The organism is Heliomarina baculiformis (assembly GCF_019966545.1).
GTDB lineage: Bacteria > Pseudomonadota > Alphaproteobacteria > Rhodobacterales > Rhodobacteraceae > Heliomarina > Heliomarina baculiformis.
This window is the reverse complement of sequence record NZ_JAIMIC010000005.1, coordinates 57,672-115,342: the sequence shown is the minus strand read 5'-3', so window position 1 is coordinate 115,342 and position 57,671 is coordinate 57,672. Positions and strand designations below refer to the sequence as shown.

The window sequence follows — 57,671 nt, the reverse complement described above, 5'->3', positions numbered from 1 at the left end:
GAATGATTTCGACCTCGGGGTCGTCGACGGACTTGGTGGCATCAAGCGCGTTGCGCAAGAGGTTGACCATCACCTGTTCAATGCGCATCCGGTCGCCCATCACCCTAACCGGTTGATCCGGAAGGACTCGGGTGATCTGAACTTGCCTGTGTTTGAGCTGCGGCTCCATCATCGAAAGCGAAGACGCCAGCGCATCGCCCATGTTTACCGGGGCGAGATTCTCGCCGCCCTTGCGGGCGTAGGACTTGAGCTGGCGGGTAATCGCGCCCATCCGTTCGATCAGGTCATCGATGCGCCCAAAAGAGGAAAGCGCCTCTTCGGGGCGGTTGCGTTTCAGCAGCAGACGCGCCCCGGCAAGGTAGGTTTTCATTGCCGCAAGTGGCTGGTTCAGCTCGTGACTTACGGCTGCCGACATCTCACCCAGGGCCGCCAGTTTGGAGCTTTGGGCAAGGGTCTGCTCGGTCACGGCGAGGGTCTCCTGCACCCTTTCTCGCTCGGCAATTTCCCGCTGCAGGCGCATGTTCAATGCGCGAAGCTCTGCCGATTCACGCTGAAAAAGCGCCATGCGTAACGCCGTTTTCCGGCTGAGTGCATAGAAGGCGAGCGCGAGGAGAATCGCGAATCCCATGATCTCGAGCGCGAGCACACCGTTCACACGCTCGCGGATGGAACTGTAGGTTGTGAAAGAGGTCATCCTCCAGCCCCGAAAGGGAATTCTGGATTCCGTCCGCATCACAGCCTCGCCTTGAATGTAGGCGTCGGGCGGCAAAGCAGACCAGTCCGTCGTCGCGCGCAGGGCCTTTTCGATGGCGTTCTGAGGGGTCTGGCGGCGCAGCGCGTCCTCCTCGGTCAAGCCCCGCCAGCGCGGTTCTGTCGAAAGCACGATGGTGCCGGTGCTGTCCATGACCAGCACGGCGTCGGAAATCCCGGCCCAGGCGCGTTCGAATTTCTGCAGATCGACCTCGACCACGATGGCGCCCAGCACGTCGGGGCCGTTTTCGATGCGGCGGGAATAGGTAAAGCTGTAACCGCCCGCCTCACGCGGGATCACCGAGAACACCGTCGCGTTCGAACGTACGGCATCCACGAAATATGCCTCGGTGCGATGGGTGGCGCCCAGACGGTTACGGTCGGTGGCGGCAACGGTGCGCCCGTCCCGGTCGAGCAGCATCAGCGAGGCCGCGCCGATTTCCTCTACAAAGGAGATGAGCCGCTGGGTCGACTGGCTGAAATCGTTAGAATTCAGCGCGCCGATCAGGTTCGGGTCGCGCGCCAGCAACTGCGGCACGATGGCGTTCCGGCGCAACTCACTCTGCAGGTTCCCGCTGTAGAGCGCGAGACGCAGTTCGGCCCGGTTGCGCGTGCTTTCGGTAAAGCGGTCGGTCAGGAGGTGGTTGGTGATCCAGACCGTGGTGGCGGCGACGATGAGCAGAACGAACAGGGCAACCCGCACCCGCCAGCTAATCGTGTCAGTGCGCGGAAAGATCAGGTTGCCGGAAATAGTATTCTGCGGGTTCGCCATGATGACAGGCTACGCCCCCTTGGGGCGCTGCTCAAGTCAGGCCGGAGCCAAAGCGCCGGTAAGTGCGCGGAACAACGCCGCACCGTCAGTGCCGCCATGGCCGGAATCGGCTGCCCGTTCCGGGTGCGGCATCATGCCCAGAACGCGACGGTTCTCCGAAAGGATTCCAGCGATATCGCTGATCGAGCCGTTCGGGTTGTCGGTATAGGTGAAGGCCACGCGATCCTCACCCTTGAGCCGCGCGACGGTCTCTGCGTCGGCAAAATAGTTGCCGTCATGGTGAGCAATCGGAATATTGACGGTATCGCCCGCGTTATAGCCTTCGGTGAAGGCGCTGGAGGAGGTTTCGACCTTTAGGCCGACGGTCTTGCAGATGTACTTGAGCCCGGCGTTGCGCAGCAAGGCGCCGGGCAGGACGCCGGTTTCTGTCAGAACCTGAAAACCATTGCAGATCCCCATGGCGTAACCGCCCCGATCCGCATGGGCGACAACCGCCTGACAGATCGGCGAGCGCGCCGCGATGGCCCCGCAGCGCAGGTAGTCACCAAAAGAGAAACCGCCGGGAATACCAACAATATCAACGCCTTGAGGCAAGGTGCTGTCTTTGTGCCAGACCATTGTCACATCCGCGCCGGCGGACTCGAAGGCAACGGCGAGATCTCGGTCGCAATTGCTTCCGGGGAAAACGATGACGGCAGCTTTCATGGGGTCTCTCCGCAGCGGCAGATGTTAAAGTTCTGCATTAACTTTGCCCGCCAAATTGTGGCTGGCGGGCAAAGTATCAAATCATCTCGATCTGGTAGCTTTCGATCACCGTATTCGCGAGCAACTTTTCGCACATCTCGCCAACCTGCGCCTCGGTGGCGCTGTCGTCGAGATCAAGTTCGATCACCTTGCCCTGACGCACACCCTGCACGCCGTCGAACCCCATGGAACCGAGCGCGTGGTGCACCGCCTCACCCTGAGGATCGAGGACTCCGTTTTTCAGCATCACATGTATGCGGGCTTTCATCCTGTCGTCCTTCTTTCGGCTTAGTTGATCAGGGTCGGCTTGGTCATCTGCGTGGCGTTCTGGGGCATGACACCCAGACGGCGCGCGACTTCGGAATAGGCGTCTGTAAGGTTACCCAGATCGCGGCGGAACACGTCCTTGTCGAGTTTCTGACCGGTCTCGATATCCCAGAGGCGGCAGCTGTCGGGGCTGATTTCATCCGCGACCACGAGACGCTGGAAATCGCCGTCGAAGACGCGGCCGATTTCGATCTTGAAATCGACGAGGCGGATGCCGACGCCCAGCATCAGGCCGGACATGAAATCATTGACCCGGAGCGACAGCGACAGGATATCGTCCATGTCCTGCTGGCTGGCCCAGCCAAAGGCGGCGATATGTTCCTCGGTGACAAGCGGGTCGCCCAGCTTGTCGTCCTTGTAGCAATATTCGACGATGGGACGCGGCAGCTGCGTGCCCTCTTCGATGCCCAGCCGCGTTGACAGCGAGCCGGCGGCATAGTTGCGCACGATGATTTCCAGCGGAATAATTTCACAGCTGCGGACCAGCTGTTCGCGCATGTTCAGGCGTCGGATAAAGTGAGTCGGCACGCCGATCGTGTTCAACCCGGTCATGAAAAATTCGCTGAGCCGGTTGTTCAACACGCCCTTGCCGTCGATCACGTCCTTTTTCTGGGCGTTGAACGCAGTGGCATCATCCTTGAAATACTGAACGATCGTATTGGGCTCGGGGCCTTCGTACAGAATCTTGGCCTTGCCTTCGTAGATCTTTTTGCGACGCGCCATAAACTACCTTTCGGAATCGCCCCCAAGGATGAGTCCCCGACAGCGTTTAACGCCGCTATAGTGCAAGGGCAGCATTCTCGCAAGCAGCGCGCGCGTGCTCTTGCGTCGCGAGGGCTGCGACTGCATATCAGGGATGAACAACGATTAACAGAGAGGCTTGGGGCCATGAACACTTTCAACGATCGCGAAGCGGCATTCGAAAACAAGTATGCGCATGACGAGGAAATGCTCTTTAAGGCCGTCGCGCGCCGCAACAAGCTGCTGGGCCTGTGGGCGGCCGAGCTGATGGGCAAGTCGGGCGACGAAGCCACGGAATACGCCAAGTCCGTCGTTTTGGCCGATTTCGAGGAAGCCGGACATGAGGACGTCGTGCGCAAGGTTTCCGCCGATCTGGGCGACAAGGCCGACGATGCGACGATCCGCGCCAAGATGGACGAGCTGATCGTGGTCGCAAAAGGCCAGATCATGACCGAGCTGGACTAAGCCGGTCTGCCCCGCCCGCGCGGCGGGGCAACCATAGACAATTAAGGGCGAATTGCGCGCTTCACCCTTTGGTAATGCCGGCCTGCGAGAGCTGTGCCGGATTACCGAAGGAAGGCCATGCCCGCGTTTCTTTCCCTTGCCATACGGACGGTTTCCGGGCTTGTCCGGGTTATTGTACCGATTGCCATCGCCGGAGCGTGCCTTTGGCTTGTATCGCTGCGACTGGAGGGGTTCAGTTTCGCGCTGTTCCTTCGCGAAGCGAAGACCGTGCCGCCGATCTGCTGGGCCGGGGCGCTGGCGGCCACCTACCTGAGCTTCTGGGCGCTTGGCCGCTATGATGCGCTGGCGCATCGCCATTTCGAGACCAATGTGCCAGTGGCGCGCGCGCGTTTTGCCGGATCGTCTGCCGTCGCAATCTCGCAGACGCTGGGGTTCGGGCTGTTCACAGGCACGCTGGTGCGCTGGCGGCTGATCCCGGGGCTGAGCCTTGGCGCGGCGCTGCGGATCACCAGTTTCGCTGCGGTAACTTTTCTTTTCGGTCTCGCGGCTGAGCTGAGCCTGACCGCGCTGGTCCTGCCCGGCAGCGGCATCAGTGCCTGGGTTGGCGCGCTTGGGCTTTGTGTCGTGGCCGCCGGGCTGGCGGTGGTCTTTCTGCACCCGACGCTGGATTTCGCCCGTTGGCATATCCGCCTGCCCAGCCTGCCGGCGCTTTCGGCCATCGGGTTCTGGACTGTTCTTGACACCGTGGCTGCCGCGCTTGCGCTGTTCATCCTGATGCCAGCGAGCAGCGACATTACCTTTCTCCAGCTTTTCCCGGCCTACCTCGCGGCGCTGGGGGTAGCGTTGATTTCCGGCACGCCGGGCGGTATCGGGCCTTTCGAACTTATGCTGCTGACGTTGCTGCCCACGGGTGACGCGGCGCAGGTGCTGTCAGGTATCATTGCGTTCCGGCTTGTCTATTTCGCGATGCCTGCCCTTTTTGCTGGATCTGCACTGCTGCGACGACCGCACAAGACCTTTCGCAGGCGACGGGCAGATCTGCGCCCGCCTGCGGCGCTGCCCCATGAGCGCAGCCGGTCCGAAACCGCGGTGCTACGCCAGAGCGATGGCAAGATCCTGTTCGACCGGGGCGATTCAATCGCGCTGATCGAAACCGCGCAGGTTTCGGTCGGGCTGTTCGATCCGCTCACGGGGCGTTTCGACCGGTCGCTTCAGATGCTGACCGACCGCGCCCGCGCCACCAACCGTGTCGCCTGTCTTTACAAGTGTGGCCCGCGCAGCGCGGTCAGGGCGCGCCAGTTTGGCTGGCAGGTTCAGCGCATCGCCCGCGAAGCCATCCTCTCTCCGGCGCGGTTCGATCTGAATGGCAGCGCCTGTCGGCAATTGCGGCGCAAGCTACGCCACGCGGAAAAGGCGGGCATCGACGGCGTTGAGGTAGCACATGGCCTGCCCTTTGACCTGATGGAGCGCCTCGATCTGGAATGGCAGCAAAGCCACGGGCGTCCGCAAGGGCTGACCATGGGACGGTACGATCCGGGCTATGTCTCGACCCAGCGGGTGTTTCTGGCTTGGCAGGGCGAACGCCTGGTCGGTTTCATCACCTTTCACGTCAGCGATCGGGAATGGTGTCTGGATCTCATGCGCGTCCCGCACGAAGCACCCGACGGCACCGCGCATCTACTTGTCTGCAAGGCGGTTGAGGCCGCAAGGGCGAATGGCATCCCGCGCCTGTCTCTTGCCGCCCTGCCCGATCATGCGCTCTGCCGCTGGCTTAAACCCGGATTGCGCCAGTTCAAGACCGCCTTTGCGCCCTATTGGGAACCGCTTTACCTTGCCGCGCCCGATGCAGGATCGCTGGCGCTGGCTGCGGCCGACATTGCCCGGGCGGTGCATGCGCCGGGCGAAGTGCCGATGCTCTCGGCAAGTCCGCGTGCCGAGGTGGCCGTAGACCAGAATGAATTTGCCTTGCCCCGCGCCTTGTGAGAAGGAAAAGCCAAGCGCCGGAAAACCTCCGGGACACCACGATTGCGGGAAATACGACCGATGACAGACGCTCTCTCACAAATGATGGAAACCCATGACGTGCTGTTGGCCGACGGGGCGACCGGCACCAACCTGTTCAACATGGGGCTGCAGTCGGGTGACGCGCCCGAGCTGTGGAACACGGATGAGCCCGCCAAGATCATGGCGCTCTACCAAGGGTCTGTCGATGCGGGCAGCGATCTTTTCCTGACCAACACGTTCGGCGGCACGGCCGCGCGGCTCAAGCTGCATAACGCGCAGAACCGGGTGCGTGAGCTGTCGCGCGTTGGGGCGGAACTGGGTCGCGAGGTCGCCGACAAGGCGGGCCGCAAGATTGTGGTCGCCGGATCGGTCGGTCCGACGGGCGAGATCATGGAGCCGGTCGGCCCGCTGTCTCATGCGCTCGCGGTCGAGATGTTCCACGAACAGGCCGACGGTCTGAAGGAAGGCGGCGTTGACGTGCTCTGGCTCGAGACGATTTCGGCCCCCGAAGAATACCGCGCCGCCGCCGAGGCATTCGCGCTTGTCGGCCTGCCGTGGTGCGGCACGATGAGCTTTGACACCGCTGGCCGGACGATGATGGGCATGACCTCGGAAGCGATGGCGAAGATGGTCGAAGAGATCGACCCGGCCCCGCTTGCCTATGGCGCCAATTGCGGCACCGGCGCGTCGGACCTGCTGCGCACCGTGCAGGGCTTTGCCGCGCAGAACACAGGCCGCCCGATCATTGCCAAGGGCAATGCGGGCATCCCGAAATATGTCGACGGCCATATCCATTACGATGGCACGCCAGAGCTGATGGGTGAATACGCGGTGATGGCGCGCGATTGCGGCGCCAAGATCATCGGTGGCTGCTGCGGCACCATGCCCGATCACCTGCGCCAGATGCGTGCAGCGCTGGATGAACGTCCGCGCGGCGAGATGCCGACGCTTGAGCAGATCGCGGCGGTGCTGGGCGATTTCTCATCGACCTCGGACGGGACCGGCGACGATGCGGCCCCCGAGCGCAAGGCGCGCGGCAACCGCCGTCGGCGCAGCTGATCAAGTCCAGGCGCATTGTCGAACATGAAAAAGGCGGCCCCTTACAGGCCGCCTTTTCTTTTGGGATTTGGTGACGATCAGGCGCGGCGACGCAGACGCAACGCGCCGAGACCGGCAAAACCACCCATCAGGAGCACCATCGACGCGGGCAGCGGTACTTCGGACACCGGCGGCACGTAGGTCGTGGGCTGAATGTGCATCTGGCCATGCGCAATGACGCTGTCGGCGTAAAGCGTGCCTTCGACATCGTTGTGATAGGTCACTTCGGCACCGCTGGCGAGGATCGTGCCCCACATGGACACGCCGAAATAGAGCTCGTCAAAGCCGACGAAGTTCCAGATCACGTCCTTGGAGACGTCTTTGCTGCCCCGGAAGCCCTGGGTCAGGTCGAAATCGCCGGAACCGATCACGTTGATGACGATATTGTCGGCACCGTTCAGCAACAGGTCAATGTTGCGCCCGTCCAGATCGCTCTGGCTGATGTTGTAGACCGAGGTCCCGCCGGTGGATGCTTCGTCAAAGATCGCGACATTGGTGAATGTCGTTGTGTCTACCGTTGCGTTCGTCGCAAGCTTCTTGAGATCTGTCGAGAATGCGTCGAGAATGGCCGCGTAGTTGTCGGGCATGACAGCCGGGCTGCTGGAGACGCCGCCGCCGTTCATATCCATCTGCGTCGGCGTGCCGTTGAAGCTTGCCGAACCGCCACCAAGAACGCGCGCCTTCGTGTCGCTGGTCGCGTTGCCAATGATCAGTTCGTCGTAGTCGGAAGCGATGATCCCGTCGACGCCGTCATTGTTCACTTCTGCCATATCACCGCTCAGCGTGCCACCGATCAGCGCACGGCCGTGAATGTGTAGGCCGCCCTTGTTGACGACGTCACCGGTAGTGATGACGTTGAACTGCTGAAGCAGTTCGGTTGCAGTGAGTTGCGCCGCTTGTGCCCCCACGGCAGGCGCAATGGCTATAACAGCCGATATTGCCAATTTCTTAAACATTATTTTGTCCCCTTGGATTCGAAGTCGAGCCTAACTTCGCTGGAGCTATAGTTAACACCTTACCTATCGGTAAACTAAGCTTTCTAAGAGTTACGCTACGTAAGTACCGGTTTTTTAATGACAATATTAAGCCTAGAAAGGGAATTGGATCGAACTTGGAAACGACCACCGTAAAAGCGCGTTAGTATACAGAAGTATACAATCTTTCGCACGAGACCATTCTGCGCTAGAGAGCAAGACATCCCGACTCACCCTTAACGAAAGGTCCTCCCGTCGTGACTAAGATCAAGGTAGACAACCCGGTCGTCGAACTGGACGGCGATGAAATGACCCGGATCATGTGGGACTTCATCAAGAAGAAACTGATCCTTCCCTATCTCGACATCGACCTGAAATACTACGACCTCGGCATTCAGGCACGGGACGACACCAACGACCAGATCACCATCGACAGTGCCCATGCGATCAAGAAATACGGCGTGGGCGTCAAATGCGCAACGATCACCCCTGATGAGGCCCGTGTCGAGGAATTCGGGCTTAAGGAAATGTGGCGTTCGCCCAACGGCACCATCCGCAACATCCTTGGCGGCGTAATCTTTCGCGAGCCGATCATCTGCTCGAACGTGCCGCGGCTTGTGCCGGGCTGGACCAAGCCGATTGTCGTCGGCCGTCACGCCTTTGGCGACCAATACCGCGCCACCGATTTCAAATTCCCCGGCAAGGGCAAGCTGACCATCAAGTTCGTCGGCGAAGACGGCACCGAGATCGAGAAAGAGGTGTTTGACGCGCCCGATGCCGGTGTTGTCATGGCGATGTACAACCTGGACAAGTCGATCATCGATTTTGCCCGTGCCTCGATGAATTATGGCCTGACCAAGGGCTGGCCGGTGTATCTGTCGACCAAGAACACGATCCTCAAGCAATATGACGGTCGTTTCCTTGAGTTGTTCCAGCACATCTATGAGACCGAATTCAAAGACAAGTTCGAAGAAGCCGGCATCACTTATGAGCACCGCCTGATCGACGACATGGTGGCCTGTGCGATGAAATGGAACGGCGGCTATGTCTGGGCCTGCAAGAACTACGATGGCGACGTGCAGTCCGACACCGTGGCGCAGGGCTTTGGCTCACTTGGTCTGATGACATCCGTTCTGATGACGCCCGACGGTCAGACGGTCGAAGCCGAAGCGGCGCATGGCACGGTGACCCGTCACTATCGCCAGCACCAGAAGGGTCAGGAAACCTCGACCAACTCGATCGCCTCGATCTACGCCTGGACCGGTGGGCTCAAGCACCGCGCCAAGCTGGACGAGAACGCGGCCCTTCTGAACTTTGCGGAGACGCTGGAAAAAGTCGTGGTCGCCACGGTCGAGTCCGGTTTCATGACCAAGGATCTCGCGCTGCTGGTCGGCCCCGAGCAGAAATGGCTCACCACCATGGGCTTTCTCGAAAAGGTCGACGAGAACCTGAACAAGGCGCTGGTGGGTTAAGACCAGCCTGCAGGAGCGTGGAGTGGAGGACATTCGGTCGGGCTCTTCGCTGTAAGTCATGCAGTCTGGGCTGGCTGGCTTCGAAGCAAATCGAAATGAACGGTCAACATCCGAAGCTATTTTCGGATGTTTACTGAAGTTGATGGCATGATTGAGGGATAAAGACGCACGCCTTTCGGAAACCGGAGGAAAACCGGCGCATTTCCGATGACGCCTTCAAAGTTTTTGCGTGGCGAGCGTCTGCGGGATGCGACGCACATATGCCAAGCAGAGCCGAAAAGGCGATGAGAGCCTGCGCGACCAAGCTCAAACTCCTAGCCTTCAGGTGCTCGGAGAAAAGCGCAAGAACGGCAATGGTGGCGACAAGTTATCTGGCAGAATTTAAGCAATCCAGCACTCGCGCAACGCCGATTCCAGATAACAGAATACCGCTAAAAAAGAGGTTGCGGCGGTTACCTTTGCAAGTGTCACGTCGCTTGCCGGTGCTTGGCTCGCTGGTAAAAAAGATGTGCCAAGGTGAGGACCAGAACGAGGGATACCGCTCCGAGATAGCGTTCGTAGATCCCATCGACATCCGTGGGCAGAAAGAAGAACACCGGGGCCGAAATCACCCAGACAATGCCGGTGGCGATCAGGATCGTGCGGTAGCGGGGGCTGGCCCGGGCGGCACCGCGCGCCAGTGCAAAGCAGGCGACGGCCATCGCGAGACCCAGCGCATAGACCAGATAGGTGTGGATGACCCAGCCGTCACTGTCGTTATCGCCGTATTCATTGCGTGCCCCGATCAGGAATACCAACAGGCCGAAGGTAACGAGGGCAATGATCCCCACGCTCCAGTCCCACGCGCCAAGGTGAACGTGAGCGGCCACAACAGCGAGACCGATCAAGGCCGCCGAAAATGCGTAGAGGCCAATATCGACGATGAACTCGTAGCGTCCTGCGCCAAGGTCGCTGATTGTATCGGCGATCCAGTCGTGATCGGGAACGACAAAATCCGCGATCAAGATTGAGGACGCCAAGGCCAGGCAACCAGAGACGGCAAGCCAAACTAAGGCAAGGATCAGGACCGGTTGCTCGGTGACTTCGGCGGGCATTTGGCGAGAGGTCTCAGCGGTCGGTGACATCCAAGCTCCTTGAGGCTGATACCTAAACACCCTTGAGGACGATTGGTTCATTCTTATCGAAGAAGTTTGCTCGGCATACATGGCAGCCTGCGTCACGAATGATCATTTCCTTGGCAGTGGCCGCCGCGCTAAGGGAACGCTGCGTTCCAAGTCCCTGTCCGACATGGACTTTGCCCCGAACGCCGCCTACCGCTGGAACATGGAAACCAGTTCAAGCGATCCCAGCCGGCATACGCTGGTCGAAGATGTTCAGGGTCTTGGCCTTGGCATTTTCCTCTGCAGTTTCGGCGTACATATCCTGACGACGGCGGGGCTTTTGACCGGGCAGACGGCGGGGCTTGCGGTGATCATCGCTTATCTCAGCGGATTCTCCTTTGGCGCGGTGTTCTTCGTGATCAACCTGCCGTTTTACCTGCTGGCCTATCGCAGGCTGGGTCTGGAATTTACCATCAAGTCGTTGATTTCCGTAACCTTGATGTCGGTGCTGACCGAGGTCATCCCTTTTGGCATCACCATTTCCAGTCTCGATCCCGCGCTGGCCGCGGTGACATTCGGCAGCATGGTGGGGCTGGGGCTGCTGGCGCTGTTCCGTCACAAGGGGTCTATGGGGGGGCTGGGCGTGGTAGCCCTGCTGGTGCAGGACACGACCGGGTTCAAGGCGGGCTATGTTCAATTGATTACCGACGCGGTGATTTTTGGCGTCGCCTTCTTCCTGTTCCCGCTGGAGGTGGTGCTTTATTCGCTGCTGGGGGCCGTGGTTCTGAACCTCGTGATCACCTTTAATCACCGGCGCGACCGTTACATCGCGACCTGATGGCAGTTTCTTGCACTCTACCGCCCTTATTTTGCATCAGTTCGGTTGCGGGCACCGCGTTTTACCAAAGAGCAGGCTCTCGCCTGCAAAGCGATGCTCGAAACCCTGTGCTGTTGCAGGTCTTTACCCCCCGTCATTTTCCCGTGTAGAGACGAGGCAGGCTGCCCTGACGCTGCCGAAAACATCCTCCCTGCCCTATTCCGAGGTCGCCCATGCCGCTGCACTACGTCTATCTCATCATGGCCGTTCTCGCGGAAACGGTCGGGACCTCGGCCTTGCAGGCGAGCCAGCAATTCACACGGTTCTGGCCGTCGCTGATTGTTGTCATCAGCTATGCGATTTCCTTCTTTCTGCTCTCGATGACGCTGCGGGTCATGCCGGTGGGAGTGGTCTACGCGATCTGGTCGGGGCTGGGCATTCTGTTCATCGCGATCATCGGCTGGGTGCTGTTTCGACAGTCGCTTGATCTGCCTGCGGTGATTGGGTTGTGCATGATCATTGGCGGTATTTGCATTATCCAGCTGTTTTCCTCATCAACCACGCATTAGGGCCTAGCCTTCTGCGGTGCGGCGCGGTATGGCGCGCCAACTCCGAAAAAAGGTATAACTCATGGACCTGCGCAATATTGCGATCATCGCCCACGTCGACCATGGCAAGACGACGCTGGTGGATGAGCTTCTGAAACAATCCGGTACCTACCGGGAAAACCAGGCGACGACCGAACGGGCGATGGACAGTAATGACCTCGAACGCGAACGGGGCATCACCATCCTTGCCAAGGCGACCTCGGTCGAATGGAAGGGCACGCGGATCAATATCGTCGACACCCCCGGCCACGCCGATTTCGGCGGCGAGGTCGAGCGTATCCTGTCGATGGTCGATGGCGTGGTGCTGCTGGTGGACGCGGCCGAAGGCCCGATGCCGCAGACCAAGTTCGTGACCTCCAAGGCGCTGGCGCTGGGGCTGAAGCCCATCGTGGTGCTGAACAAGGTCGACAAGCCCGATGCCGAGCCTGACCGCGCGCTGGACGAATGTTTCGATCTTTTCGCAAACCTTGGCGCCGATGACGAGCAGCTCGACTTTCCGGCGATGTATGCCTCGGGCCGGTCCGGTTGGGCCGATATGGAGCTGGACGGGCCGCGCAAGGATCTCTCGGCGCTGTTCGACCTGATCGTGAGCCACGTGGAACCGCCGAAGCAGATCGCCAAGAAAGACGAACCCTTCCGCATGCTCGCAGTGACGCTAGGCAGCGACCCCTTCCTTGGTCGCATACTGACGGGCCGTGTCGAATCCGGCACGCTGAAAACCGGCGAAACCGTCAAGGCGCTGTCGCGGGATGGCACCCAGATCGAGAGCTTCCGCGCGACCAAGATCATGGCCTTCCGCGGTCTCAGCCAACAGCCCATCGATGTGGCCGAAGCCGGCGATATCGTGAGCCTTGCGGGGATGGCGAAGGCTACCGTGGCCGATACGATCTGCGCGCCGCAGGTGGACGAAGCGATTCCGGCCCAGCCGATCGATCCGCCGACCATCACCGTCACCTTTGGCATCAACGACAGCCCGCTGGCGGGCCGCGATGGCAAAAAGGTGCAGTCGCGCGTGATCCGTGACCGTCTGATGAAAGAGGCCGAATCCAACGTGGCGATCCACATCTCGGACACGCCAGGCGGCGAAGCCTTTGAAGTGGCCGGTCGTGGCGAACTCCAGATGGGTGTTCTGATCGAGAACATGCGCCGCGAAGGGTTCGAGCTGTCGATCTCGCGTCCGCAGGTTCTGTTTCAGGAACAGGACGGCCAGCGGCTTGAGCCGATCGAAGAAGTCACCATCGACGTGGATGACGAATATTCCGGCGCGGTGATCGAAAAGATCACCGGCACCCGCAAGGGCGAGCTGGTCGAGATGAAACCCGCCGGTGCGGGCAAGACCCGGATCATCGCCCATGTGCCTTCGCGCGGGCTGATCGGCTATCACGGTGAATTCCTGACCGACACGCGCGGCACCGGGGTTCTGAACCGGGTGTTCCACACCTGGGCGCCGCACAAGGGTCCGATCCCGGGACGGCGCGCGGGCGTGCTGATCTCGATGGAGAACGGCCAGTCGGTCGCCTATGCGCTCTGGAACCTCGAAGAGCGCGGCAAGATGTTCATCGGCGCGCAGGCGGATGTCTACACCGGCATGATCATCGGCGAGCATTCCCGCGACAACGATCTGGAAGTGAACCCGCTCAAGGGCAAGAAGCTGACCAACGTGCGTGCTTCGGGCACGGACGAGGCAGTGCGCCTGACCACGCCGGTCACGCTGTCGCTGGAAGAGGCGATTGCCTATATCGACGACGACGAGCTGGTGGAAGTGACGCCGAATTCGATCCGGCTGCGCAAGCGTTTCCTTGATCCGCATGAGCGCAAGCGGGCCGCCAAGAGCGCCTGATCGCTTTGAGTGGATCTGAATTTGCGGCGTCCCTTTTGGGGCGCCGTTTTTTATTGCCCCTTCGGGACTGTTAATAATTTCGGCCCTCCGGGCCGGGCCTCCGGCGGGGATATTTTGAGACCCAAAGAAGCAGGGGATTGGCTTTGGGGTAAGGCGGGGTTTTGACGGGAGGTTGAGAGGCACGCCGAGGAGGCTGTTCGACGTTCAGAACGGTCCGCGGAAGATGAACCATGCGCCAAGCGCGATGAAACTGAACCCGACAGCGTGGTTGAGGGTCAGCGGTTCCTCGAGGATAAGCACGGAAAAGCCTGCAAAGACGATGAGGGTGATTACCTCTTGCAGGGTTTTGAGCTGGGCGGCGGAATAGACCGCGTGGCCGATCCGGTTGGCGGGTACCGCGAGACAATATTCGACAAAGGCAATGCCCCAGCTGACAAGGATGACCAGCCAGAGCGCCTTGGTCGGATATTTCAGATGCCCGTACCAGGCCACTGTCATAAAGACATTGGAGGCGAAGAGCATGAAAACAGGCGCGAGATGCGCCGTGCTCATGCAAGGTTACTCGCTGGTTTCGACGACCAGCAGCTCTCGCTCCGAGGCGCCTTTGGCGTGGCTCAGCGCCTCCTGGTATTCGGGCGAGTTGTAGCAATCGACGGCGGCCTCGACGCTGGGGAAACGGGCGACCACGTTGCGGGGGCGATCCTTGCCTTCGAGCTGGACGTATTTGCCGCCGCGCGCGATGAAGCTGCCGCCATGCGCCGCGATCGCCGGGCCGGCCAGTTTCGCATATTTGCCATAGGCCTCTTCGTCGGTGACGGTGACATGGGCAATCCAGAGTGCGGGCATTGTCTTATCCTTCCAGAACGGTTTCTGCGGCCTTGATCGCGGCCTCGGCATTGTTGGCGCTGGCGCCACCGCCCTGCGCCATGTCGGGACGACCACCGCCGCCCTTGCCGCCCAATTCAGCCACGGCGGCGCGGACCAGATCGACGGCCGAGACCTTGCCGGTCAGATCGTCCGTCACCCCGGCGGCGACGGCGGCCTTGCCACCGGTATCGGCGATCAGCAGGACAACGCCCGAGCCGATGCGGGTCTTGTGTTCGTCGATCAGCGCCGGGAGATCCTTGCCGGAAATGCCCGAAAGCACCTGCCCGTGGAAATTGGTGCCGTTGATCTGACGGACTTCGGTTGTTTCGCCCTGTCCCGGACCGCCAGCCATCGCCAGTTCGCGGCGCAGCTGCGCGACCTCGTTGGCAAGCGCCTTGCGCTCGTCGAGCAGCGCCTTGACGCGGGCGGGCGCATCGGCTGGCTGGCTTTTCAGAGCGAGCGCGACCTCGTTCAGGCGCATGTCCTGTCCGCGCAGGTAGTCCATTGCGGGCTGACCGGTCAGCGCCTCGATCCGGCGCACCCCGGCGCTGGAGGCGCTGTCCCCGAGCAGCACGAAGGCCCCGATATCGCCGGTGCTGTTCACATGGGTGCCGCCACAAAGCTCGATCGAATAGGTATTGCCGTTGGCCCCTTTGCCGGTATCGGCCATGCCCATCGACACGACGCGGACCTCGTCGCCGTATTTCTCGCCGAACAGCGCCTGCGCGCCGATGGCGCGGGCGTCGTCGGGCGTCATGATACGGGTCACCACTGGCGCGTTCTGCCGGATGAACCGGTTCACGTCCTGTTCGACCTGCGTGATTTCTTCGGGGCTTAACGCCTTGGCATGGCTGAAGTCGAACCGCAGGCGATCCTCGGCATTTAGCGAGCCGCGCTGGGCCACGTGGGGCCCGAGCGCTTCGCGCAGCGCTTCGTGCAGCAGGTGCGTGGCCGAGTGATTGGCGCGGATCGCGGTGCGGCGGGTGTGATCGACCTCGAGCATGGCGGCCTGCGCCTTTGAGATCTCACCCTCGACCACTTTCGCGAAATGGATGAAGACACCGGCCGATTTGCGGGTATCGGTCACTTCGGCAACACCGGTTTCGGTGCGGATCACACCCGTATCGCCAACCTGACCACCGGATTCCGCGTAGAACGGCGTCTGGTTCAGGGCAATCTGCACGTCGGTTCCCTTGGCGGCGTTGTCGGTCAGCGCGCCATCCACCACCAGCGCGGCGATCTGGCCCTCGGCGGTTTCCGTGTCATAGCCGAGGAAATCGGTCGCACCCTGTTCATCGGCCACGTCGAACCAGACCGCCAGGTCGGCAGCCTCGCCAGTGCCGGACCATGCGGCGCGGGCCTGCGCCTTTTGCGCGGCCATCGCGGTGTCGAACCCTTCGGTATCGACCGAGAGGTTCTTTTCGCGCAGCGCGTCCTGCGTCAGGTCGAGCGGGAAGCCATAGGTGTCATAGAGCTTGAACGCGGCCTCGCCGGGCAGCGCGTCGCCTTCGCCCAGACCGCTGATTTCATCGTCAAGCAGTTTCAGACCGCGTTCCAGCGTCTGCTTGAACCGGGTCTCTTCGAGTTTCAACGTTTCCTCGATCAGCGGCTGGGCGCGGCCAAGTTCGGGATAGGCGGCGCCCATCTGGTGCACCAGCGCAGGCACCAGACGGTGCATCAGCGGATCCTTGGCGCCCAGCAGATGCGCATGGCGCATGGCGCGGCGCATGATCCGGCGCAGCACATAGCCGCGTCCGTCGTTGCTTGGCATGACGCCATCGGCCAGCAGGAAAGAAGTCGAGCGCAAGTGGTCGGCGATGACCCGGTGATGGGTGGCGCCGGGGCCGTCCGGGTCGGTGCTGGTCGCGTTGGCGCTCGCCTCGATCAGGTAGCGCATCAGGTCGGTGGCGTAGTTGTCATTGGTGCCCTGCAAAAGCGCCGCGACCCGTTCGATGCCCATGCCGGTGTCGATGCTCTGCGCTTCGAGTTCGCGGCGGGTGCCATCCTCGAACTGCTCGTATTGCATGAAAACGAGGTTCCAGATTTCAACGAAACGGTCGCCGTCTTCCTCAGGTGAGCCCGGCGGGCCACCCCAGATGTGGTCGCCGTGGTCGTAGAAGATTTCCGAACAGGGACCGCAGGGGCCGGTCGGACCCATCATCCAGAAATTGTCGTTGGTGGCGATGCGGATGATGCGCTCATCCGGCAGGCCCGCGACTTTCTTCCAGAGATCAGCCGCCTCGTCATCGGTGTGATAGACAGTGACCAGCAGTTTGTCCTTGTCGATACCCAGTTCCTTGGTCACCATTTCCCAGGCAAAGGGGATCGCCTGTTCCTTGAAATAGTCGCCAAAGGAGAAATTCCCCATCATCTCGAAAAAGGTGTGGTGACGCGCGGTATAGCCGACATTGTCGAGATCGTTGTGCTTGCCGCCAGCGCGGACGCATTTCTGCGCCGTGGTCGCGCGGGTATAGTCGCGGGTTTCGACCCCGGTGAACAGGTTCTTGAACTGCACCATGCCCGAGTTCGCAAACATCAGCGTAGGGTCGTTGCGCGGTACCAGCGGGCTGCTCTCGACGACCTCATGGCCGTTCTTGGCGAAGTAGCTTAAAAAGGAGGATCGGATATCGTTCAGCGTGCGCATATGGATCGGGCCTTTGGTCGGGTTTGCGACGGTTTAGCCGCCCCTTTCCCCACTGTCCACAGGGCGCGCGCCCTGAACGAAACAGGGCAGGCCCGATGACCTGCCCCGTTCCGGATATTCTCGGCTCCCCTACGGCAGGAACCGGGGGCTTTCCGCAGTGCCCGTCTGCACCCTTGTGTCGGGGTCAGGCTTCGAGGATGTCCTCGTCCCCGCCGCCGTCTTCGCGCCCCTTCATGTCGAATTCCAGACCGTGCGAGGCACGGACCTTATCCTCGATATCGAGTGCGATCTGGGGATTGTCGCGCAGGAACTGCTTGGCGTTCTCACGCCCCTGCCCGATCCGTTCATCGCCATAGCTGAACCAGGCACCGGATTTGTTGACCACGCCCGCGATCACGCCAAGATCAAGCAGCTCACCCATTTTGGAGATGCCTTCGCCGTAGATGATGTCGAATTCCACCTGCTTGAACGGCGGGGCGACCTTGTTCTTGACGATCTTGACGCGGGTGGCGTTGCCGATCACCTCGTCGCGGTCTTTGACGGTGCCGATGCGGCGGATGTCGAGACGCACGGAGGAATAGAATTTCAGCGCGTTGCCGCCGGTCGTGGTTTCGGGCGAGCCGAACATGACGCCGATTTTCATCCGGATCTGGTTGATGAAGATCACCATGCAGTTCGAACGGCTGATCGAACCGGTCAGCTTGCGCATCGCCTGGCTCATCAGGCGGGCCTGCACGCCGACGCTCGAATCGCCCATATCGCCTTCGAGTTCCGACTTCGGGGTCAGCGCGGCAACCGAATCGACGATCACCATGTTGACCGCGCCCGAGCGCACCAGCGTATCAGTGATTTCAAGCGCCTGTTCGCCGGTATCGGGCTGCGAAATAAGCAGCTCGTCGATATCGACACCCAGCTTGCGGGCATATTGCGGGTCGAGCGCGTGTTCCGCATCGACAAAGGCACAGATCCCGCCGCGTTTCTGCTGTTCGGCGACGCAATGCAGGGTCAGCGTGGTTTTACCCGAACTTTCAGGGCCGTAGATCTCGATGATCCGACCCATGGGCAGCCCGCCGATCCCCAGCGCGATATCAAGGCCGAGCGAGCCGGTCGAGCTGGCCTCGATTTCCTGCACCGCACCCTCGGCGCCGAGCTTCATGATCGATCCCTTGCCGAACTGACGTTCGATCTGTGCCAAAGCGCTGTCGAGTGCCTTTTGCTTGTCTGCGCTCTTCTTGTTGTCCATTGATAAAAGGTCCGCCATTTCCTGTTCCCTTATCTTATTGTCACACCCTGTCCCGGGCGGCAATCGCTGCTTTGTTCACCTCTTGTTCCAATTAGGACCAAAACAGGAACATTGCAAATAAAATTTTCTAATCCCTTTTTTGGGCGAGGAAGGTTAAAGAGTTGTTTACTGCGGAAAAGACCCGGCGGGATTAAAGGGAAATATTGGTAAATGCTTGTTTTCGTAAAAGAAAGACTGGCCTTTTTAGCGGTCCCAAAGACGGGCACAACCGCCTATCACGCGGCGCTGGCGCCAAGGGCCGACATGGTCGTTTCCAACCCGCCCGAGCTGAAACACGCGCCGCTTTACCGCTATAACCGGTTTTTTCGCCCCATGTTCGAAAAAACATGCAACGCAGAACTGGAAACGCTGGCGGTGATGCGCGAACCGATCAGCTGGCTTGGCAGCTGGTACCGCTATCGCCAGCGCCCCTATCTTGATGGTAAACCGGCTTCGACCCGCGACATCAGCTTTGACGAATTCGTCGAGGCCTATATGCGCGGCGTCAAACCTCCTTTCGCCAATGTCGGCAGCCAGGCCCGGTTCCTTGCGCCAAGGCCAAACGGCACGTCGATCACGCATCTTTTCCGTTACGAGGATCCGGCCCCTTTAAACCTGTTTCTGACCGAGAGGCTGAAAATGGATCTCGAGTTGCACCAGCACAATATCTCGCCCCGCGCCGAACTGCCGCTTTCCCCCAAGGTGGAACAGAAGTTTCGGCGCAAATTCGCTGCCGAATTCGAACTTTACGAGAGCATCGGGGCCTGAGCTGTCAACTTAGCTGCTGATGCACCGTGTCTGTCAGCTGACTGAGAGAGAAGGGTTTCGGCAAAAACACCGAGTTGGGCACCGCCGGGCGGGAATCGTCAAAGGCGGCTTCGGCATAGCCCGAGACAAAGATCACCCGCACGTCTGGACGGGATTTGAGCGCCTCGCGTACCCAGGTCGGGCCATCCATGCCGGGCATCACCACGTCTGTCACGAAGATATCAACCAAGAGGTCCGGGTCCTCGAGGGTGCGCAAGGCATCCTCGGCGCAATCGGCTTCGAGCACGGTATAGCCGCGCAGCCGCAGCGCGCGCGAGGCAAAGGCACGCACCGGCGCTTCGTCCTCGACCAGCAGCACCACGCCATCGCCATGCTGTGGGACGCTCGGCTTGACGGGCTGGGGCGTGGCGGTCGCCGCGCCCTCGGCCAGTTCGTAGACCGGGAAATACAGTGTGAACACGCTGCCCTCGCCGACAACACTGTCGACAAAGATGAATCCGCCGGTCTGCTTGACGATGCCGTAAACGGTTGAAAGCCCAAGCCCCGTCCCCTCGCCCGTATGCTTGGTGGTATAAAAGGGCTCGAAAACCTTGGGCAGCTTGTCCGCAGAAATGCCGCAACCTTCGTCAATCACCTTTACCGTTACGTATTCACCCACGGGCACCGTGGCACGGTCACGGGTTATCGGCGAGGTCACTACGGCAACCTCGGTTTCGATCCGGATCTCGCCCCCGTCGGGCATGGCGTCGCGCGCATTCACAACAAGGTTCATCAGCACCTGTTCAAGCTGGCGCTTGTCGGCCCGGATCGAATGCAGAACGGTGTCATGTGACAGGGTCAGCGTGACCTTTTCCCCCACCAGCCGGTTCAGCAGATGGGTCAGGTCAGAGAGCGTGTCCCGCAGGTCGAGCACTTCGGGCCGAAGCGTCTGCTTGCGCGAAAAGGCGAGAAGCTGGCTGACCAACGCCGCCGCCCGATTGGCATTCTGGTTGATCTGGACGAGGTCACCGTAATCCTGATCTCCCTGATCGTGGCGCAGCAACAAAAGATCGCAATGGCCTGAGATCGCGGTCAGCAGATTGTTGAAATCATGCGCCACGCCCCCGGCAAGCTGCCCGATCGCCTGCATCTTCTGGCTTTGTACGAACTGCGCCTCGAGCGTCTTTAGCTCGGTTGCGTCATTCAGGACCGCGATCAGCAGCTTTTCCCCGTTTTCGCAGACCCGGCTCAGCGAGACCTGCACGAAAATCTCCCTGTCCTCGCGTTTCAGCCGCAAGAATTCCGAGGCCTGCGCCGACTTCCCGCTGATCGTTTCACGCAGCCAGTCCGAGATCGGGCGTCCCAGCCCCTCCATCACGTGGGACAGCGTGACATCCTTGCCCAGATCCATGCCGATCAGGCTGGCCGCTAAACGGTTGGCGACAAGGATTTCGCCGTTCTCCGCCATTTTGATCATCGGCACCGGCAGGGTTTCGAAGACCGACACCGGACCGGCCGCCGCATCCTCGGGAACCGGCATGAAATAAAGATCGCGGCGCCCGGCCATCCCGGTTGCCTCGCTGACCACAACGCTGATCTCTCCGTCCGGCGTTGTAATCCTGTTGACCTCACCGGGGTGTACCGGAAGGCTCGCGAACAGGCCGTCGATGGTTTTGACCCGCTCGCCACAGATCTCGCGTGCGGTGTCGTTCATGAACAGTACAGTGCCGGAACTCGCGACGGTAATCATCGCGAGTGGCAGATTTTCCACGCGACTGTCGTCAACCGCAGCTACAGGCAGGTCCTCCACCCGCCAAAGGTACCGGTCCGGCGCAACCCAATGGACCATCAGACGAAGGCGACCGTCGCGCGTCGAGATTTCCTCCATAGCCGCACCGTCCAGCCTGGCCTGGCATTGCAGCCGGTAGAGGGCTGCCGAAGGATTGGCAAAATATCCGCGAAATAGCGCGTCGAGCGTCATGTCCGCGTCGCGCCCGACCATCTCATGCGCCGCCTTGTTGCGCAGCAAGACAGCCCCGTCCTCATCGGTGAAAAATCCCGGCGCCGGGTCGTTTTCGATCAGACGGAAAACATCGGCTTCAACTGATGCATGGGACGACCGCTGCCCGAGATCGACAATCGTCATACTGATGGCGACCAGCACAAGCGTCAGCGCCGACACCACCATCAACCGCGCCGCCAGTTCGGAAAACCCGGTGAACCACGCGCCGCTGACCAGCAGGAGCGCGAGACCAAGCACCACCGCAACACGAAGATTCCTGCCTCGATAGCGCAGGAAAGCACGGCGGGAGGCTTGGCGTGTGTACACGAACGATCGCTCCGGCAAACAGAAGACGCCCCACAGTTGGCTACAATAGTTAACCCAAGATTAACCCCTTGAAGCTGTTATTTGCAAACGCCGGGAGTCCCCCAAGGCAACTGCCTCAGTCGCGGGTGAGATGCGCCGAAAAGAACCCGTCTGTTCCCCCCGTCACCGGCCATGATTTTTGGAACGTACAATGCCAGCCGGAGTTGCGGAACAGAAAGGCCTCGATCTGCGCCTCATTCTCCACCGAGAGCAGCGAACAGGTGGCATAGGCCACAATTCCCCCCGGCGCGACTAACGGCATCACATCGTCCAATATGCCCGCCTGAACCGCGCGCAATTCCTCAAGCCGCTCTGGCGTCAGCCTCCATTTCCCGTCCGGTGCGCGCCGCCAAGCCCCGCTGCCCGAACAGGGCACGTCACACAAAACGACGTCAAAGGGCCCGCTTTGGGCGACGTCATCACCCGACAGGATCTCCACCGATGCCCCGGCCCGTGCGGCCCGCTCGTCAAGGTCGCGCAACCGTTCCGGCGCGGCGTCATGGGCAAACACCTCGACCCCCGGCTGCGCCGCCAGCGCAAGGCTCTTGCCGCCGCCTCCGGCACAATAGTCCAGCACCCGCATCCCCGCATCAAGCGGCAGTGCCATGACAACCGCCTGCGAGGCCGCATCCTGCAACTCCACAAGCCCGGTGAGATAGGCTTCCGACTGGCGCAGCTTCCGGGCACCGTCGCGAATTTCCAACGCATGAGGGCTGCCCGCATGCGGGCAGGTTTCGATCCCATCGTTACGAAGAGCCTCCATCGCTGCCTCCGGCGTGCTGCGGGCGGCGTTCACCCGCAGATGCACCGGCGCCCGATGACGCAGGGCCGCTGCGCTCGCCTTGGCTTCATCACCAAGTGCAGCGACAAACAGGGGCCAGATCCAGTCGGGAACATCGCCCTCCTCGGCCCCGGGATCAGGGTCCCGTCCCGCGTCCAGTTCCGCATCGGTCAGGCTGGCGGGTCCGTACCCATCCCCAGTAAACATCGTCTCCGGTGCGATCCCGGCAGATCTAAGAGCCCCAAGCATCAAGCCGCGCCCGGTTTCTGCCCCGCCAAGCGCCGCAAAAGACCGGCGGCAGCGCAGCGCGTCAAAAACATGATCCCGAACCGCGGCCCGATCCTTCGACCCGGCAAACCGGGATCGGCGCGCCCATCCGGTAAGAACCTGCTCGGCCGCCTGTCCCGCAAGGATCAGGTCGAGACATTCAATCGCCGCCTGTACCCGAGCCGCCGGGGTCACTCTCTCCGCCTCCGGCACGTTTTCAGTGCTACTTGAAGAAATTCAAAACGCTCGCCCATCCGGTACCTTTCCCGAAGATCCCCGCCACATCAGGGGCCGGGTCTATACCCGCAAGCCAGATGAGAAAAGCCACATTGTCCCATCAAAACCACCACGCACCGCTACCAAATTCTTTGGGTCAAAAAATATTTCGGGGGTGAATTGGCCCTCAAGGGCCAAGAGGGGGCTGGCCCCCTCTTTCACTTGCAAGCCTGAGGAACGTCTGTAAAAAAAACGAACGTTCCCGGGCCGGCGGAAGCAGATTACTCGCCGCGATGCTCGAAGACACCACAGGCAATCCGGTCACCCGCGTCGCCCGATGGCTGCGATGTGTAATCATCCGTGCCTGCGTGGATCACGAATGCAGAACCATCATCGTCCAGCAGATAGGTTTCGACGTCGAACTCTGGCAGGAAATGCTCGACCATACCGCTGCCGTCAGCCGAGACATGCAGGTTCGGCAGGTCACCCGGATGCGGTCCCGCGGCGCTGTCGATGCCATGATCCGCATCGCTCGCAATATGCCCCCCGGCAGAGGAGAAGTCATCGGAGGAGCAATCGCCTGTTTCATGCAGGTGAACGGCCACGGTGCCCTCCGGCAGACCGGTAAGTTCAAGAACTGCATGCGCCATGCCCGATTCCGTGTCGGTGACTGTGACTGTTCCGTGCGATTGGCCGTCGGCTCCCGTGACTTCGGCCACGACCTCGGCGGCCTGCGCCGCGCTGCCCATCATCCCAACCGCGATAACTGAAACGAAAATCGATTTCATCATGTCTCCTTCCCGGGTCCTCCCGGCATAAGCATTCAAATCCCCGCCGGTCCCGGCCGGGCCGCCGCGCCATGCTCCGCACAAAGACAGGCACTGGCGGCATCAGCGGCCAAGGGCCGGCAGGTCAAGCCCAACGCCGCGGGCCGCAACCTGTTCCGCTCTTGTCCGGAGATCCGCGGTTTCTTGCCGGGAACGAAATTCAAAGCAAGGACGTTGAAAAGATACAGACGCTTTCAACTTTCACCTTGCCGAACAGGAGACACGCAAATGCCCGCCTCTTCTTCCAACCGCACAGTTGACCACGGCGCGGCCCGAACGACCCGGGTCCGTTCAATCAAATTCAACGATCTTTACCTGCACACCAGCATCTGGATTGTCATCGCCACGGCAATGGTGTCCGCGAACTGGACCTTCTGAGACTTTGCCCCGATGGCTTTTCCGTTCTGACCACACCGAACGGGATTTACAAAAGGAGTGACCGACTTGCTGTCCACCAAGGCCGGACCTTCCTCGCCCTCTCTGTCGAAAGCTCGCCCCAACAGATGGCGGGGGTGGCGTCGTAAGCGTCGCAGCCGCGGCCCCGAGGCCATGCCGGAACTCGTGGACCGTCTCTACGACCTCGCAGACGGACGCGACTGCGTGAGCATCGAAACGCTAGTTCGGACAATCGGCGCACAGGGACACGCGCCGCTGCTGCTTATCGCCGGGCTTTTCATGATCCTTCCCATCGGCATGATCCCGGGAGTAGGCGGTGCGCTTGGTTTGATTGTCGCCATCATCGGGTTGCAGATGCTGCTGGACCGCAACGGTGTCACCATTCCCCGCTTTTTTGGCAAGCGAGAAATCTCTGCGGATCGTATCACCAATCTCGCAGAGCGCATTCGCCCCGTCTTTGAATGGCTACGCCGTCGCCTGAAAGTCCGAATGGAGTACCTTTCAACGGGCAAAATCTCACTCTCGATCATCGCCGTCATCCTGATCGTCACCGGCGGGTCACTGCTCGTTCTGGGCGCAATCCCGGTGGTTGTCCCGATGATGGGTCTGCCGATCATCCTTTTTGCCTTCGGCCTGTTCGCCCGTGATGGGGCCGTGGTTGCCGCAGGGTATGTGCTGATCCTGATCGCCTGTGTGACGATCTTCCTGCTGCACCGCAATCTCGCAGGATGAGCCACTCGACATCAGCACCCGGTCAGGGCTGCAACCGACTGAAATAGGCCGCCAGGGCCTCAATGTCTTCCTCTGTCAACTCGCGCGCTGCCGCATGCATCAGCGGATCGGCGTCGTAGATGCCATCATGCCATAGCTCCATCTGAACCTTCAGGAACGCTTCGGGCTGGCCAGCGATCGCCGGTCCACGCCGATTGGCGGCGTCTCCGCCATGGCAAGCGAGGCAGGTCGGGATATCGCGCGTTCCCCTGCGGGCCAGTTCTTCTCCCCGCCCAAGCAGCACAGGGTCTACGTCCGCGACGTCCCTGTCTGTGGCGCGGCCCGAAAATCCTGTTGTCAGCGCCGCCATTTCCCCGGTCGGCACGAGACTTGCCGCCTGTGCCATGATCCCGCTGGGTCGGGTGCCATCACGATACTCTCTCAGCTTTTCCGCGATATAATCCGGCTCGAGGATATCCAGCCTTGGAACACGCCCGCCCATTCGTTCATGACAGGCGGTGCAGTAGCTTTTGGTATCGCCCGTTACGTCAGGCAGCGTCGGCGCATTTTCCACCTTGACCGCGGCCAGATAGGCCACGACCGACCACACCTCATCGTCCCGTTCCTTTGCGGGCCAAGCGGGCATACCGCTCATCTTGATGCCGTTCTCGACGATCCAGTGCATCTCGTTCGGCTTCCAATGAGCAACGGCCTCGTCAATGTGAGGCGGCGCAGGCACCATCGCCTGCATCGTCGCGCTGCGCTGTTCCCCCGGCGCCGCATGGCAGGGCGTGCAGGCTGTCGCGTAATGACTGGCCCCAAGCGCGATCAGATCCGGATCGCTCAGATCAGGCGCGTCCTCCATCGAGGGTGCGCGCAGCGCGACGGAATTCCGAAACGTCGTATGCAGCACCCATGACACGCCGGGCCAGTGGCCCACCTGCGCCGAGACATTGTAAAGCCCGAGCCCCACAACAGCGACCGCCCCGGCAAAACCAAAACCCGCCAATACCGCAAGTGTCAGGAACACGCGTCTCATGTGACTCTCCTGTCGCGCAGGGACAGGCCGGTCAGTACCAGCCCTGCGATGAGGTACACAGGCGTTCCTATCGCCAGCATCAGCATCCCGCCGATCTGTTGTCCTGAAAGATCGGGCGCCGAGCCGCACCAGTCGGCGTAAAGGTCACGCGGCGCAAGCGTCAGGATCGCGCCTAGAAGAGTCATGTGCATCGAGGTCAGCAGCAGTCCGCCCGCCCCGGCCAGCGGCTGATCGGCGCGCAGGCACCCGGCCCAGACCAGCAGGCCGACGACAAGAAAGCTTGCCTGTTCGGCAACAAAGCCCATAGCCACTGTCCGACCGAGCCCATGTGCCGCAGGCAAGTGCCAGGCCCAGACCACCGCGAATTCCGCCGCCGCCGCGATCAGCGACGGTACGGGAACGCGGCGCATCAGATCAGGCAGCCCCAGCACGATCAGCGGCGCGGCGAGTGCGACCAGCGTCATGTGCCGCAGCATATGAGCGGGGAATACAGGCATCAGGCCTTCCAGCGGCACCAGCCAGATCAGCGCCAGCAGCCCAAGCCCGGGAATCAGCAGCGGCAGCCTCATCCGCAGCCCTCCAGCAGCAGCAACGGAAGCGAGACGAACACCACCCCGATAAACGAGATGATCGACAACAGGAACGCCGCATGACCCAGAAACCGGTGCCGGTCTTCGGCCTTGCCCTGCTGGTTCAGGTAATCGCCGGTCTCGCGCACATCCCATTGCCGCCAGGCCCGCCAGCCGATCCACCCGATCAGGGCAAGCACCACGACGCTGAAAACGATCAGGCCCTGCCGCACCGATTCGACCGGCAGACCCTTGGCGCAGCTCAGCGCCACCAGACCGTAACAGATCACGAAATGCGCGGCCCAGGCGAGCGGCGACAGCGTGATGCGCCAGAGGCTCGCCTGCTCTTCGGCGAATTCCTCGACCTCTCCGTCGCGGGTTTTCTGGCGGTCTTCGCTCATAACACCCCCGGGGCAAAACCCATCACCGCGCAGGCGACCACCGCCGAGAGCACGTGGAAATGCCAGAACAGCGAGACGTTCCAGATATCGGCGTCATAGCGCGGGGTCATCTTCCCGAATATCGATCCGGCAAGGCAGTAGACCTGCATGATCACCCCTACACCTGTATGCACCACCACCCAGATTGCCAGCGCCCAGAGGATCGCCGGGTAGACATGGCTTGTCGGCTCAAGCGTCCACACCGAACCGATCAATCCTATGCCACCGACCCCGGCCAGCAGCGGCGCCGCGACAAGCGCTCCCCGCGCCAGAGACACAGCCCCCCGCCGGTTCGCCCCCCGCGCCCAAAGCGTCAGAGCCCATGAGGCGGCCATCGCGCCCGCTGCAATCGCGACAAGCAAGGGTTCCGCATGGGCCGCGCCGTCGGGCGGGAAATCGGGCCGTGCAGTCCAGTAGAAAAAGAACCCGAAAATGACCGAGGCAAAGGCCGTTGCATCGCCCAGCATGGTGATCCACATGGCCCACCAGCCGGCCGAGGCCGGCCCCGAGGCATAGGTCGGCAGTCGCAGACCCAGCCCCACGTCCTTGCTGTCCGCCTCGGGTGGCCGTGCGGTCGAGGTCCACAGCCAGTAGAGAATGCAAGCCACCGCCAGCACCCCGCAGACAATCGCGGGCGGATAAACGTGGAAGGTCGGAAAGATGAACGTCCCGCCGGTAAAGATCGCTGCCGCATGGGTGATCCACGCCGGCCCTGTCACCCGCTGCACCTGCAACGGCTCCGCATCGATGACCGAGGTAATCAGCGTCTCGCGTTTGCCTTCCTCGGCATCCGGGAGGTAATAGCGCCCCGCATCCATCCGCTCGACGATCTGCGGCTGATCCCAGAGCGGATAGCGAGAGGTCACATGCGGGATCGACCGAACGCCCCATGCCTCTTCGGGGATCTCATGGCTCCATTCCAGCGTGCCCGCCTGCCACGGGTTTCGCGCGACCTGCCCCTGCCCGCGTTTGGGCCGGAACAGATCCCAGACGAATACCGCGAAACCGGCGGCAATCACGAAAGCCCCAATGGTCGAGATCATATTCAGCCAGTCCCAACCGATTCCTTCGGGATAGGTATAGATCCGGCGCGGCATCCCCTTGAGCCCGGTCAGGTGCATCGGCAGGAAAGTCACGTTGAACCCGACAAAGATCAGCCAGAAGGACCAACGGCCCAGCCGCTCCGACAGCTTCTTTTTCCGGATAAACGGGTAGAAATAATACACCCCCGCGATCACCGGAAAGATCATGCCGCCGAACAGCGTGTAATGCAGGTGTGCGACCACAAAATAACTGTCGTGGGCCTGGAAATCGAAAGGCGCCATCGCCAGCATCACGCCGGTCAGCCCGCCCATGGTGAACACCGCCAGCGCCCCGGCGATCCAGAGCATCGGCAAGGTCATCGTGACCCGCCCGATCATCAGCGTCGCCAGAAAGGCGAACAGCTGGATACCGGTCGGGATTACCACCGCCTCGGACGCCGCCGAGAAGAACCCGAGCGAAATCGACGGCAAGCCCGTGGTGAACATATGATGCACCCAGAGCCCAAAGCTCAGGAACCCGGTGCCCACTGCCGACAGCACGATCCAGGAATATCCCACGATCGGGCGGCGCGCGACGGTTGGGATTATCATCGCCGCAATCGCAATCGACGGGAGGAAAACGATGTAAACTTCGGGATGCCCGAAGATCCAGAACAGGTGCTGCCAGAGCATCGGGTCGCCGCCCCTTTCGGGGTCAAAGAACGGCCAGTCGAAACTGCGCTCCAGCTCGAACAGGAAATCCCCGGCGATCAGCGGCGGAAAGGCAAACAGGATCATGCCGCCCACGACCATCACGTACCACGCATAAAGCGGCATGATATTGACGCGCATCCCCGGCGGGCGACATTTCAGCGTGCCTACGATCAGCTCAACCGCTGCGGCAATCGAGGCGATCTCGATAAAGCTCAGCCCCAGCAGCCAGATGTCGCTGCCCACGCCCTCGGCCTTGGTGGCCAGCGGCGGATACATGAACCATCCCGAATTAGGCGCCGCGTCGAACAGGATCGAGCCGATCACGAACACCCCGCCAATCAGGAAGGACCAGTAGCCAAAAGCCGAGAGACGCGGAAACGGCATGTCGCGTGCGCCAAGCAGCGCAGGCAGGATGATGATCGAGATCGCCTCGAACATCGGCACGGCAAAAAGGAACATCATCGCCGAGCCGTGCATAGTGAAAAGCTGGTTGAACCGGTCCGCCGGGATCAGGTCGTTCTCCGGCACCGCCAGTTGCAACCGGATCAACAGCGCCATCACCCCGGCGGCGAGCATAAAGAACAGCGCCGTGGTGGAATACCAGACCCCGACCTCGCTGTTGTTCACCGCCGACCAATAGCGCCAGCCTTTCGGCGTCGCCCAGGCCTTGCGCAACCGCTCCTGCTGAACACGCTGCACCTCGTCAGGCACAGGCTCGGCAAGCATCGCCTCACTGGGCGGAAAGGTCCCGCTCGGGCGCGGCATCACTGGCTTCTGATCGCGATCCCTGCTCATTTCAGTCCCACGAGATATTGCGCCAGATCATCAAGCTCTTCGGTGCTCAGAAAATCATAGCTCGGCATCTGCACCTCCGGCTTCAACGCCTCGGTATGGCCGATCCAGCGGGTGAAACCGGCCGTTGAGACGCCCATGCGCCCGGCCCCTAGCGACAAGCGCCCGCCAACATGGGTCAGATCCGGCCCCACCTGTCCCACGGCCTCGGTCCCCCGTATCGTGTGACAGGCGCCGCAGCCCTGCGAAAGGAACAGTGCCGCGCCCCGCGTGGCGGCGCCCTCCACCGGCATCAGCGCATCCCCGGCTTCCGCCTCCAGCCAGGCGTCGAACGTATCAGGCTCCATAACGACCGTCTCGAATGCCATCCACGCATGGCTCGCCCCGCAGAATTCGGCGCATTGACCGCGAAACACACCGGTTCTCTCAGCCCGCAGGCTGACCCGTGTCTCGCGCCCCGGAAACATATCCATCTTGCCCCCCAGCGCGGGGATCCAGAAGGAATGGATGACCTTGTCCGCCCCCAGCAGGAATTCCACGCGCTCCCCCACCGGCATTCGGATCTCGTTGGCCGTGACCACAGGGGCCTCGGCGCCTTCAGGCCAGTACTCCACCCGCCACCACCATTGCTCACCGGTCACCTTGATGCGCAGCCCGTCTCCCGGCGCGCGCTGATCCGGCAACAACCCAAGCCCCCACACCAAAAGCGCCGCAAGCAACACGGTCGGCAAAAGGATACCACCGCCAATCAACAGCGGTTGCACATAACGATCCGGAAATTGCCCGGGTCGGATCCGCGACAGGAAAAAAAACAGCCCGTTCATCGCGACCCAGAGGAGGCAGGCCGCCCCGAACATCACCCAGAACAACAGGCTGATGGCAGCCGCATCCTCGCCCGCCACGTCCAGCGCCGATTGCCGTCCGCTGCAGGCAGAGAGAAAAAGCGGAAGGCCCAACACAAAAAACGGCGCGCCGATACCATCGACCCGCCGCAAGGAACCATACTCACCCGACCTCGCGCCCATTTACCTCAACGCCACGCAGCCTCGCTAGTTCCGAAAAATCTACGACACCCGATCATCCAATCGCGCCACCGCGACCCCAGGGCACGCCATTCTTCTTTGGGTTGAAAATATCCCGGGGAGTCGCCTGCAAAGGCGACGGGGCAGAGCCCCGCCCCGTTTGCCTCGGAACGGCAACAGCCGGAAAAGGACGCCGATCAGCCGATCCGGTAATTCGGCGACTCGCGGGTGATGGTCACGTCATGCACATGGCTTTCCTTCAGCCCGGCACCGGTGATCTTCACGAATTCGCAGTTCCTGCGCATCTCCTCGACCGTGGCGCAGCCGGTATAGCCCATGGCCGCGCGCAACCCGCCCACCAGCTGGTGGATCACCGCATTGGCGCTGCCCTTGTAGGGCACCTGCCCCTCGATCCCTTCGGGCACCAGCTTGTCGCTTGCCGCATCTTTCTGAAAATAGCGATCCGCCGAGCCGCGAGCCATCGCACCGAGAGATCCCATACCGCGATAGGATTTGAAGCTGCGGCCCTGGTAGAGGATTACCTCGCCCGGCGATTCATCGGTCCCCGCGATCATCGAGCCCACCATGGCGCAGGACGCACCGGCGGCGATAGCCTTTGCGAAATCGCCCGAGAACTTGATGCCGCCATCGGCGATCACCGGTACGTCTCCGGCCGCGGCGGCGCATTCCATGACAGCCGTCAGCTGCGGCACGCCGACACCGGCAACCATACGCGTGGTGCAGATCGAGCCCGGCCCGATACCGACCTTGACCGCATCCGCGCCCGCATCGATCAGCGCCCTGGTCGCCTCGCCGGTTGCCACGTTACCGGCAATAACCTGTACGTGGTTCGAAAGTTTCTTGGCACGGGTGACCGCTTCGATCACGCCCTGCGAATGGCCATGCGCCGTATCGACCACAACGATGTCGACACCCGCATCGACCAGCGCTTCGGTGCGCTCGAAACCGCTTTCGCCGACCGAGGTCGCGGCGGCAACGCGCAAACGGCCCAGCTCATCCTTGCAGGCTGTGGGGTTCAGCACCGCTTTTTCCGTATCCTTGAGCGTCAGCAATCCGGTCAGCTTGCCGGTCTTGTCGGTAATCAGCAGTTTTTCGATCCGGCGCGACCGCATCAGGCTGATCGCCTCTTCCCGATCGGCGGGTTCGGTCATGATCGCGAGGTTTTCCGAGGTCATCATCACCCGGACGGGGGTTTCGTCCTTCTGGGCAAAGCGCATGTCTCGGTTGGTCACGATCCCGACCACGCGCTTGTTCTCATCGACCACCGGGAAACCGGAGAAGCCGTAGCGTTCCGTAAGTTCCTTGGCATCGGCGAGCGTCTGGTCCGCGGTCAGGGTCACCGGGTTGTAGACGATACCGGATTCGAACCGCTTTACGCGGCGCACTTCCTGCGACTGGGCATGAACATCGAGGTTCTTGTGGATCACCCCGATGCCACCCGCCTGTGCCATGGCGATCGCCATGCGCGCCTCGGTCACCGTATCCATCGCGCTCGACAGCAGTGGAATGTTCATGGAAATCGACTTGGTCACCCAGGTCCGCGTATCGGCCGTGGACGGCAGCACCGAACTGGCGGCCGGAACAAGAAGAACATCGTCAAAGGTGAGTGCCTCACGAATCTGCATCATAAATCCCCATGCATACCCCGTTTGACGGCCACCCTATCGCATGGTTTTCCGGAAGGGGAAAGAGGCGATCAACCAATTGCGTCGGGCTTGGTGCGCATACCCGCCATGTTGCGATCTTGTGCAGAGCTGGTCGGGGCTCTGCCCCGTCGCCCATGCGGGCGACTCCCCGGGATATTTGAAACCCAAAGAAGCAGGATGTTCTGCCGGGACGGTAGGGAGTTCGATATCCGAATTGGTCGCGGCGGGGCTAAAAAGCGGCGCGATGGCTCTTTCGCTTCACGCGCATTCGCCTATTTTGGCGCGACAAGTCTTGAAAGGTTCCGATCCCATGAGCAGCGATCCCCTGGTTGTCTTCACCCCGTCGGGGAAACGGGGCCGGTTTCCTGTCGGCACGCCGGTCCTGACGGCGGCCCGCCAGCTTGGAGTCGATCTCGATTCGGTCTGTGGCGGGCGCGGCATCTGTTCGCGCTGCCAGATCACGCCATCCTATGGCGAATTCTCCAAGCACGGGGTTGTCGTTCATGACGACGCCCTGTCGGCGTGGAATGCGGTCGAGGAACGTTACAAGTCCAAGCGCGGGCTGAAAGAGGGCCGGCGACTGGGCTGTCAGGCGAAGATCGAGCGTGACGTGGTGATTGACGTTCCCGCGGAAAGCCAGGTCCACCGGCAGGTGGTACGCAAGCGCGCCGAGGCGCGGGAGATCGTCATGAACCCGGCGGTGAAACTGTTTTACGTCGAGGTTGCCGAACCGGACATGCACGACCCCTCGGGCGATCTGCAACGGCTGCGGAGCGCGCTTGAAGCGCAATGGTCGCTGAGCGGGTTGCAGATCGACCTTGCGATCCTGCAGAAGCTGCAACCGGCGCTGCGCAAGGGCGGCTGGAAAGTGACCTGCGCGGTACATCTGGGCACAGCAGACATCCGGCCGCGTATCATCGAGGTCTGGCACGGCTTCCATGAGGCACCGATCTATGGGCTGGCCGTGGACTTGGGCTCGACCACCATCGCGGCGCATCTCTGCGATTTGCAGACCGGCGAGGTTGTCGCCTCGTCCGGGATCATGAACCCGCAGATCCGGTTCGGCGAGGACCTGATGAGCCGGGTAAGCTATTCGATGATGAACGCGGGCGGCGCCGAGGAAATGACGCGGGCGGTGCGCGAGGGGATGAACACGCTGTTCGAGCAGATCAGCGGCGAGGCCGGGATCGGCACCGCCGACATCCTTGACGCTGTCTTTGTCTGTAACCCGGTAATGCACCACCTGTTTCTCGGCATCGATCCGTTCGAGCTGGGCCAAGCGCCCTTTGCGCTGGCGACCTCCGATGCGCTGAACCTGACCGCCGCAGAAATGGGGCTGGAGATGCACCCCTCGGCGCGGATCTACCTGCTGCCCTGTATCGCGGGGCATGTGGGCGCGGACGCCGCCGCCGTTGCCTTGTCCGAGGCACCCGACAAGTCCGAAGACCTTGTCCTGATCGTCGATGTGGGCACCAATGCCGAGATCCTGCTTGGCAACAAGGACAAGGTGCTGGCCTGTTCCTCCCCAACCGGACCCGCTTTTGAAGGCGCGCAGATCTCCTCGGGTCAGCGGGCCGCCCCGGGCGCTATAGAGCGGGTCGAGATTGATCCGGTGACGAAAGAGCCGCGTTTTCGTGTCATCGGCTCGGATCTCTGGTCAGATGAGCCGGGCTTTGACGAGGCCGTTGGCCCGGGCGGGATTACAGGCATATGTGGCTCGGGCATCATCGAGATGGTCGCCGAAATGCGCATGGCGGGCATCGTCGACGCCCCGGGCCTGATCGGCAATCCCGAGCAGACCGGCACCGAACGCTGCATCATGGAGGGGCGCACCTATTCCTACCTGGTATGGGACGGCAGCGATAAAGGCGGACCGAAGATCACCGTCACAAACCGCGATATCCGCGAGATCCAGATGGCCAAGGCGGCGCTTTATTCCGGCGCGCGGCTGCTAATGGACAAGTTCGGAGTCGATCACGTGGATCGGATCGTGCTGGCCGGGGCCTTTGGGGCCCATATCAGCCCGAAGCACGCGATGGTGCTGGGCATGATCCCCGATGCGCCGCTGGACAAGGTCACCTCGGCAGGCAACGCGGCGGGTACCGGAGCCCGCATCGCGCTTTTGAACACCGAGGCGCGGTCCCTGATCGAACAGACCGTGCGCGATATCCACAAGGTCGAGACCGCGATCGAGCCGCGCTTCCAAGAGCATTTCGTGAACGCCTCGAACATTCCCAACGCAGTCGAGCCCTTTCCGATACTGCGCAGCATCGTCACCCTGCCCGAGGCCACTTTCAACACCGGCGACAGTGGCGGCGAAGGCGGGCGGCGGCGACGCGGCAGACGCGGCTGAACACGGGGCGCGATCCGTTCAGCATTACGCTTTTCCTTGCTGCTATCCTTGGGCTGGCCCTACACTCCTCCCGGTTTCAGCAAGGAATTTTCAATGTCGCGCAGGATTGTCATCTGTTTCGACGGCACCGGCAATGAGGTCGGCGACCGCGAAAGCAATATGCTCAAGCTTTACAAGGGCCTGACTCAGGGCGAAGACCAGATCACCCATTACGTGCCGGGGGTGGGCACGATGGACGGTCCCCGGCTTTTCGGCTCGAAACTGATCAACAAGACACGCTCGCTGCTAGGGCTGGCATTCGGCATGGGGCTTGAGGATGACGTGCTCGATGCCTACCGATTTCTCTGCCGCACCTACCAGGGCCGCGACGCGAAACAGGCCGCTCATCGGGCGCGGCGCGAGCGGCTGGAACAGGATGCGCGGGATCTGGGCGTGACGGTGCCTGACATCGCCGAGGGCGACATCGACCCGGACCGGATCTATATCTTTGGCTTTTCCCGCGGTGCCTATGCGGCGCGCATCCTTGCCGGCTTCGTTCACAACTTTGGCCTTGTCGCGCCGGACAAGCTGCACCTGATCACCGGGGCCTATCGCGCCTACCGGCTGGTGACGGACATGGATCGCGGCCAGCCCGATGAGGTGGTTTTCAAGAAACTCAGGCAGTTTCACGACGTGCTGTCCCCCGATCCGGACGTGCCGATCCGCGCGCTGGGCCTGTTCGACACGGTGGCATCGATGGCGCGGTTCTCGCGACCCTTGCGCAACCTCGCCCGCTGGCGCAGCCCGATGGAGCTTGCCACCCACGCCAATGTCATGCGCAACCGCTCGGTCCGGATCGTGCTGCATGCGCAGGCTGTGGATGAAAGACGCTCCATGTTCCGCGCCCTGCCCTGGGTGCCGTCGTCCTATTATGGCAATCGCTTCAAGCAGCCCGCGGCGAAACGCTGGCAATATGTCCAACAGCGCTGGTTTCCAGGGTTTCACGGCGACATCGGCGGCACCAATCGCGAATATTACAGCGGCATCGGCAAGATCTCTCTGCTCTGGATGCTCGACCAGCTTGCCGAATTCGAGGCGCAGGCCGATGCCGAGGACGGCCGTGCGCCGCTTTCCGGCCTGAGCTTTCACAAGGGCTACCGGGACGATTTCCTGAGGGGCGGCGATACCAAGGCCCGCACCCGCGCCGGGGATATCTATGCCAAGCCAGATGCGATGGCGCCGATCCATTCCTCGATGGGGCCCGGCTGGTGGCCGCTCGAGATCCTGCCAAAGACGACTAAGCGCCGCGAATGGCCCTCGAAACGCGGCTTTGGCTGGTATATCCCGTGGTCGGAACCTCGCGCGATTCCCGGCGATCACCACATAGACGACAGCGTCTACGAACGCATGCAGCGCTGGCGTTTCTATCGGCCGGTCAACGTGCCTGAAAAAGACGATATGAACATCCGCCCCCCGTCGAACTACTTGACGGCGAACAGGTGAACAGCTACCTCAGCGCCGAGCGGCGGGTATGGTGAAAAGGTATCACGAAAGCTTCCCAAGCTTCAGTTACGGGTTCGATTCCCGTTACCCGCTCCAAGGTTTCTTTCCGACAAAACGCCGTTGCTTTTATTGAAGCCCCCCGACCTTTCCGGCACAGCTCCGAGAATAGCGTTTGAAACGGCCAGAAACCGGGGCTACACCCGATCAAACCTGACATGACCGTAATTCGGAGCCCCTGAATGGGTGACCTCATCCTCCATATCGGATCTCACAAGACCGGTACCACATCGATCCAGAAAGCGCTGCGCACCGCGTTGAAGCAAACAGATCGCAATGACCCCGTTTACATCAACGTCCGCCAGAACGGACGGATGACAAACACGGCTGATGAAGGTCCGGCATTTCGAGGCGTCCTGCGCGTGAAACACGCGGAAAATGTTCTGACCCCGCAAAAGGCAACGGCCATTACCTCAGATGAGGGCATGTTCTGGCTGAACGATTCCGAAGATATCCGGGCACTCCGCGATATCGTCGTCCCGAGGTTCGGCCACGTCAAAATCCTTTGCTACCTGCGCCGCCAGGACCTGCTGGCCAGTTCCCACCGTCGGCAAGTGATCGGAAACAAACCTGCGAGCCGGTTCTACGGGGTGAATGATACGCCCCTGCCCGTCTATCAACCGCATTTCCAGAGCTACTTCGACTACGCCGCCAAGCTGAACCTTTGAGCCGACGCCTTCGGCAAGGAAAACGTGACCGTGGTGCCGTTTGAAACCGCCTCCCTGAGAGACGGAGATGTCGTGGCGGATTTCGCCCATCGGACCGGAGCGAAATTCGCGAGCGCCGAGTGGAAAAATACCTCATATGACGGCAATGCCACCTATCTCGGCCTGAAACTCTCGGGCCTCGGACTCAAGGACGCGCGGATCGACCGTATCCTCAGCCGCGTCGAAGGCAGCTCGCCCTTCCTTCCGACAAAGGACGAAGCGCGCGCCTTTCTCGCTCATTTCGCGGATGCCAACGAAAGGCTCGCGCGGGACTGGGGACTGGAATTCGACATGTCATTCGACCGCTACCCGGAATCTGCGGATCACCGCTGGTCTAACGCGGATGTGGACGCGATGCTCAACGCACTTCTGGCCGAGCTGAAAAAGAACAAGAACCCGTCCTGAAGCGATCCTGTAGCGGTTATCCGCAAAACATGTGGGTCCGCTATGCAAGACGAAGCTGGGTTCTGTTCTGGATCCCTATTGGCTTCGACCATGAGTATTCACGCACCCTTGGCGCAGCAGGCGTCCAGCTTAGCCTAAATGAACATTTTCGGAAGGTGCGTACAGATCTCGTCAAGTCTTCCGAAGCAAAACAACTAAATCCTCAAATCTGAAATATGTGAACAGACACTTGCTTGACAGGATCCGACCGTTCCCCCAGACCTACTTAGGGACCTAAGACTGATGTTCATTTAGTCGTTTCGGGATTGATAAATTCTATGTGGGTGGGGAAATTATTATGGCGTTTCTTGTTGGTAATGCGAACGACGACACACTAATCGGCACGAAGAAGGACGATCTGATCGTAGGCAAAGGTGGTCTGGACTTTCTGCGAGGGCGAGGAGGCAAAGACATCTTAACCGGCTTCGGCGAGATTCATGGCGATGGTGGTAGGGATCAGTATCACGCAGTCGGCATGGGGCGGAATGACCAACGGGATCTCTTAGATACTTCCATCGATCTTGGGAATGGCAGCGACTCTCTTTTTCTGAATCACCACGATGCAAGAGAGGAGTCGACTTTTGGATTGTCCGGGGAAACTGATCTCGGCAAGGGCAACGACAAGGTTGTCGTTTCGGGAAAACTGCATGACTACTTCATATTGTCGGAAGGGAACGACCAAGCTTTTGTGATGTCGCAGGCCGGTTTTACGGATTTCGTCGGTGTTCACGTCTTTGGAAGCATTGGAAAAATTCAAAGCGTCGACCCTGACCAAGGCACTGACACGCTGCATTTTGATCTGTCCGGATCGATGGAATTTTCGGTGTTTGGCGAAAATGACAGAATCAAACTTTATGGGACTGATCTTGATCTGTCAGACATAAAGGCCCGGACTGTTTTCGATGATGATCGTTTGCAGACCAATCTGAAGATCGTGTTTGACGGCGGTGTGGAATTGCATGTCAGCAAGTCCTGGAGTGGCCACCTCACTGCCGATAACATTTCCACAACAACTAAGAACCTGAAGGTCGTTAAAGAAGTTTACATCGGCGCTGAAGAGACACCTGTATCGGCGGTCTTTAGATCCGGCGCGGACGAAAATGTTGCCGCCAAGGGACGCGCACAGTTTATGGGGTCTGGCGATGATGTCGCTCGCGGAAACCGTAAAGATGACCGGCTTTGGGGAGAAGCGGGTAACGACACCCTGAAAGGGAAGAAAGGTGATGACATCCTTAACGGTGGCAGCGGTGACGATCATCTGATTGGCGGCAAAGGCAGCGACACGCTAATTGCCGGCGCAGGGAGCGACCTGATGCTTGGCGGCGGCGGATCGGACACTTTTCTGTTCGACTGGGAGTATTCCGGCGATTTCAACCTTGCCAAAGGTGGCGGTGGATCCGACATTTTTGTTTTTCAGAATGCCGGCGAAACGCGGATTACCGGCGGAGGCGGTGTCGATCGTTTTGTTTTCAATGCGGACTGTTACGCAACCATCATATTAGATGACTTCAAAGCTGCGAAGGAGACATTCGATGTCTCTGCTTGGCTGGAGGCCAGCGAAAATCCGAATTACGTACTCTCGCATACCGTCACGACGCTGAATGGATCAGACAACCGATTTGGTGTCGAAGGCACACTCGTTCAGTTATCCTATGGTTACGACGGCGCTTGGATCTATCTTGAGGGGGTTGATGCAGACGCGTTCAACTTTAACGACAACGTTTTATTCTAGCATTGTTCAACTCGCCCCTTCCACCTTGAGTTTCGCTTTAGTTGCGCAGCCACTTCTGACGGGAAAAATACGCAGCTACTTTTCCAATAACGCTCATTGCCAATTTTAGGAGGGCGCTTTCCCAACCTCCGCCGCGCTTTGCCCGAAAGGTCCGGCTTGAAGCACATAACCCACCAACACGGTTTGCGCCCCCCCGACCTAAAACACAGACCGCCCCGCCCGGCGTAACCCGGACGGGGCGGTTTCGCTTTAACTCGGCCTTATATCAGGCGCTCAGAACGTCGTTGAACTGGTCGCGCAGATTACGCTTGAGCACTTTACCGGTGGCGTTCAGCGGCAGCGCGTCGATAAAGACCACCATATCGGGAATCTGCCACTTGGCGATCTTGTCCTCGAAATAGGCCAGCAGCTCTTCCTTGCTCGGCTCTTCGCCCTCGGCCTTGACCGCAACCAGCAACGGACGCTCGTCCCATTTGGGATGCGGCACACCGATCACCGCCGCGTTGGCCAGCTTGGGATGCGACATGGCGATGTTTTCAAGCTCGACCGAGCTGATCCACTCACCGCCCGACTTGATGATATCCTTCGACCGGTCGCGGATCGTCATATAGCCATCCGGGTCCAGCGTGGCCACATCGCCCGTGGCGAACCAGCCGTCATCCAGCAGGTCCTCGTCTTCCTGACGGAAATAGCTGTCGAGCACCCAGTAGCCGCGCACCATCAGGTCGCCCTGCGTCTTGCCGTCATTGGGCAGTTGCTTGCCATTGTCGTCGACGATCTTAAGCTCGACACCATAGGGCGGACGGCCCTGATTTTCGCGAAGCTTGCGCTGCGCCTCGACCGATAGCTTGGCATGTTTCGCCAGCGGCTGGTTGGTCGACCCAAGCGGGCTCATCTCGCTCATGCCCCAGGCATGGATCGTGTCGACGCCGTATTTGTCGCGGAAGGTGTCGATCATCGACGGCGGACAGGCCGAACCACCGATCACGGTGCGTTCCAGCGAGTCCAGCTTGGATCCGGACTTGGCCGCATAGCCCAGCAGGCCCAGCCAGATCGTCGGCACCCCAAGCGCCAGCGTGATGTCATAGCTGTCGATCAGTTTGACAAGGCTTTCGCCATCCAGACCCGGTCCGGGCATCACCATCCGCGATCCCGACATGGCGCAGGAATAAGGCGCGCCCCATGCATTGACGTGGAACATCGGCACAACCGGCATCACCACGTCGCGCGCCGAGAAGCCGATGCAGTCGATGGAATTGGCCGCAAAAGCATGCAGCACGGTCGAACGGTGCGAATAGAGCACGCCCTTGGGATTGCCCGTGGTGCCCGAGGTATAGCACAGGCTCGACGCGGTATTCTCATCGAATTCGGGCCAGGCGAAATCCGCGTCGCCCTCTGCGATCATCTCGTCATAGAAGGTCACATTCGGCACCTTCTCGGCGACTTCCTCGTCGCGCGGGCCCATGTAGACCAGATGCTTCAGCTTTTCGGCCTTGTCCGCCAAGAGCGCGGCCAGCGGCACGAATGTCTTGTCAAAGAACAGGACCTCGTCCTCGGCATGGTTGGCGATGAACACGAGCTGTTCCGGGAACAGACGCGGGTTGATCGTGTGGCACACGAAACCGGCGCCTGACACGCCATAGTAAATCTCGAGATGGCGACGGTTGTTCCACCCCAGAGTCGCACAGCGCGCCTGTTCGGACAGGCCCAGTTTGCTCAGCACCGACCCCAGCCGATGCGCATTGGCGGCGACGCTGCCCCATGTGGCGGTCTCGACGCCGCCGGTTGTTTCTACCGAAAAGATCTCTGTATCCGCATGATAGGTCTCCGCGTGATCGATCAGCGAAGATATCAGCAGCGGTTTGTTCATCATCTGGCCCAGCATGGCAGGCTCCTCTTCTTCCATGTCCGGAAGACTTCCTCTCCCGGCATTGTCCAAAATTTTCTGAAAACACGGGCGAAAGCGGCCGTTTCGCACCAATCCCTCCCCGATGTCTCTCCGCCGATCAAACTGACAATGATTTCGAGGCTTTGCAAGAATGACCTTGCGACGAAAGTCGCACTGGACTAGCCCATTCAACATGGAGCTTCGCTATCACACACCGCTCAGTGCAGAAGAGCAGATCGCACATGGCGTAACCACGCCGCAGCGCATGGCAATTGCCGATAAAGTCCGCTTTTCCGAGCTGGATTCGCAAAACCACGTCAATAACAAGGCCTATATCAGCTGGCTGGAATCCGCCCGCGTGGCCTATTCCGACGCCTACTGCCTGTCCTTCTTTGACCAGCGTCCCCGGTTCATGGTCCACAGTATTACGCTGCGTTACATTCGCGAAATGGTGATCAAGGAAAGCTATATAGCCACCTGTCAGGTCACCGCGTTCCGCAATTCCTCCTATACGCTCGACCAGCAGGTCTGGTCCGGGGACATGCGCGCGCGGATGCAGGCAGTGATCGTGCTCGACAAACCCGATGGCTCTGGCCGCTACCCGCTTCCCGAGGGGCTGCGCGAACAGTTCATGTCACTCGACGGCGCCCGGGACGAACGTTAGGGCGACCATCAAGGCCGCCCCAACCAGGGGGTGTTGGGCCTTCCCCCTGTCGCGACAGGCAACGTGCCGGTCGCCTAGCCCGATTTCAACGCCTCGCGGTGGTTGCTATCGGACCAGTGTCCCTCGACATAGGCTATCATCCCGGCCAGCACGCTCGGCTGCCCGCCAAAGCCCTTCCACGGCTCAAAATGGTGATGGTGCAGGTATGTCGTCCTGTCCCGCTTGAGCAGGTTCGCAAAGACCGAAGCAACGATCAGCCCCCCAACGCCCGTCAGCTTACCATTGCCATGCTGCTCTGCCTCCTGAAGGCAGTAGAACCATAGCGGCGTCTTGGCAAAACCCGCCTGTTTAAGCACATCCGGCACCGCGACTTCCTCTTCGCCAAGAAAAGCGGCCATCTGCTGCCCCGAGGCAAGCTGATAGGTATAGCGGTCGCGGATCATGTTGCGCAGGGCGAGGTTTTTCGACTGCCCAAGGGTCATCGTCAGCTCGATATCGCTCAACTCGATCTCGTCCTTTACGAAAGGCAGCTCCAGAAGTGTGCGCCCCAGTCCCGGCCCAACCGGCCGTGCCTTTTGCACGCTCGGCCCGTCCTTCATCTCGAAGAACATCGCCATATCCATATCGGACTCTACCGGGCGCTTGCCAAACCCGAGGAACTTGAACAGGTGATCCTGATCGCCATCCGCCGTCAGCCTATACCCCGCCTGCGTCGTCGCATGGCCAAAGCGATAGGCCGCGCCGCTGAATTCCACCGGCATCACCGGCGCGTTCCAGCTGAACACATCCGTCGCCATCGCCCGGTCCAGACAGGCCTGATCGACAAAGGACGGCAGGAATTCATTCCAGACGCACCATTGGTAATGCAGCCGAATAAACCGCCGCACTTCCTCGAAATTCTCCAGGTTGGGATGGACGTAGTCGTGCCAGACATGCGGCTCCAGCCCGCCATGGGCGCATTCGCAGATCTCCTCGGCCATGTCATTTCCGTCGTCGATCTTGCTCATTAGCGTGTTGTGAAGACGGATAAACATGCCCTGAATCTGTGACACGATGACGTTCTCGTCATTGCGCGGGTCGCCGATCAGCGCCTTCTCCGCCGAGGTCCGCGCCAGATCCCTTTCGTTATGGGCCGTGCCGAACATCAGGTAATGCTCCGCCTCGTCCTTGCCATAAAGATGCGGCGAGGCGTCGGGTCCCGCGCCATAGACGCAATCCAGATCGAGCGCGGGCGAGCGGACATTGACAATCGTCGCCGGGTCGATCCGGGTCCCAAGCGCGCTGGTCGCGTCCATCGTGATGTCGTGATCCACGAACTGACCCAGAAAGGTCATGCCCGCATCCGCCGGACCGTCCTCATTGTCGTCGCGCGCCATCGTCTGGGACAGCTCATCGAGCTTGTCGATGACATCCTTGTGGGTAATGTTCTTGATGAATACCGGATTGGGAGGTCTCAGACGGCCAAAGACACTCGCAAAGGGCTTGTCCGGACCTTCCTGCTGAAGACACACCTTGACCAGCTGGTCCAGCCGCGAAAGGCCGTGATACATACCTGACATGATAATCGTACTCCAAAAAAATGAATTATAAAAAATCAAAGAAAAAGCGCCCGACGAAATAATCGGACGCTTTTGGGTAGCATTATTTTCCGAAAATTACAACCTATGAGGACCACACAAGAGACCGACCTAGACCACAAGTTGCAACGAAACGATTACTTGCGATGTGTTTTCACATACTCCACGAGCGCCCGCGTTGAGCCATCCTTGGAAGCAGCGCTCTCGGTGCCGTCAACGATCGGCCCCAGCGATGTCGCCAGTTCCTTGCCAAGCTCGACGCCCCATTGATCATAGGAATTGATCCCGAGGATCACACCCTCGACAAAGACCCGATGCTCGTAAAGCGCGATGATCTGGCCCAGCACGAACGGCGTCAGCTTGGGATAGATCAGCGTGACCGACGGCCGGTTGCCCGGGAACACCCGGTGCGCCGCCTGCCGTTCAAGCTCCGCCCCCTCGAATTTGCCCGCCACTTTTTCCCGCGCCTCGTCAAGATTGCGCCCGCGCATCAGCGCTTCGGATTGGGCAAGGCAATTAGCGACCAGTAGCCGGTGATGATGCGCAAGCTCCGGTTCGTGCCCTTCGGCGGCGACCATGAACTCGCAGGGAATGACCGCCGTACCCTGATGGATCAGCTGGTAAAACGCGTGCTGTCCGTTCGTGCCCGGTTCTCCCCAGACGACCGGACCGGACGCGTAATCAAGCGTCGAGCCATCCATCGCCACGGACTTGCCATTGCTCTCCATCTCAAGCTGCTGAAAATAGGCGGGCAGCCGCGCCAGCCGCTGGTCATAGGGCAGAACCGCGCGGGTGGCGTAACCGCAGACCTGATGGTGCCAGATCCCGACGAGCGAGAGCAGCACCGGCAGGTTCTTTTCCCACTCGGTTTTGCAAAAATGCCGGTCCATCGCCTGCGCACCCCGCAGGAAGTCATCGAAATTCGCAGGACCAATGGCAATCATCAGGCTCAGCCCGATGGGCCCCCAGACGGAATAGCGCCCGCCGACCCAGTCTTCGAATCCGAAAACATGGGCCGGATCGATACCGAATTCCGCCGTTTTTTCCTGCGCGGTGGACAGTGCCGCGAACTGGCGCGCGGGGTCACCTCCGCCCTGCTCCATCCAGTCCCGGGCTGTCGTCGCATTGGTCATGGTCTCGATGGTCGTGAACGTCTTGGAGGCGACAATCACCAGCGTCGTTTTTGGGTCCAGTCCCTTTAGCGTGTCCGAAACATCCGCCCCGTCCACGTTGGACACGAAATGACAACGTGGCCCGTCATGATAAGGCGCCAGCGCCAGAACCGCCATCGCAGGTCCCAGATCGGAACCGCCGATGCCGATGTTGACCACATCGGTAATCTCGCCGCCGGCCCCGATCAGCGCACCGTAGCGCACCGAATTGGCAAAGTCCCGCATACGTTCCAGCGTTTCCAGAACGCCCGGCATCACGTCCTGCCCGTCGACCATCACCGGGTCACCGTCGAGATTGCGCAGGGCCGTATGCAGAACCGCGCGCCCCTCGGTCTCATTAATCGCCGCACCCGAGAACATAGCGTCACGGCGCGCGGCCAGGTTGCTGGTCTCACAGAGCTTGATCAACGCGGCTCGGGTATCAGGGTCTATATTGGTCTTGGAATAATCCAGCCGCATCTCTTCCGCATCGGCGCTGAAATTATCCGCCCGCCCCGCATCAGTGTCGAACAGATCAAGAATGTGACGTGACGCTGCCGCATCTCGGTTGTAATCCAAATACTTAAAGTTCTGCATATATTACTCTGCCCAGTGAACTGTTATTTCTGATAAAACTGCGCCAATGGGCGCTTCTTCCGGTGGCAAGCCGCGTGCCTTCTCCAAAGCTTCACGCTTGTCCGCTCCGGTAATCACCAGATGCTTGGACATTGCCCCGTCCAGCACCGGTGCGGTCAGGCTGATCCGGGTCTCCGGCTGGGTTTCCGGCCGCATCACCGCAACCGGCCCCGCCTTGCGACCCAGCGCCGCCTCAAGCCCCGGCGCCTTGGGAAAGAGCGAAGCCGTATGCATGTCACCCCCCATTCCGAGCACCAGAAGCGACAAGGGAAGCTTGGGCGTCAATGTCTCGGCGATGGCCTCCAGAGCCTCCTCCGGCTCCGATCCTTCCCGATAAAGTGAAATATAACGGGCTTTTGCAGCCCGATCCGAAAGCAATCTCTCACGTATCAGGCGCGCGTTAGAGCGCTCGTGACCTTCGGGCACCCAGCGTTCGTCCGTGGGCAACACATGCACGCGCGACCAGTCCAGATCGACACCGCAAAGCGCGTCAAAGATCGGCCCAGGCGTTGTGCCACCCGGCACGGCAAAAGACGCGAAATCATGATTGAACAGACAGGATTCCAGCTCGCTCGCCAGCGTGTCGGCCACCCCGATCGCCATCATATCCCGGTCTGCATATTCCTTGATTTTCAAGGCGTTATCCCCCGCCATTCACGTTTATCGCGAAGCAATAGAAGCTCCGCATCGCGCGGGCCTGTGCTGCCGCTGTCATAGGGTTTGGGCACATCGCCCCGCGCTTCCCAACCTGCGATGATAGGATCAGTCCAGGCCCAGGCGGCCTCGACCTCATCGCCGCGCATGAACAGGGTCTGGTTACCACGGATCACGTCCATGATCAGCCGCTCATACGCATCCGGCGGATCGCCGCCTTCTTCGCCGAGAGCTTCGGCAAAGGTCATGTCCAGTGGCACGTCAATCAGGCGCATACCGCCCGGTCCCGGTTCCTTGATTGTCACCTGCAAAGTGATGCCCTCGTTCGGCTGCAAACGGATCGACAACACGTTGGCATGGCGCCCGGCTTCCTCGCCGAAAATCGAATGCGGCGTGTCCTTGAACATCACGTTGATCACCGAGGATCGCGCCTTGAGCCGCTTGCCGGTGCGCAGATAAAACGGCGTCCCGGCCCATCTCCAGTTATTGATATGGGTTTTAAGCGCCACGTAACTCTCTGTTTTGGAACGTGGATTATCAACAGCCTCCCGATAGCTCGGATGATCCGCATCGGCATCGTACTGCCCGCGGACAAGGTGATGCGGCAGCACATCGCCAAGCGCACGGATCACCTTTAGCTTTTCGTCGCGTACCGCATCCGGTTCGAACCGCGCGGGCGGCTCCATCGCGATCAGGCATAACAGTTGCATCAGGTGGTTCTGCATCATGTCCCGCATCGCGCCGGACTTGTCGTAATATTCGCCCCGGCCGCCAACACCGACCGTCTCTGCCACCGTGATCTGGATGTGGTCGACATATTGCGAATTCCACAGCGGCTCGAAGAGCATATTGCCAAAACGCACTGCCATCAGGTTCTGTACCGTTTCCTTCCCGAGGTAATGGTCGATCCGGTAAATCTGGCCTTCGTCGAAATGCGTGGCAAGCGTGGCGTTCAGTTCCCTGGCGGTCGCAAGGTCGTTCCCGAATGGTTTTTCAACGACGATCCGCGCCTCGGGCGTGGCCATGCCATGGGCGTGGATCTTGTCCGCCAGCGCGCCAAACAGCCCGGGTCCGACCGAGAAATAGAATGCCCGCACCCGGTCTTCGGTCATTTTTGAGGCCAACTCTTCCCAGCCGTCCTCCCCCATCGCGTCGATGGTCACATAGTCAAGCCGCGACAGGAAACCTTCCAGCGTGCCATCCTCGCATCCACGCCCCGGCGAAAACTCCCGGATACTCTCGGCGGCAAATTCACGATATTCCTCAGCATCATGTTCCGAGCGCGCCGCCCCGATGATCCGCGCGCCTTCGGGCATCTGACCTGCACAATAGCGTCTGAACAGCGCCGGAATGACCTTGCGCTTTGCAAGATCGCCAGTGCCGCCAAAGATCACCAGATCAAAGGGATCGACGGGGATAACGCGTGAAACCATGATCTTCGGTCCTTTCAGTCCGCGACAAATGCCGCATCTTCTCGTGGCACCTAGCCCGATTGCCAAGCCATTCCACCGATTAGCAAGTTAGCGCAAACATCATATCATTTCCGTGACGCATCACAACTCTGTAAACCGGCTTTTACTTTGCCCCAGCCATAGGATAATTTGGCCAAAGTTTCTAGCTTTCGGACAGGTATATGAAAGATCTCGATCATCGGGGCGCAAATTCGGGCAAGTTCGTCGATCCCCGCATCACAGCCGACGGGTCTGAACGGGCCTCTGTCGCGCTCTCCCATCCTGAAACGCTCTGGTTCAACACAGGCACGCTTTGCAATATTACCTGTGCGAATTGCTATATCGAAAGCAGCCCTACCAATGATGCGCTGGTCTATCTCACCGCTGACGAGGTGACCGACTATCTCGATCAGATCGAAACGCGCAACTGGCCGATCCGTGAAATCGGGTTTACCGGCGGCGAGCCTTTCATGAACCCGCAGATGCTCGACATGGCCCGAGCCGCCCTGACGCGCGGGTACGAGGTTCTGATCCTGACCAACGCGATGCAGCCGATGCTGCGCCCGCGCATCCGCGCCGGGCTGGCGGATCTTCAAAAGGACTTTGGCGAACGGATCACCCTGCGCATCTCGCTCGATCACTTCGACGCCGCCCATCATGACGAGGAACGCGGAAAAGGCGCTTTTGCCAAGACCATCGAGGGCATGATCTGGCTGCGCGACACCGGGTTGCGCATGGCTGTCGCGGGCCGCATGCGATGGGCCGAATCCGAACCCGATGCGCGCGCCGGTTTCGACGCGCTGTTCGAACACTACGGGTTCGACATCGACGCGCACGACCCGGCGATGACCGTTCTATTCCCCGAAATGGACGAAACCGCCGAAGTGCCGGAAATCACCACCGCCTGCTGGGGCATTCTCGACAAATCCCCTGACGCGGTCATGTGCGCCTCGTCCCGGATGGTGGTGAAACGCAAGGGCGCCGAAAAACCGGCCGTTCTGGCCTGCACCCTGCTGCCCTATGCACCGGAATTCGAACTGGGCGAAACCTTGGCCGAAGCGGAGCGCGACGTGAACCTCAACCATCCCCATTGCGCGAAGTTCTGCGTTCTCGGCGGGGCAAGCTGTTCCTGAACAGCGACTTGCCCGAAACACATTCCCGAGCCTACTTCGGTCGTGTCCTTTTATATAGTGAGACCCGGCAGACGCTTCCGGTTTCCCGAATTCGGGTTGGATCTCATCCCGTCAGCTAGCGGCATTCACCATGCCAAGCCCCCGTTCAGAATTCATGATTGATTAACCACAAACGCCCGCAAAACACTGTCAGGGGCGTTTTCGTGCCTGAATGTCATACACGGGGTGTACAGGGGGTGCACGCTTTGTGCACCGCCCGCTATCGCCTTTTGTTAATGAAGCGTGAACTCTCCGGTGACATTGCGCCATTCGCCCGAGCTCAGCAACTTGCGATGCGTGAATCGCACCGAATGCAGCGGCCCGTCGATTTCCTTGTTCCAGAACTCCACGAATTCGAACAGTTTCGGATGGTCCGGCGCAAGGTCGTATTCCTGCCAGACAAAGCTGTTCAGCACGTTCCGGTAATCCGGCATCCGGTAGTAGAATTCCGCCGTCGTCAGACCATAGCCCCGCAGCATCATTTCCGTTTCGCTCATTCCCATCTTGAACCCTCTTACACTTGCCTGTAGGTCCATCTTGAAATCAAAATCTTTAAAATCAACAAAAACAATCTGTTAGCAGTTATTCCCGGTGGCTGCCAAAGCAGCGGGTCACGAGGCATTGCACCTCATATGACGGTTCTGCTAAGGTCGCTCCACAATATATAGTCTCGACCAAAGAACGGGCAGCCGACTTGACTGATACGCCAGAACCCCCTGAAAACATGGATGAAATGCCACCCGAGCGGCCAGCCTACTCGGGACCGTCCGTGTCCATCGAATCCGAGATGCGTACATCCTATCTGGATTACGCCATGTCGGTCATCGTCAGCCGGGCGATTCCGGATCTTCGCGACGGCCTAAAACCTGTGCATCGCCGCATTCTTTACGCGATGCATGAAACCAACAATGCGCATGACAAGCCCTATCGCAAGTCCGCGCGTCCCGTTGGCGACGTAATGGGTAAATACCACCCCCATGGCGACAGCGCGATCTACGACGCGCTGGTGCGTATGGCACAGCCCTTCTCCATGTCGCTGCCGCTTCTGGACGGTCAGGGCAACTTTGGTTCGATGGACGGCGACAACGCCGCGGCCATGCGCTACACCGAAGTGAGGATGGACAAGCCCGCCGCCTACCTCCTTGCCGATATCGACAAGGAAACCGTTGATTTCCAAGACAATTACGACGGCAAAGACCGCGAACCCACGGTTCTGCCCGCGCGTTTCCCGAACATGCTGGTCAATGGCGCCGGCGGTATCGCCGTCGGTATGGCGACGAATATTCCGCCCCACAACCTTGGCGAAGTCATCGATGCCTGCCTTGCGCTGATCGAAGATCCGGACCTCACCTCCGAGCAGTTGATCGACTATATCCCCGGCCCCGATTTCCCCACCGGCGGTATCATGCTCGGCCGATCCGGCGCCCGCAAAGCCTATCTCGAAGGCCGCGGCAGCGTCATCATCCGCGCCAAGACCCGGATCGAGGAGATCCGCAAGGATCGCTGGGCCATCGTCATCGACGAGATTCCCTATCAGGTGAACAAGGCCTCGATGATCGAAAAGATTGCCGAAGCCGCTCGCGAAAAACGTCTCGAAGGCATCGCCCACGTGCAGGACGAATCCGACCGGAACGGTGTTCGCGTTGTCGTCGAGCTGAAACGCGACGCCACGGCCGAGGTCGTTCTGAACCAGCTGTTCCGCTTCACCCCGATGCAAACATCCTTTGGCTGCAACATGTTGGCGCTGAACGGCGGCCGTCCCGAAACGCTCACTCTGCGGCGTTTCCTGACCTCCTTCATCGATTTCCGCGAGGATGTCGTCGCCCGCCGTACCGCCTATGAATTGCGCAAGGCCCGCGAGCGTAGCCACATCCTCTGCGGTCTGGCCGTCGCCGTTTCCAACGTGGACGAGGTCGTCGCCACGATCCGCGCCTCCGCCGATGCGGCCGAGGCCCGCGAAAAGCTGATGACGCGCCGCTGGCCCGCCGCCGAAATCGCCGGATACATCCGCCTGATCGACGACCCGAGCCACACCATGAACGAGGACGGGACCTATAACCTGTCCGAGATCCAGGCCCGTGCGATCCTCGAACTCCGCCTGCAGCGCCTGACCCAGCTCGGCGTAAAAGAAGTCACCGACGAGCTCGAGGAACTGGCAGGCAAGATCAAGGAATACCTCGAAATTCTCGGCTCGCGCGACCGGATCATGGGGATCATCTCGGACGAGCTGAAAGAGGTCCGCGACCTGTTTGCCGTGCCTCGACGCACCGAGATCGTCGATTGGTCCGGTGATATGGAAGACGAGGACCTGATCGAACGCGCTGACATGGTCGTGACGGTCACCTCGGGCGGATATATCAAGCGTACGCCGCTGGCCGATTTCCGCGCCCAGAAACGCGGCGGCAAGGGTGTCTCCGGCGGCGGGCTGAAAGAAGATGACGTGGTGACGACACTCTTTGTCGCCAACACACATACGCAGCTTCTGTTCTTCACAACCGAAGGCATGGTCTACAAGCTCAAGACCTGGCGCCTGCCGCAAGGCGGTCGCACCTCCAAGGGCAAGGCCATCGTCAATATCCTGCCGATCCCGACCGGGGTTTCCATTGCCGCGATCATGCCGGTCGACCGGGATGAGAAAGAATGGGACGATCTGCAGATCATGTTTGCCACTTCGGCGGGCGATGTGCGCCGTAACGCCTTGTCGGACTTCACCAATGTGATGCGGAACGGCAAGATCGCGATGGATCTGCCCGAAGGGGTCGAACTGGTAAATGCCCGCATCGCCTCGGAAGATGACGATGTGATGCTGGTGACTGACTCCGGCCGCGCGATCCGTTTCCGCTCCACCGATGTCCGCGTCTTCAAAGGCCGAAAATCCACCGGTGTGCGCGGCATCCGCCTCACCAATGGCGACCGGGTCGTGTCGATGTCGATCATCCGCCATTTCGAAGCGACACCGGACGAACGCGCCTCCTATCTCAAGATGCGCCGCCTGATGGCCGGGGTGACCGAAAACGATTCCGAATCCGACGAGGATGGCGGCAACGAGGACAGCACCCTGCCGCAGGAACGCTATGCTGAGATGTCGGCGGCGGAAAACCTGATCCTGACGATCACCGCCAAGGGTTCCGGCAAACTGTCCTCCAGCCATGACTACCCGCTGCGCGGACGCGGCGGCATGGGCGTCATGGCGATGGACAAGGCAATGCGCGGTGGCGATCTCGTGGCCTCCTTCCCGGTCGATCTCGAGGACCAGATCATGCTTGCCACCTCGCGCGGCCAGTCGATCCGGGTGCCGGTCAAAGGCATCTCCTTCCGCTCGCGCAGCGCCGGGGGTGTCCGTGTCTTCAATACCGCCAAGGGCGAAGAGGTCGTAAGCGTCGCCTGGATTGCAGAAAGCGAAGAAGAAGACGCGACAGACGAAGGCACGCTCACCGGCGGCGAGGAATAAGATCGACGGGCGGGTGCCGGATATCGGTTCCCGCCCCGATCCTCTTAACAGGCCGGTAACCCATTTGCGCCAAACTCCCCGAAAACCGGCGGAGTGATGCTGAATGAACCTTTATTGCGCGACCATCGATCTCAGGGACGATGCCAAGGCTCTGGCCTTTGCCAAGGCCGTGGATGAATGGATGAGCTTCCTGCAAGGCCGCGGCGTCATCGGAAGCTGGCGCCTCTTGCGACGCAAACTCAACCTCGCTGCGGATTGCTATCGCGATTTCCTGCTCGAGGTCGAAGTCGCCGACATGACACAGCTCGATCAGGCATTTCGCCTGTCCGGCCAGCAAAGCGAAGAGGTTGAAACCCTGCATCAGGCGGTCAGTGCGCTGGTCCATGCAGCCGATTTCTCACTCTACCGGCCCTTCCCAGACCCGGAACGCTCAGAACGCATGGCGCTGATCTAATTCCCCGGCTTCTTTGGGTCAAAAATATCCCGGGGAGTCGCCCCTTGGGGCGACGGGGCAGCGCCCCTTTGCCACTTCGGCAAGTGTCCCCCTCAAGCGGTTACATCCGCGCCATATATCCACTCAAAGCGGGGCGCGATCCTCTCGCCGCCAAGCCGCAGCGCGATCTGGCCGATTTCGCGAAACGGGCTTGGCGCATGAAACTTCCATGTATTACCCCGCGCCGCCGCCACCACGCGCCGGGCCCGGTCGATCCGCATCGCTTCGTACTGCGCCAGTCCGCCCTCTGTCAGCGACTGCGCCAGCACCCAGCCGTCCTCGATGGCAAGACAGGCCCCTTGCGCCATGAAAGGCAGCGTCGGATGGGCCGCGTCTCCCAGAACTGCCACCTGCCCGCGATACCAGCTCCCGGCAACCGGATGCAGGTGCAGCCCCCAGATATGCACCTTGTCCACGCGCTGCAGCAATGCGCCCACTTCACCGCCGAAATCGCCGAAACGCGCTTGGAACTCGGCCAAGTCACCTTCCGCGCGCCAGCTTTCCTGCCGCCAGTCGAGACGATCCTCCACTGCCACGATATTCATCCACGCGCCGTCGCGCAGCGGATAGGTCACCACATGGCGGCCGGGCGCCATGGTCAGGAGCGCCCGGATGGTTTCCCCGCCAGTCGCCGGAACGACCGCGCGCCATGCGGCCTGTCCCGAGAACCGCGCCTCCTGCTGCCCACAGACATAAGCGCGCGACACGCCGCGCACCCCGTCCGCGCCGATGACCAGCGGGCTTTCGATGCTGCCGCCATCCGCAAGCTTCACAGTCACCGCTTTGCCGGCCTGTTCCAGCCCGACCACCTGCTGCCCCAGCTCGATCCTTACACCGGCCCCCAGCGCAGCTGTCTCAAGACTGGCCAACAGATCGGCGCGATGAAAATACCATGTCGGGCCAGCCTTTGGCGGTGGCAGGCGAGTCACCATGCGCCCCGCCCTGAAATCCCGCAGCTCCACCCCGTCCGAGCGCACCGCCCCGGCGGGGATAGCGCCAAAGACATCAAGCGCGCGCAGGACTACCATGCCATTCTGGCTGATCTGGATCCCGGCCCCCACCTCTGCCAGCTTGGCCGCCTGTTCCAGCACACATACCTGCGCACCCCGTCGCGCCAGCGCCAGCGCTGCCGTCAACCCGCCGATACCGGCGCCCAGCACGGTGATCTCGCGCCCCTTCAGTTCCATCAGTCTCTCGTTCGTCATAAACAAAAACGCCGGGGCAACCCGCCCCGGCGCAGCAATTCATTGGCTGACCGGTCAGGCCAACCGAAATCAGTCGTCGCGGTGGACTTTTTCGCGGCGCTCGTGGCGTTCCTGCGCCTCGAGGCTCATCGTCGCGATCGGGCGCGCATCGAGGCGTTTCAGGGAAATCGGCTCACCGGTCACTTCACAGTATCCGTATTCGCCTTCTTCAATGCGGCGCAGCGCGGCGTCGATCTTGGAGACCAGCTTGCGCTGACGGTCGCGGGTGCGCAGTTCAAGGGCGCGGTCGGTTTCTTCGCTGGCACGGTCGGCCACGTCGGGGATATTGCGTGTCCCGTCCTGTAGACCTTCGATCGTGTCGCGGCTTCCCGCCAGTAGTTCCTGTTTCCAGTTCAGCAGCTTGCGTCGGAAATATTCAACCTGCTTATCATTCATAAACGGTTCATCTTCGGCCGGACGATAATCATCCGGCAGGAAAACATCCTGCTTCATATCTGCTCCCTCTGTCTGGCCAAAAACGTCCTGCATCACTGTTCCCTAGACATCCGGCTCCCCATGTCGCAGCGTTTAGACGAGCCGTCCGAGAATGTCACTACACAATCACGCCGCGCTCGGGTTAAAAGGCATAAACTGAAACGCAATAGCCATGGGAACGGCAAAGGATTGAGTAAACATGAAGTTTGAAGGTACCAAGGATTACGTGGCAACCGATGACCTGACCATTGCGGTCAACGCGGCGGTCTCGCTCGAGCGCCCCCTGCTGGTCAAAGGCGAACCCGGCACCGGCAAGACCGAGCTGGCCCGTCAGGTGGCCGATGCCCTTGGCCTGAAGATGATCGAATGGAACATCAAGTCCACCACCCGCGCCCAGCAAGGTCTTTATGAATACGACGCGGTCAGCCGGCTGCGCGACAGCCAGCTTGGCGACGAGCGCGTTCATGACGTGAAGAACTACATCAGGAAGGGCAAGCTCTGGCAGGCCTTCGAGGCGGATGAAAAGGTCGTCCTGCTGATCGACGAGATCGACAAGGCCGATATCGAGTTCCCGAACGACCTCTTGCAGGAACTCGACAAGATGGAGTTCTACGTCTACGAGACCGGCGAAACCATCAAGGCGACACAGCGCCCGGTGGTGATCATCACCTCTAATAATGAAAAGGAACTGCCGGACGCGTTTTTGCGCCGTTGCTTCTTTCACTACATCCGCTTCCCGGACGAAGCGACCATGCGCAAGATCGTCGAAGTGCACCACCCCGGCATCAAGGAAAGCCTGCTGACCACCGCGCTGACCCAGTTCTATGAACTCCGCGAAACCTCGGGGCTCAAGAAAAAGCCGTCCACATCCGAAGTGCTGGACTGGCTCAAGCTGCTGCTGGCCGAGGATATGACAGCCGAAGATCTCAAGCGCGACGGGGCCAATGCCCTGCCCAAGCTGCATGGCGCGCTGCTCAAGAACGAACAGGATGTCCATCTCTTTGAACGTCTCGCCTTCATGGCACGCGGGCAGAACCGCTAGCCTGGCCCGACCCGTCAGGGGCGCGGGTCCAAGGAATTTCACTTGAGCGATGCCCCGCGCTCTGACACCTTGCGGCCATGAACAAACCAGATACCTTCCTGATCCGTCCTCTGCGCCCCGACGACCGGGAATGCTGGGCCGCGCTCTGGACCGCCTATCTCGAGTTCTACGAGACATCGGTCGAGCCCGAAATTTACGATTCCACTTTTGCGCGGCTTATTGGCGATGACCCACAGGATTTCAGCTGTTTTGTGGCCGAGAGCGGCAACAAGCTGATCGGGCTGACGCACTTCCTGTTTCATCGTCACGGCTGGAAGGTGGAGAATGTCTGTTATCTGCAGGATCTATATGCGACGCCGGAAAGCCGCGGCACCGGCGTTGGGCGCGCGCTGATCGAAGCGGTCTATGCCGCCGCTGACACCGCAGGTGCGCCATCGGTCTACTGGCTCACGCAGGATTTCAATGAGACCGCGCGCAAGCTCTATGACCGGATCGGCGTCAAGACACCCTTTATCAAGTACAGCCGACCATGATCCGCCTTGCCCTGATCCTTGTTGCGACCATTCTGGCAGCCTGCTCGGACCGGGGCGCCTCGGACACGCCAACCCGCGCGAGGATCGCGGACAGCACCCTGCCGCCGGTCAAGACCTTTGGCCCGACGATGGTGCGTGCTCCTGTGGCATCCAACGCCAACATCGCCGCCGATTTCCTTTCTCTGCATTTCGAATTGGAAAGCGGTCGGCCGCTGCCGATCCTTACCCGTTTCGAAGGCCCGATTTCGGTGCGCGTCACCGGCAATGCAGCGCCCAGCCTGCGCCCGGATCTGACCGCGCTGGTGGGCCGGTTGCAGCGCGAGGCCGGGATCGACATCCGTCAGGTCGGCGAAGCGCAGGATGCCAATATCACGATCCAGTCCGTCAGCCGGGAAGATATCCGCAAAGCCTTGCCGCAGGCGGCCTGTTTCGTCGTTCCCAATGTGGAAAGCCTTGCGGAATTCAAACGTAAGCGTCGACAGCCCGCGACCAACTGGTCGCTGCTGCGCGAACGCTACAAGATGGGCATCTTTGTGCCCCAAGACGCGCCGCCACAGGAAATCCGCGACTGCCTGCATGAGGAGCTCGCGCAGGCGATCGGTCCGCTGAACGATCTCTATCGGTTGCAGGATTCCGTTTTCAACGACGACAACGTCCACACGGTGCTGACTGGCTATGACATGCTGATCCTGCGCGCGACCTATGCGCCCGAATTGCATTCAGGCATGTCGAAAGCCGAAGTCGCCGCGCGGCTGCCGTCGATCCTGACGCGGCTCAACCCACGTGGCGACAGCGAGCCATCCCATGCAATTTCGGTCACCCCGCGCAGCTGGATCGGCGATGTGCAGATCGCGCTTGGCCCGGGGTCGAGCAACAACGCCCGACGCTCGGCGGCGGCCAGTGCCGCGCGGACGGCGCAGGATCTGGGCTGGATGGATCACCGCCGCGCTTTCAGTCATTACATGCTGGGCAGGATGATCCAGAACGACGACCCCCGCCTTGCCCAGCAGCACTATGAAAGCGCAATGGGCTATCTTTCGGCCACGCCGGGCACCGAATTGCATCGCGCCTTTGTCGTGACCCAAACCGCCGCCTTTGCGATTTCGCAAGGCAGGGGCGCCAGCGCGCTGGAACAGGTCGATCCCTATATACCGGTCGCCGCACGGGCCGAGAACGCGGCGCTCATGTCTACGCTCATGCTCCTCAAGGCCGAAGCGCTCGACCTGATGGGACAAACCGACGAGGCGCGTTCTGTCAGGCTGGACAGTCTGGGATGGGCGCGATACGGGTTCGGCTCTGACGCGGCGGTCAAGGCAAAGATGCGCGAAATCTCGGATCTCTCGCCCCTGCCCCGCGGCTGACTAAAAGCGAGGAATTCACATGCTGGTCATCGGGGGCGCCGTACTTGGCGCGGCTCTTGGAGCGATTACCGCCCGGCGCAAGGGCGGCAACAGGCTGGACATGCTCCAGTATGCCGCTGCCTGCGCCATCGCGCTTGCCATTGTCGGTCTGTTCGCCACGGTTTTCATTCACCGCGCCTCGATCTAGGGCCGCACTGGCATCCCGGCGCGAGAGCCGTTAACCTGCACGCAACAAAACGCAATCAGGGGCCAGTTTCATGTTTCTCCCGTTCTTCGAGAATCTCCGCAAATCCGGTATCCCGGTCTCCCTGCGTGAATTCCTGAGCTTTCTGGAAGCCATGAAAAAGGGCCTCGCGACCTATGATGTCGAGGCGTTCTATTATCTCGCTCGCGTGTCGATGGTGAAGGACGAACGCAACCTCGACAAGTTCGACCAGGCCTTTGCCGCCAGCTTCAAGGGGTTGGAAAACATCAGCTTCGAGCAGGTTCTCGAGGCCGTGGACATTCCTGCCGACTGGCTCGAGAAAATGGCCGAAAGGCACCTAAGCCCCGAGGAAAAGGCCGAGATCGAAGCGCTTGTCGGGTTCGAAAAGCTGATGGAAACCCTGCGCGAACGGCTCAAGGAACAGGAAGGCCGCCATCAGGGCGGTAACAAGTGGATCGGCACCGCCGGCACTTCGCCCTTTGGCGCCTACGGCTACAACCCCGAAGGCGTGCGCATCGGCCAGAAAGAAAGCCGCCACCAGCGCGCGGTCAAGGTCTGGGACAAGCGCGAATTCAAGAACCTCGACGACACGGTGGAGTTGGGCACGCGCAACATCAAGGTGGCGCTCAAACGGCTGCGTCGATGGGCGCGCGAGGGCGCCGCGGACGAGCTTGATCTGGATGGCACGATCCGATCCACCGCCGAACATGGCTATCTCGACGTGAAAACTCGCCCAGAACGGCGCAACGCGGTCAAGGTTTTGCTGTTTCTCGACGTGGGCGGCTCCATGGACCCGCACATCAAGGTGGTCGAAGAACTGTTCTCGGCCGCACGGTCCGAATTCAAGCACATGGAG

The 57,671-nt window shown here is 60.6% G+C and carries 51 protein-coding genes and 1 tRNA gene (2 of these 52 cut by a window edge); 25 read left to right on the top strand and 27 right to left on the bottom strand.

Annotated features, from left to right (window positions below):
* The 4 genes from MF268_RS12660 to purC all read right to left on the bottom strand — a co-directional run.
* Window positions 1–1,522 carry the 5' portion of a sensor histidine kinase gene (locus tag MF268_RS12660; RefSeq protein WP_238371234.1) on the bottom strand. 251 nt of this gene lie to the left of the window's left edge, so only the first 1,522 of its 1,773 coding nucleotides appear in the window; it begins with the start codon at window positions 1,520–1,522; its stop codon lies beyond the left edge, outside the window.
* 36 nt (window positions 1,523–1,558) lie between these two features.
* A complete protein-coding gene (gene purQ / locus MF268_RS12655) occupies window positions 1,559–2,227 on the bottom strand; it encodes a phosphoribosylformylglycinamidine synthase subunit PurQ (protein WP_238371233.1) in 669 nt (222 codons plus the stop codon).
* Between the two features lie 76 nt (window positions 2,228–2,303).
* The gene (gene purS, locus MF268_RS12650; RefSeq protein WP_238371232.1) at window positions 2,304–2,534 is read right to left on the bottom strand and encodes a phosphoribosylformylglycinamidine synthase subunit PurS; all 231 of its coding nucleotides are present in this window, start codon (window positions 2,532–2,534) and stop codon (window positions 2,304–2,306) included.
* 20 nt (window positions 2,535–2,554) lie between these two features.
* A complete protein-coding gene (purC, locus tag MF268_RS12645; protein ID WP_238371231.1) occupies window positions 2,555–3,316 on the bottom strand; it encodes a phosphoribosylaminoimidazolesuccinocarboxamide synthase in 762 nt (253 codons plus the stop codon).
* A 165-nt stretch (window positions 3,317–3,481) separates the two neighbouring features.
* Here purC and MF268_RS12640 point away from each other — a divergent pair, with 165 nt between their 5' ends.
* The 3 genes from MF268_RS12640 (at window position 3,482) to bmt (ending at window position 6,862) form a co-directional block, all read left to right on the top strand.
* On the top strand, window positions 3,482–3,799 hold the full coding sequence (locus MF268_RS12640) for a DUF1476 domain-containing protein (protein WP_238371230.1): 318 nt from the start codon (window positions 3,482–3,484) through the stop codon (window positions 3,797–3,799).
* A gap of 117 nt (window positions 3,800–3,916) precedes the next feature.
* Window positions 3,917–5,782 carry a phosphatidylglycerol lysyltransferase domain-containing protein gene (locus tag MF268_RS12635; protein ID WP_238371229.1) on the top strand — a complete coding sequence of 622 codons (1,866 nt, stop codon included), beginning with the start codon at window positions 3,917–3,919 and terminating at the stop codon, window positions 5,780–5,782.
* 60 nt (window positions 5,783–5,842) lie between these two features.
* Complete coding sequence (gene bmt, locus MF268_RS12630; RefSeq protein ID WP_238371228.1) at window positions 5,843–6,862, top strand: betaine--homocysteine S-methyltransferase; 1,020 nt, start codon at window positions 5,843–5,845, stop codon at window positions 6,860–6,862.
* Window positions 6,863–6,939: 77 nt separating this feature from the next.
* Here the strand turns inward: bmt and MF268_RS12625 are convergent, their stop codons facing one another.
* Window positions 6,940–7,857 carry a collagen-binding domain-containing protein gene (locus MF268_RS12625; RefSeq protein ID WP_238371227.1) on the bottom strand — a complete coding sequence of 306 codons (918 nt, stop codon included), beginning with the start codon at window positions 7,855–7,857 and terminating at the stop codon, window positions 6,940–6,942.
* Between the two features lie 275 nt (window positions 7,858–8,132).
* Here MF268_RS12625 and MF268_RS12620 point away from each other — a divergent pair, with 275 nt between their 5' ends.
* A complete protein-coding gene (locus MF268_RS12620; RefSeq protein ID WP_238371226.1) occupies window positions 8,133–9,347 on the top strand; it encodes an NADP-dependent isocitrate dehydrogenase in 1,215 nt (404 codons plus the stop codon).
* A 467-nt stretch (window positions 9,348–9,814) separates the two neighbouring features.
* Here MF268_RS12620 and MF268_RS12615 read toward each other — a convergent pair whose 3' ends face one another.
* Window positions 9,815–10,471, bottom strand: coding sequence for a DUF998 domain-containing protein (locus tag MF268_RS12615; RefSeq protein WP_238371225.1), 657 nt, complete (start codon window positions 10,469–10,471; stop codon window positions 9,815–9,817).
* Between the two features lie 199 nt (window positions 10,472–10,670).
* Between MF268_RS12615 and MF268_RS12610 the strand changes: the two genes are divergently transcribed.
* The 3 genes from MF268_RS12610 to typA all read left to right on the top strand — a co-directional run bounded on the left by MF268_RS12610 (window position 10,671) and on the right by typA (window position 13,712).
* Window positions 10,671–11,285, top strand: a complete 615-nt coding sequence (locus MF268_RS12610) for a YitT family protein (RefSeq protein ID WP_238371544.1) — start codon at window positions 10,671–10,673, stop codon at window positions 11,283–11,285.
* 212 nt (window positions 11,286–11,497) lie between these two features.
* A complete protein-coding gene (locus tag MF268_RS12605) occupies window positions 11,498–11,833 on the top strand; it encodes a DMT family transporter (RefSeq protein WP_238371224.1) in 336 nt (111 codons plus the stop codon).
* 61 nt (window positions 11,834–11,894) lie between these two features.
* Complete coding sequence (gene typA / locus MF268_RS12600; protein WP_238371223.1) at window positions 11,895–13,712, top strand: translational GTPase TypA; 1,818 nt, start codon at window positions 11,895–11,897, stop codon at window positions 13,710–13,712.
* Window positions 13,713–13,916: 204 nt separating this feature from the next.
* Here the strand turns inward: typA and MF268_RS12595 are convergent, their stop codons facing one another.
* The 4 genes from MF268_RS12595 to recA form a co-directional block, all read right to left on the bottom strand.
* Window positions 13,917–14,264, bottom strand: a complete 348-nt coding sequence (locus MF268_RS12595) for a DMT family protein (protein WP_238371222.1) — start codon at window positions 14,262–14,264, stop codon at window positions 13,917–13,919.
* Window positions 14,265–14,270: 6 nt separating this feature from the next.
* Window positions 14,271–14,558, bottom strand: coding sequence for a DUF1330 domain-containing protein (locus MF268_RS12590; protein ID WP_088635489.1), 288 nt, complete (start codon window positions 14,556–14,558; stop codon window positions 14,271–14,273).
* A 4-nt stretch (window positions 14,559–14,562) separates the two neighbouring features.
* Complete coding sequence (alaS, locus tag MF268_RS12585) at window positions 14,563–17,223, bottom strand: alanine--tRNA ligase (RefSeq protein ID WP_238371221.1); 2,661 nt, start codon at window positions 17,221–17,223, stop codon at window positions 14,563–14,565.
* Between the two features lie 184 nt (window positions 17,224–17,407).
* Window positions 17,408–18,484, bottom strand: coding sequence for a recombinase RecA (gene recA, locus MF268_RS12580; protein ID WP_238371220.1), 1,077 nt, complete (start codon window positions 18,482–18,484; stop codon window positions 17,408–17,410).
* Window positions 18,485–18,676: 192 nt separating this feature from the next.
* On the opposite strand from recA, the gene MF268_RS12575 reads away from it, so the two are divergent.
* Entirely contained in the window at window positions 18,677–19,273 is a 597-nt protein-coding gene (locus MF268_RS12575) for a gamma-glutamyl kinase (protein ID WP_238371219.1), read from the top strand.
* Between the two features lie 4 nt (window positions 19,274–19,277).
* On the opposite strand, the gene MF268_RS12570 is transcribed toward MF268_RS12575, so the two are convergent.
* The 3 genes from MF268_RS12570 to MF268_RS12560 all read right to left on the bottom strand — a co-directional run bounded on the left by MF268_RS12570 (window position 19,278) and on the right by MF268_RS12560 (window position 23,675).
* A complete protein-coding gene (locus MF268_RS12570) occupies window positions 19,278–21,581 on the bottom strand; it encodes a hybrid sensor histidine kinase/response regulator (protein ID WP_238371218.1) in 2,304 nt (767 codons plus the stop codon).
* A gap of 115 nt (window positions 21,582–21,696) precedes the next feature.
* Window positions 21,697–22,863 (bottom strand): RsmB/NOP family class I SAM-dependent RNA methyltransferase, encoded by a 1,167-nt coding sequence (locus MF268_RS12565; protein ID WP_238371217.1) that lies wholly within the window; start codon window positions 22,861–22,863, stop codon window positions 21,697–21,699.
* Window positions 22,864–23,165: 302 nt separating this feature from the next.
* A complete protein-coding gene (locus MF268_RS12560; RefSeq protein ID WP_238371216.1) occupies window positions 23,166–23,675 on the bottom strand; it encodes a superoxide dismutase family protein in 510 nt (169 codons plus the stop codon).
* A gap of 264 nt (window positions 23,676–23,939) precedes the next feature.
* On the opposite strand from MF268_RS12560, the gene MF268_RS12555 reads away from it, so the two are divergent.
* Together MF268_RS12555 and MF268_RS12550 are read left to right on the top strand one after the other, a co-directional pair.
* Entirely contained in the window at window positions 23,940–24,089 is a 150-nt protein-coding gene (locus tag MF268_RS12555) for a hypothetical protein (RefSeq protein WP_238371215.1), read from the top strand.
* Between the two features lie 66 nt (window positions 24,090–24,155).
* Window positions 24,156–24,839, top strand: coding sequence for an exopolysaccharide biosynthesis protein (locus tag MF268_RS12550; RefSeq protein WP_238371214.1), 684 nt, complete (start codon window positions 24,156–24,158; stop codon window positions 24,837–24,839).
* Between the two features lie 22 nt (window positions 24,840–24,861).
* Here MF268_RS12550 and MF268_RS12545 read toward each other — a convergent pair whose 3' ends face one another.
* The 6 genes from MF268_RS12545 to guaB form a co-directional block, all read right to left on the bottom strand.
* On the bottom strand, window positions 24,862–25,857 hold the full coding sequence (locus MF268_RS12545) for a c-type cytochrome (RefSeq protein WP_238371213.1): 996 nt from the start codon (window positions 25,855–25,857) through the stop codon (window positions 24,862–24,864).
* Complete coding sequence (locus tag MF268_RS12540; protein WP_238371212.1) at window positions 25,854–26,426, bottom strand: cytochrome c oxidase assembly protein; 573 nt, start codon at window positions 26,424–26,426, stop codon at window positions 25,854–25,856. Before MF268_RS12540 ends, MF268_RS12545 begins: the two co-directional genes overlap by 4 nt.
* Window positions 26,423–26,827, bottom strand: coding sequence for a hypothetical protein (locus MF268_RS12535; RefSeq protein WP_238371211.1), 405 nt, complete (start codon window positions 26,825–26,827; stop codon window positions 26,423–26,425). The genes MF268_RS12540 and MF268_RS12535 overlap by 4 nt, the downstream gene beginning before the upstream one ends.
* The gene (gene ctaD, locus MF268_RS12530) at window positions 26,824–29,367 is read right to left on the bottom strand and encodes a cytochrome c oxidase subunit I (protein ID WP_420485433.1); all 2,544 of its coding nucleotides are present in this window, start codon (window positions 29,365–29,367) and stop codon (window positions 26,824–26,826) included. The genes MF268_RS12535 and ctaD overlap by 4 nt, the downstream gene beginning before the upstream one ends.
* Window positions 29,368–29,393: 26 nt before the next feature.
* A complete protein-coding gene (locus MF268_RS12525; protein WP_238371209.1) occupies window positions 29,394–30,419 on the bottom strand; it encodes a cytochrome c oxidase subunit II in 1,026 nt (341 codons plus the stop codon).
* Window positions 30,420–30,613: 194 nt separating this feature from the next.
* Window positions 30,614–32,062 (bottom strand): IMP dehydrogenase, encoded by a 1,449-nt coding sequence (gene guaB / locus MF268_RS12520; protein WP_238371208.1) that lies wholly within the window; start codon window positions 32,060–32,062, stop codon window positions 30,614–30,616.
* Window positions 32,063–32,393: 331 nt separating this feature from the next.
* Between guaB and MF268_RS12515 the strand changes: the two genes are divergently transcribed.
* From MF268_RS12515 to MF268_RS12490, 6 genes are all read left to right on the top strand, one after another.
* Window positions 32,394–34,436, top strand: a complete 2,043-nt coding sequence (locus MF268_RS12515) for an ASKHA domain-containing protein (protein WP_238371207.1) — start codon at window positions 32,394–32,396, stop codon at window positions 34,434–34,436.
* Between the two features lie 93 nt (window positions 34,437–34,529).
* Window positions 34,530–35,918, top strand: coding sequence for a T6SS phospholipase effector Tle1-like catalytic domain-containing protein (locus MF268_RS12510; protein ID WP_238371206.1), 1,389 nt, complete (start codon window positions 34,530–34,532; stop codon window positions 35,916–35,918).
* 22 nt (window positions 35,919–35,940) lie between these two features.
* Window positions 35,941–36,014 (top strand) — tRNA-Gly (locus MF268_RS12505).
* Window positions 36,015–36,157: 143 nt separating this feature from the next.
* Window positions 36,158–36,643, top strand: coding sequence for a hypothetical protein (locus MF268_RS12500; RefSeq protein WP_238371205.1), 486 nt, complete (start codon window positions 36,158–36,160; stop codon window positions 36,641–36,643).
* A gap of 30 nt (window positions 36,644–36,673) precedes the next feature.
* Complete coding sequence (locus tag MF268_RS12495; RefSeq protein WP_238371204.1) at window positions 36,674–37,087, top strand: hypothetical protein; 414 nt, start codon at window positions 36,674–36,676, stop codon at window positions 37,085–37,087.
* A 337-nt stretch (window positions 37,088–37,424) separates the two neighbouring features.
* Entirely contained in the window at window positions 37,425–38,858 is a 1,434-nt protein-coding gene (locus tag MF268_RS12490; protein ID WP_238371203.1) for a calcium-binding protein, read from the top strand.
* 265 nt (window positions 38,859–39,123) lie between these two features.
* On the opposite strand, the gene MF268_RS12485 is transcribed toward MF268_RS12490, so the two are convergent.
* Window positions 39,124–40,743 (bottom strand): long-chain-fatty-acid--CoA ligase, encoded by a 1,620-nt coding sequence (locus MF268_RS12485; protein ID WP_238371543.1) that lies wholly within the window; start codon window positions 40,741–40,743, stop codon window positions 39,124–39,126.
* Between the two features lie 154 nt (window positions 40,744–40,897).
* Here MF268_RS12485 and MF268_RS12480 point away from each other — a divergent pair, with 154 nt between their 5' ends.
* Window positions 40,898–41,410 (top strand): acyl-CoA thioesterase, encoded by a 513-nt coding sequence (locus MF268_RS12480; protein WP_238371202.1) that lies wholly within the window; start codon window positions 40,898–40,900, stop codon window positions 41,408–41,410.
* Between the two features lie 74 nt (window positions 41,411–41,484).
* Here the strand turns inward: MF268_RS12480 and MF268_RS12475 are convergent, their stop codons facing one another.
* From MF268_RS12475 to zwf, 4 genes are all read right to left on the bottom strand, one after another.
* Window positions 41,485–42,969: a peroxidase family protein gene (locus tag MF268_RS12475; protein WP_238371201.1), complete on the bottom strand. Its 1,485-nt coding sequence runs from the start codon at window positions 42,967–42,969 to the stop codon at window positions 41,485–41,487.
* Between the two features lie 155 nt (window positions 42,970–43,124).
* A complete protein-coding gene (gene pgi, locus MF268_RS12470) occupies window positions 43,125–44,735 on the bottom strand; it encodes a glucose-6-phosphate isomerase (protein WP_238371200.1) in 1,611 nt (536 codons plus the stop codon).
* Between the two features lie 3 nt (window positions 44,736–44,738).
* Window positions 44,739–45,410 (bottom strand): 6-phosphogluconolactonase, encoded by a 672-nt coding sequence (pgl, locus tag MF268_RS12465; RefSeq protein WP_238371199.1) that lies wholly within the window; start codon window positions 45,408–45,410, stop codon window positions 44,739–44,741.
* On the bottom strand, window positions 45,407–46,861 hold the full coding sequence (gene zwf / locus MF268_RS12460; protein WP_238371198.1) for a glucose-6-phosphate dehydrogenase: 1,455 nt from the start codon (window positions 46,859–46,861) through the stop codon (window positions 45,407–45,409). Before zwf ends, pgl begins: the two co-directional genes overlap by 4 nt.
* 200 nt (window positions 46,862–47,061) lie before the next feature.
* Between zwf and MF268_RS12455 the strand changes: the two genes are divergently transcribed.
* Complete coding sequence (locus MF268_RS12455; protein WP_238371197.1) at window positions 47,062–48,012, top strand: radical SAM protein; 951 nt, start codon at window positions 47,062–47,064, stop codon at window positions 48,010–48,012.
* 272 nt (window positions 48,013–48,284) lie between these two features.
* Here the strand turns inward: MF268_RS12455 and MF268_RS12450 are convergent, their stop codons facing one another.
* Entirely contained in the window at window positions 48,285–48,554 is a 270-nt protein-coding gene (locus MF268_RS12450) for an usg protein (protein WP_238371196.1), read from the bottom strand.
* 221 nt (window positions 48,555–48,775) lie between these two features.
* On the opposite strand from MF268_RS12450, the gene gyrA reads away from it, so the two are divergent.
* Window positions 48,776–51,502, top strand: a complete 2,727-nt coding sequence (gene gyrA, locus MF268_RS12445) for a DNA gyrase subunit A (RefSeq protein ID WP_238371542.1) — start codon at window positions 48,776–48,778, stop codon at window positions 51,500–51,502.
* Between the two features lie 103 nt (window positions 51,503–51,605).
* Complete coding sequence (locus MF268_RS12440) at window positions 51,606–51,956, top strand: DUF6614 family protein (protein WP_238371195.1); 351 nt, start codon at window positions 51,606–51,608, stop codon at window positions 51,954–51,956.
* Between the two features lie 92 nt (window positions 51,957–52,048).
* On the opposite strand, the gene MF268_RS12435 is transcribed toward MF268_RS12440, so the two are convergent.
* Both MF268_RS12435 and dksA read right to left on the bottom strand, forming a co-directional pair.
* On the bottom strand, window positions 52,049–53,200 hold the full coding sequence (locus tag MF268_RS12435) for an FAD-dependent monooxygenase (protein ID WP_238371194.1): 1,152 nt from the start codon (window positions 53,198–53,200) through the stop codon (window positions 52,049–52,051).
* A 69-nt stretch (window positions 53,201–53,269) separates the two neighbouring features.
* The gene (gene dksA, locus MF268_RS12430) at window positions 53,270–53,692 is read right to left on the bottom strand and encodes an RNA polymerase-binding protein DksA (protein ID WP_088632783.1); all 423 of its coding nucleotides are present in this window, start codon (window positions 53,690–53,692) and stop codon (window positions 53,270–53,272) included.
* Window positions 53,693–53,873: 181 nt separating this feature from the next.
* Here dksA and MF268_RS12425 point away from each other — a divergent pair, with 181 nt between their 5' ends.
* The 5 genes from MF268_RS12425 to MF268_RS12405 form a co-directional block, all read left to right on the top strand.
* On the top strand, window positions 53,874–54,716 hold the full coding sequence (locus MF268_RS12425) for an AAA family ATPase (protein WP_238371193.1): 843 nt from the start codon (window positions 53,874–53,876) through the stop codon (window positions 54,714–54,716).
* A 77-nt stretch (window positions 54,717–54,793) separates the two neighbouring features.
* Complete coding sequence (locus MF268_RS12420; RefSeq protein ID WP_238371192.1) at window positions 54,794–55,249, top strand: GNAT family N-acetyltransferase; 456 nt, start codon at window positions 54,794–54,796, stop codon at window positions 55,247–55,249.
* Window positions 55,246–56,610, top strand: a complete 1,365-nt coding sequence (locus MF268_RS12415; RefSeq protein ID WP_238371191.1) for a DUF2927 domain-containing protein — start codon at window positions 55,246–55,248, stop codon at window positions 56,608–56,610. Before MF268_RS12420 ends, MF268_RS12415 begins: the two co-directional genes overlap by 4 nt.
* Window positions 56,611–56,629: 19 nt before the next feature.
* Window positions 56,630–56,797, top strand: coding sequence for a hypothetical protein (locus tag MF268_RS12410; protein WP_088632434.1), 168 nt, complete (start codon window positions 56,630–56,632; stop codon window positions 56,795–56,797).
* A 70-nt stretch (window positions 56,798–56,867) separates the two neighbouring features.
* On the top strand, window positions 56,868–57,671 hold the 5' portion of the coding sequence (locus tag MF268_RS12405; RefSeq protein ID WP_238371190.1) for a vWA domain-containing protein. Its footprint extends 381 nt past the window's final position; the window shows 804 of its 1,185 coding nt (coding positions 1–804); it begins with the start codon at window positions 56,868–56,870; its stop codon lies off the right edge, out of view.

Excerpts from the sequence above, each read along its gene's own strand:
- ctaD (WP_420485433.1), bottom strand. The coding sequence starts at position 29,367 with ATGCCGCGCCCGAGCGGGACCTTTCCGCCCAGTGAGGCGATGCTTGCC.
- purC (WP_238371231.1), bottom strand. The coding sequence starts at position 3,316 with ATGGCGCGTCGCAAAAAGATCTACGAAGGCAAGGCCAAGATTCTGTAC.
- MF268_RS12560 (WP_238371216.1), bottom strand. The coding sequence starts at position 23,675 with ATGATGAAATCGATTTTCGTTTCAGTTATCGCGGTTGGGATGATGGGC.
- alaS (WP_238371221.1), bottom strand. The coding sequence starts at position 17,223 with ATGCGCACGCTGAACGATATCCGATCCTCCTTTTTAAGCTACTTCGCC.
- recA (WP_238371220.1), bottom strand. The coding sequence starts at position 18,484 with ATGGCGGACCTTTTATCAATGGACAACAAGAAGAGCGCAGACAAGCAA.
- MF268_RS12435 (WP_238371194.1), bottom strand. The coding sequence starts at position 53,200 with ATGACGAACGAGAGACTGATGGAACTGAAGGGGCGCGAGATCACCGTG.
- purQ (WP_238371233.1), bottom strand. The coding sequence starts at position 2,227 with ATGAAAGCTGCCGTCATCGTTTTCCCCGGAAGCAATTGCGACCGAGAT.
- MF268_RS12575 (WP_238371219.1), top strand. The coding sequence starts at position 18,677 with ATGCTTGTTTTCGTAAAAGAAAGACTGGCCTTTTTAGCGGTCCCAAAG.
- MF268_RS12425 (WP_238371193.1), top strand. The coding sequence starts at position 53,874 with ATGAAGTTTGAAGGTACCAAGGATTACGTGGCAACCGATGACCTGACC.
- dksA (WP_088632783.1), bottom strand. The coding sequence starts at position 53,692 with ATGAAGCAGGATGTTTTCCTGCCGGATGATTATCGTCCGGCCGAAGAT.
- MF268_RS12500 (WP_238371205.1), top strand. The coding sequence starts at position 36,158 with ATGGGTGACCTCATCCTCCATATCGGATCTCACAAGACCGGTACCACA.
- MF268_RS12510 (WP_238371206.1), top strand. The coding sequence starts at position 34,530 with ATGTCGCGCAGGATTGTCATCTGTTTCGACGGCACCGGCAATGAGGTC.
- MF268_RS12590 (WP_088635489.1), bottom strand. The coding sequence starts at position 14,558 with ATGCCCGCACTCTGGATTGCCCATGTCACCGTCACCGACGAAGAGGCC.
- typA (WP_238371223.1), top strand. The coding sequence starts at position 11,895 with ATGGACCTGCGCAATATTGCGATCATCGCCCACGTCGACCATGGCAAG.
- zwf (WP_238371198.1), bottom strand. The coding sequence starts at position 46,861 with ATGGTTTCACGCGTTATCCCCGTCGATCCCTTTGATCTGGTGATCTTT.
- MF268_RS12450 (WP_238371196.1), bottom strand. The coding sequence starts at position 48,554 with ATGGGAATGAGCGAAACGGAAATGATGCTGCGGGGCTATGGTCTGACG.
- MF268_RS12605 (WP_238371224.1), top strand. The coding sequence starts at position 11,498 with ATGCCGCTGCACTACGTCTATCTCATCATGGCCGTTCTCGCGGAAACG.
- MF268_RS12525 (WP_238371209.1), bottom strand. The coding sequence starts at position 30,419 with ATGGGCGCGAGGTCGGGTGAGTATGGTTCCTTGCGGCGGGTCGATGGT.
- MF268_RS12515 (WP_238371207.1), top strand. The coding sequence starts at position 32,394 with ATGAGCAGCGATCCCCTGGTTGTCTTCACCCCGTCGGGGAAACGGGGC.
- MF268_RS12625 (WP_238371227.1), bottom strand. The coding sequence starts at position 7,857 with ATGTTTAAGAAATTGGCAATATCGGCTGTTATAGCCATTGCGCCTGCC.
- MF268_RS12535 (WP_238371211.1), bottom strand. The coding sequence starts at position 26,827 with ATGAGCGAAGACCGCCAGAAAACCCGCGACGGAGAGGTCGAGGAATTC.
- MF268_RS12485 (WP_238371543.1), bottom strand. The coding sequence starts at position 40,743 with ATGCTGGGCCAGATGATGAACAAACCGCTGCTGATATCTTCGCTGATC.
- MF268_RS12420 (WP_238371192.1), top strand. The coding sequence starts at position 54,794 with ATGAACAAACCAGATACCTTCCTGATCCGTCCTCTGCGCCCCGACGAC.
- gyrA (WP_238371542.1), top strand. The coding sequence starts at position 48,776 with ATGGATGAAATGCCACCCGAGCGGCCAGCCTACTCGGGACCGTCCGTG.
- MF268_RS12490 (WP_238371203.1), top strand. The coding sequence starts at position 37,425 with ATGGCGTTTCTTGTTGGTAATGCGAACGACGACACACTAATCGGCACG.
- MF268_RS12415 (WP_238371191.1), top strand. The coding sequence starts at position 55,246 with ATGATCCGCCTTGCCCTGATCCTTGTTGCGACCATTCTGGCAGCCTGC.
- MF268_RS12480 (WP_238371202.1), top strand. The coding sequence starts at position 40,898 with ATGACCTTGCGACGAAAGTCGCACTGGACTAGCCCATTCAACATGGAG.
- bmt (WP_238371228.1), top strand. The coding sequence starts at position 5,843 with ATGACAGACGCTCTCTCACAAATGATGGAAACCCATGACGTGCTGTTG.
- MF268_RS12475 (WP_238371201.1), bottom strand. The coding sequence starts at position 42,969 with ATGTCAGGTATGTATCACGGCCTTTCGCGGCTGGACCAGCTGGTCAAG.
- MF268_RS12640 (WP_238371230.1), top strand. The coding sequence starts at position 3,482 with ATGAACACTTTCAACGATCGCGAAGCGGCATTCGAAAACAAGTATGCG.
- pgi (WP_238371200.1), bottom strand. The coding sequence starts at position 44,735 with ATGCAGAACTTTAAGTATTTGGATTACAACCGAGATGCGGCAGCGTCA.
- MF268_RS12545 (WP_238371213.1), bottom strand. The coding sequence starts at position 25,857 with ATGAGACGCGTGTTCCTGACACTTGCGGTATTGGCGGGTTTTGGTTTT.
- purS (WP_238371232.1), bottom strand. The coding sequence starts at position 2,534 with ATGAAAGCCCGCATACATGTGATGCTGAAAAACGGAGTCCTCGATCCT.
- guaB (WP_238371208.1), bottom strand. The coding sequence starts at position 32,062 with ATGCAGATTCGTGAGGCACTCACCTTTGACGATGTTCTTCTTGTTCCG.
- MF268_RS12610 (WP_238371544.1), top strand. The coding sequence starts at position 10,671 with ATGGAAACCAGTTCAAGCGATCCCAGCCGGCATACGCTGGTCGAAGAT.
- MF268_RS12635 (WP_238371229.1), top strand. The coding sequence starts at position 3,917 with ATGCCCGCGTTTCTTTCCCTTGCCATACGGACGGTTTCCGGGCTTGTC.
- MF268_RS12455 (WP_238371197.1), top strand. The coding sequence starts at position 47,062 with ATGAAAGATCTCGATCATCGGGGCGCAAATTCGGGCAAGTTCGTCGAT.
- MF268_RS12555 (WP_238371215.1), top strand. The coding sequence starts at position 23,940 with ATGCCCGCCTCTTCTTCCAACCGCACAGTTGACCACGGCGCGGCCCGA.
- MF268_RS12595 (WP_238371222.1), bottom strand. The coding sequence starts at position 14,264 with ATGAGCACGGCGCATCTCGCGCCTGTTTTCATGCTCTTCGCCTCCAAT.
- MF268_RS12540 (WP_238371212.1), bottom strand. The coding sequence starts at position 26,426 with ATGAGGCTGCCGCTGCTGATTCCCGGGCTTGGGCTGCTGGCGCTGATC.
- MF268_RS12615 (WP_238371225.1), bottom strand. The coding sequence starts at position 10,471 with ATGTCACCGACCGCTGAGACCTCTCGCCAAATGCCCGCCGAAGTCACC.
- MF268_RS12410 (WP_088632434.1), top strand. The coding sequence starts at position 56,630 with ATGCTGGTCATCGGGGGCGCCGTACTTGGCGCGGCTCTTGGAGCGATT.
- MF268_RS12440 (WP_238371195.1), top strand. The coding sequence starts at position 51,606 with ATGAACCTTTATTGCGCGACCATCGATCTCAGGGACGATGCCAAGGCT.